At 42.7% G+C, this 57,671-nt stretch carries 56 protein-coding genes and 1 pseudogene (2 of these 57 cut by a window edge); 45 read left to right on the plus strand and 12 right to left on the minus strand.

The features are described from left to right. From NVS78_RS08385 to NVS78_RS08410, 6 genes are all read left to right on the plus strand, one after another. On the plus strand, positions 1-98 hold the final stretch of the coding sequence (locus NVS78_RS08385) for an AAA family ATPase (RefSeq protein ID WP_286358785.1). The gene continues 2,974 nt to the left of window position 1, outside the view; only the last 98 of its 3,072 coding nucleotides appear in the window; the start codon falls outside the window, past its left edge; it ends in the stop codon at positions 96-98. Positions 99-101: 3 nt separating this feature from the next. Next, positions 102-593 (plus strand): metallophosphoesterase family protein, encoded by a 492-nt coding sequence (locus tag NVS78_RS08390; protein WP_286358995.1) that lies wholly within the window; start codon positions 102-104, stop codon positions 591-593. A gap of 99 nt (positions 594-692) precedes the next feature. Next, positions 693-2,282 (plus strand): S41 family peptidase, encoded by a 1,590-nt coding sequence (locus NVS78_RS08395; RefSeq protein ID WP_286358786.1) that lies wholly within the window; start codon positions 693-695, stop codon positions 2,280-2,282. A 143-nt stretch (positions 2,283-2,425) separates the two neighbouring features. Next, a complete protein-coding gene (locus NVS78_RS08400) occupies positions 2,426-2,791 on the plus strand; it encodes a DUF488 domain-containing protein (protein ID WP_286358787.1) in 366 nt (121 codons plus the stop codon). Between the two features lie 241 nt (positions 2,792-3,032). After that, on the plus strand, positions 3,033-3,758 hold the full coding sequence (locus NVS78_RS08405) for a DUF5036 family protein (RefSeq protein WP_286358788.1): 726 nt from the start codon (positions 3,033-3,035) through the stop codon (positions 3,756-3,758). Positions 3,759-4,205: 447 nt separating this feature from the next. Further along, entirely contained in the window at positions 4,206-5,285 is a 1,080-nt protein-coding gene (locus NVS78_RS08410; protein ID WP_286358789.1) for a linear amide C-N hydrolase, read from the plus strand. Between the two features lie 39 nt (positions 5,286-5,324). Here the strand turns inward: NVS78_RS08410 and NVS78_RS14230 are convergent. Further along, positions 5,325-5,561: pseudogene (locus tag NVS78_RS14230) on the minus strand (helicase-like domain-containing protein); the annotation flags it as partial. On the opposite strand from NVS78_RS14230, the gene NVS78_RS08415 reads away from it, so the two are divergent. The 5 genes from NVS78_RS08415 to NVS78_RS08435 all read left to right on the plus strand — a co-directional run bounded on the left by NVS78_RS08415 (position 5,478) and on the right by NVS78_RS08435 (position 9,113). After that, positions 5,478-5,678 carry a hypothetical protein gene (locus NVS78_RS08415; RefSeq protein WP_286358790.1) on the plus strand — a complete coding sequence of 67 codons (201 nt, stop codon included), beginning with the start codon at positions 5,478-5,480 and terminating at the stop codon, positions 5,676-5,678. The pseudogene NVS78_RS14230 and the gene NVS78_RS08415 sit on opposite strands and share 84 nt — an antisense overlap. 194 nt (positions 5,679-5,872) lie before the next feature. After that, entirely contained in the window at positions 5,873-6,088 is a 216-nt protein-coding gene (locus NVS78_RS08420) for a helix-turn-helix transcriptional regulator (protein ID WP_286358791.1), read from the plus strand. Beyond that, positions 6,085-6,414, plus strand: a complete 330-nt coding sequence (locus NVS78_RS08425; RefSeq protein ID WP_286358792.1) for a HipA N-terminal domain-containing protein — start codon at positions 6,085-6,087, stop codon at positions 6,412-6,414. The genes NVS78_RS08420 and NVS78_RS08425 overlap by 4 nt, the downstream gene beginning before the upstream one ends. Continuing rightward, positions 6,414-7,355, plus strand: a complete 942-nt coding sequence (locus tag NVS78_RS08430; RefSeq protein WP_286358793.1) for a HipA domain-containing protein — start codon at positions 6,414-6,416, stop codon at positions 7,353-7,355. The genes NVS78_RS08425 and NVS78_RS08430 overlap by 1 nt, the downstream gene beginning before the upstream one ends. A gap of 402 nt (positions 7,356-7,757) precedes the next feature. Beyond that, positions 7,758-9,113, plus strand: a complete 1,356-nt coding sequence (locus NVS78_RS08435) for an MATE family efflux transporter (protein WP_286358794.1) — start codon at positions 7,758-7,760, stop codon at positions 9,111-9,113. A 202-nt stretch (positions 9,114-9,315) separates the two neighbouring features. Here the strand turns inward: NVS78_RS08435 and NVS78_RS08440 are convergent, their stop codons facing one another. From NVS78_RS08440 to NVS78_RS08450, 3 genes are read right to left on the minus strand one after another with little or no spacing between them, the layout of a single operon-like run. Next, on the minus strand, positions 9,316-9,528 hold the full coding sequence (locus NVS78_RS08440; RefSeq protein ID WP_286358795.1) for a Sec-independent protein translocase subunit TatA/TatB: 213 nt from the start codon (positions 9,526-9,528) through the stop codon (positions 9,316-9,318). A 6-nt stretch (positions 9,529-9,534) separates the two neighbouring features. Next, on the minus strand, positions 9,535-10,356 hold the full coding sequence (locus NVS78_RS08445; RefSeq protein ID WP_286358796.1) for a carboxymuconolactone decarboxylase family protein: 822 nt from the start codon (positions 10,354-10,356) through the stop codon (positions 9,535-9,537). Between the two features lie 4 nt (positions 10,357-10,360). Continuing rightward, the gene (locus NVS78_RS08450) at positions 10,361-11,206 is read right to left on the minus strand and encodes an aldo/keto reductase (RefSeq protein ID WP_286358797.1); all 846 of its coding nucleotides are present in this window, start codon (positions 11,204-11,206) and stop codon (positions 10,361-10,363) included. A gap of 423 nt (positions 11,207-11,629) precedes the next feature. Here NVS78_RS08450 and NVS78_RS08455 point away from each other — a divergent pair, with 423 nt between their 5' ends. The 5 genes from NVS78_RS08455 (at position 11,630) to NVS78_RS08475 (ending at position 16,705) form a co-directional block, all read left to right on the plus strand. Continuing rightward, positions 11,630-12,037 (plus strand): hypothetical protein, encoded by a 408-nt coding sequence (locus tag NVS78_RS08455; protein ID WP_286358798.1) that lies wholly within the window; start codon positions 11,630-11,632, stop codon positions 12,035-12,037. Between the two features lie 38 nt (positions 12,038-12,075). Next, positions 12,076-12,477 carry a hypothetical protein gene (locus tag NVS78_RS08460; protein WP_286358799.1) on the plus strand — a complete coding sequence of 134 codons (402 nt, stop codon included), beginning with the start codon at positions 12,076-12,078 and terminating at the stop codon, positions 12,475-12,477. An 80-nt stretch (positions 12,478-12,557) separates the two neighbouring features. Next, positions 12,558-15,308, plus strand: coding sequence for a hypothetical protein (locus NVS78_RS08465; RefSeq protein WP_286358800.1), 2,751 nt, complete (start codon positions 12,558-12,560; stop codon positions 15,306-15,308). Between the two features lie 236 nt (positions 15,309-15,544). Beyond that, complete coding sequence (locus NVS78_RS08470; RefSeq protein ID WP_286358801.1) at positions 15,545-16,126, plus strand: Crp/Fnr family transcriptional regulator; 582 nt, start codon at positions 15,545-15,547, stop codon at positions 16,124-16,126. A 78-nt stretch (positions 16,127-16,204) separates the two neighbouring features. Beyond that, on the plus strand, positions 16,205-16,705 hold the full coding sequence (locus tag NVS78_RS08475; RefSeq protein ID WP_286358802.1) for a DUF4405 domain-containing protein: 501 nt from the start codon (positions 16,205-16,207) through the stop codon (positions 16,703-16,705). Positions 16,706-17,036: 331 nt separating this feature from the next. Here NVS78_RS08475 and NVS78_RS08480 read toward each other — a convergent pair whose 3' ends face one another. Then, positions 17,037-17,891 (minus strand): AraC family transcriptional regulator, encoded by an 855-nt coding sequence (locus tag NVS78_RS08480; RefSeq protein WP_286358803.1) that lies wholly within the window; start codon positions 17,889-17,891, stop codon positions 17,037-17,039. Between the two features lie 128 nt (positions 17,892-18,019). Between NVS78_RS08480 and NVS78_RS08485 the strand changes: the two genes are divergently transcribed. From NVS78_RS08485 to NVS78_RS08500, 4 genes are all read left to right on the plus strand, one after another. Continuing rightward, positions 18,020-18,646, plus strand: a complete 627-nt coding sequence (locus NVS78_RS08485; protein WP_286358804.1) for a nitroreductase family protein — start codon at positions 18,020-18,022, stop codon at positions 18,644-18,646. Between the two features lie 9 nt (positions 18,647-18,655). Beyond that, a complete protein-coding gene (locus NVS78_RS08490) occupies positions 18,656-19,564 on the plus strand; it encodes a DMT family transporter (protein ID WP_286358805.1) in 909 nt (302 codons plus the stop codon). Then, positions 19,561-19,785 (plus strand): DUF1848 domain-containing protein, encoded by a 225-nt coding sequence (locus NVS78_RS08495; protein WP_286358806.1) that lies wholly within the window; start codon positions 19,561-19,563, stop codon positions 19,783-19,785. The genes NVS78_RS08490 and NVS78_RS08495 overlap by 4 nt, the downstream gene beginning before the upstream one ends. 147 nt (positions 19,786-19,932) lie before the next feature. Continuing rightward, the gene (locus NVS78_RS08500; protein WP_286358807.1) at positions 19,933-20,709 is read left to right on the plus strand and encodes a glucose 1-dehydrogenase; all 777 of its coding nucleotides are present in this window, start codon (positions 19,933-19,935) and stop codon (positions 20,707-20,709) included. A 393-nt stretch (positions 20,710-21,102) separates the two neighbouring features. Here the strand turns inward: NVS78_RS08500 and NVS78_RS08505 are convergent, their stop codons facing one another. Beyond that, complete coding sequence (locus NVS78_RS08505) at positions 21,103-21,447, minus strand: hypothetical protein (RefSeq protein WP_286358808.1); 345 nt, start codon at positions 21,445-21,447, stop codon at positions 21,103-21,105. A gap of 528 nt (positions 21,448-21,975) precedes the next feature. Here NVS78_RS08505 and NVS78_RS08510 point away from each other — a divergent pair. Together NVS78_RS08510 and NVS78_RS08515 are read left to right on the plus strand one after the other, a co-directional pair. Continuing rightward, positions 21,976-23,262 (plus strand): DNA cytosine methyltransferase, encoded by a 1,287-nt coding sequence (locus NVS78_RS08510; protein WP_286358809.1) that lies wholly within the window; start codon positions 21,976-21,978, stop codon positions 23,260-23,262. 1 nt (position 23,263) lies between these two features. Next, complete coding sequence (locus tag NVS78_RS08515) at positions 23,264-24,328, plus strand: hypothetical protein (RefSeq protein WP_286358810.1); 1,065 nt, start codon at positions 23,264-23,266, stop codon at positions 24,326-24,328. Here the strand turns inward: NVS78_RS08515 and NVS78_RS08520 are convergent. From NVS78_RS08520 to NVS78_RS08535, 4 genes are read right to left on the minus strand one after another with little or no spacing between them, the layout of a single operon-like run. Further along, positions 24,314-25,045, minus strand: a complete 732-nt coding sequence (locus NVS78_RS08520) for an ATP-binding cassette domain-containing protein (RefSeq protein WP_286358811.1) — start codon at positions 25,043-25,045, stop codon at positions 24,314-24,316. The genes NVS78_RS08515 and NVS78_RS08520 overlap by 15 nt on opposite strands. Continuing rightward, a complete protein-coding gene (locus NVS78_RS08525) occupies positions 25,035-25,937 on the minus strand; it encodes a glycine betaine ABC transporter substrate-binding protein (RefSeq protein WP_286358812.1) in 903 nt (300 codons plus the stop codon). Before NVS78_RS08525 ends, NVS78_RS08520 begins: the two co-directional genes overlap by 11 nt. Before the next feature lie 3 nt (positions 25,938-25,940). Continuing rightward, positions 25,941-26,585, minus strand: a complete 645-nt coding sequence (locus NVS78_RS08530) for an ABC transporter permease (RefSeq protein WP_286358813.1) — start codon at positions 26,583-26,585, stop codon at positions 25,941-25,943. Positions 26,586-26,598: 13 nt separating this feature from the next. Further along, a complete protein-coding gene (locus tag NVS78_RS08535; RefSeq protein ID WP_286358814.1) occupies positions 26,599-27,732 on the minus strand; it encodes a hypothetical protein in 1,134 nt (377 codons plus the stop codon). 179 nt (positions 27,733-27,911) lie between these two features. Here NVS78_RS08535 and NVS78_RS08540 point away from each other — a divergent pair, with 179 nt between their 5' ends. The 18 genes from NVS78_RS08540 to NVS78_RS08625 all read left to right on the plus strand — a co-directional run bounded on the left by NVS78_RS08540 (position 27,912) and on the right by NVS78_RS08625 (position 46,055). After that, positions 27,912-28,820, plus strand: a complete 909-nt coding sequence (locus NVS78_RS08540) for a DUF5996 family protein (RefSeq protein WP_286358815.1) — start codon at positions 27,912-27,914, stop codon at positions 28,818-28,820. Between the two features lie 296 nt (positions 28,821-29,116). Next, positions 29,117-30,787: a putative transporter gene (locus NVS78_RS08545; protein ID WP_286358816.1), complete on the plus strand. Its 1,671-nt coding sequence runs from the start codon at positions 29,117-29,119 to the stop codon at positions 30,785-30,787. Between the two features lie 137 nt (positions 30,788-30,924). Then, on the plus strand, positions 30,925-31,236 hold the full coding sequence (locus tag NVS78_RS08550; RefSeq protein WP_286358817.1) for a cupin domain-containing protein: 312 nt from the start codon (positions 30,925-30,927) through the stop codon (positions 31,234-31,236). A 59-nt stretch (positions 31,237-31,295) separates the two neighbouring features. Next, positions 31,296-33,524 carry a heavy metal translocating P-type ATPase gene (locus NVS78_RS08555; RefSeq protein ID WP_286358818.1) on the plus strand — a complete coding sequence of 743 codons (2,229 nt, stop codon included), beginning with the start codon at positions 31,296-31,298 and terminating at the stop codon, positions 33,522-33,524. A 20-nt stretch (positions 33,525-33,544) separates the two neighbouring features. After that, positions 33,545-33,760, plus strand: a complete 216-nt coding sequence (locus NVS78_RS08560; protein WP_286358819.1) for a heavy-metal-associated domain-containing protein — start codon at positions 33,545-33,547, stop codon at positions 33,758-33,760. Between the two features lies 1 nt (position 33,761). Then, a complete protein-coding gene (locus tag NVS78_RS08565) occupies positions 33,762-34,532 on the plus strand; it encodes a YaaA family protein (protein ID WP_286358820.1) in 771 nt (256 codons plus the stop codon). 59 nt (positions 34,533-34,591) lie between these two features. After that, positions 34,592-35,341, plus strand: coding sequence for a CDGSH iron-sulfur domain-containing protein (locus tag NVS78_RS08570; RefSeq protein WP_286358821.1), 750 nt, complete (start codon positions 34,592-34,594; stop codon positions 35,339-35,341). 176 nt (positions 35,342-35,517) lie between these two features. Next, positions 35,518-36,279: a DUF1295 domain-containing protein gene (locus NVS78_RS08575; protein ID WP_286358822.1), complete on the plus strand. Its 762-nt coding sequence runs from the start codon at positions 35,518-35,520 to the stop codon at positions 36,277-36,279. A gap of 23 nt (positions 36,280-36,302) precedes the next feature. After that, entirely contained in the window at positions 36,303-37,523 is a 1,221-nt protein-coding gene (locus tag NVS78_RS08580) for an NADH:flavin oxidoreductase (RefSeq protein WP_286358823.1), read from the plus strand. Positions 37,524-37,565: 42 nt separating this feature from the next. After that, positions 37,566-38,360 (plus strand): SDR family NAD(P)-dependent oxidoreductase, encoded by a 795-nt coding sequence (locus NVS78_RS08585; RefSeq protein WP_286358824.1) that lies wholly within the window; start codon positions 37,566-37,568, stop codon positions 38,358-38,360. A 47-nt stretch (positions 38,361-38,407) separates the two neighbouring features. Further along, positions 38,408-39,280, plus strand: a complete 873-nt coding sequence (locus NVS78_RS08590; protein WP_286358825.1) for an SDR family oxidoreductase — start codon at positions 38,408-38,410, stop codon at positions 39,278-39,280. A 45-nt stretch (positions 39,281-39,325) separates the two neighbouring features. Beyond that, entirely contained in the window at positions 39,326-39,961 is a 636-nt protein-coding gene (gene nth / locus NVS78_RS08595; protein WP_286358826.1) for an endonuclease III, read from the plus strand. 213 nt (positions 39,962-40,174) lie between these two features. Beyond that, complete coding sequence (gene lipA, locus NVS78_RS08600) at positions 40,175-41,029, plus strand: lipoyl synthase (RefSeq protein WP_286358827.1); 855 nt, start codon at positions 40,175-40,177, stop codon at positions 41,027-41,029. Position 41,030: 1 nt separating this feature from the next. Beyond that, a complete protein-coding gene (gene lipB / locus NVS78_RS08605) occupies positions 41,031-41,705 on the plus strand; it encodes a lipoyl(octanoyl) transferase LipB (protein ID WP_286358828.1) in 675 nt (224 codons plus the stop codon). Between the two features lie 227 nt (positions 41,706-41,932). Continuing rightward, a complete protein-coding gene (locus NVS78_RS08610; protein ID WP_286358829.1) occupies positions 41,933-42,532 on the plus strand; it encodes a GNAT family N-acetyltransferase in 600 nt (199 codons plus the stop codon). A gap of 199 nt (positions 42,533-42,731) precedes the next feature. Continuing rightward, on the plus strand, positions 42,732-43,484 hold the full coding sequence (locus tag NVS78_RS08615; RefSeq protein ID WP_353620727.1) for a copper homeostasis protein CutC: 753 nt from the start codon (positions 42,732-42,734) through the stop codon (positions 43,482-43,484). Positions 43,485-43,487: 3 nt separating this feature from the next. Beyond that, positions 43,488-45,236, plus strand: coding sequence for an aconitase family protein (locus NVS78_RS08620; RefSeq protein WP_286358830.1), 1,749 nt, complete (start codon positions 43,488-43,490; stop codon positions 45,234-45,236). Positions 45,237-45,257: 21 nt separating this feature from the next. Beyond that, a complete protein-coding gene (locus NVS78_RS08625; RefSeq protein WP_286358831.1) occupies positions 45,258-46,055 on the plus strand; it encodes a nitrilase-related carbon-nitrogen hydrolase in 798 nt (265 codons plus the stop codon). Between the two features lie 176 nt (positions 46,056-46,231). Here NVS78_RS08625 and NVS78_RS08630 read toward each other — a convergent pair whose 3' ends face one another. Both NVS78_RS08630 and NVS78_RS08635 read right to left on the minus strand, forming a co-directional pair. Continuing rightward, complete coding sequence (locus NVS78_RS08630; RefSeq protein ID WP_286358832.1) at positions 46,232-47,419, minus strand: porin; 1,188 nt, start codon at positions 47,417-47,419, stop codon at positions 46,232-46,234. A gap of 309 nt (positions 47,420-47,728) precedes the next feature. Continuing rightward, positions 47,729-48,841, minus strand: a complete 1,113-nt coding sequence (locus tag NVS78_RS08635; RefSeq protein WP_286358833.1) for a hypothetical protein — start codon at positions 48,839-48,841, stop codon at positions 47,729-47,731. A gap of 108 nt (positions 48,842-48,949) precedes the next feature. Here NVS78_RS08635 and NVS78_RS08640 point away from each other — a divergent pair, with 108 nt between their 5' ends. The 5 genes from NVS78_RS08640 to NVS78_RS08660 form a co-directional block, all read left to right on the plus strand. After that, entirely contained in the window at positions 48,950-49,345 is a 396-nt protein-coding gene (locus NVS78_RS08640) for a fibronectin type III domain-containing protein (RefSeq protein WP_286358834.1), read from the plus strand. Between the two features lie 76 nt (positions 49,346-49,421). Next, positions 49,422-52,640, plus strand: coding sequence for a golvesin C-terminal-like domain-containing protein (locus NVS78_RS08645; protein WP_286358835.1), 3,219 nt, complete (start codon positions 49,422-49,424; stop codon positions 52,638-52,640). 319 nt (positions 52,641-52,959) lie between these two features. Further along, entirely contained in the window at positions 52,960-53,547 is a 588-nt protein-coding gene (locus NVS78_RS08650) for an RNA polymerase sigma factor (RefSeq protein ID WP_286358836.1), read from the plus strand. A 126-nt stretch (positions 53,548-53,673) separates the two neighbouring features. Further along, entirely contained in the window at positions 53,674-54,852 is a 1,179-nt protein-coding gene (locus NVS78_RS08655; RefSeq protein ID WP_286358837.1) for a FecR family protein, read from the plus strand. Positions 54,853-54,967: 115 nt separating this feature from the next. Further along, a protein-coding gene (locus tag NVS78_RS08660; RefSeq protein WP_286358838.1) for a SusC/RagA family TonB-linked outer membrane protein crosses the window boundary here: on the plus strand, positions 54,968-57,671 show its 5' portion. Its footprint extends 842 nt past the window's final position; 2,704 of the gene's 3,546 nt are visible here — the first part of the coding sequence; it begins with the start codon at positions 54,968-54,970; its stop codon lies off the right edge, out of view.

Genomic DNA, 57,671 nt, shown 5'->3' on the forward strand with positions numbered 1-57,671 from the left:
GCCTGATATCTCACGTGGAGGAGATGCAGCAGGAGGTTCCGGCCTGTATACAGGTGGAAAACACGAGTGAAAGAGGAACTATTGTAACACAAAAATAAATGATTATGAAAATCGGTTTGTTATCGGATACGCACGGGTGGTTAGACCCTAAGATCGTGGAATTCTTTAAAGATTGCGACGAAGTTTGGCATTGCGGGGATATCGGGGATGCAGCCGTTACGGATGCGCTCTCCGAGCGTTTTACCTTACGGGCCGTTTACGGTAATATCGACGGTGGGATATTGCGCCGAATGTTTCCCGAAAGACAATTGTTCGATTGTGAAGGAGTGAAGGTGTTGATGACCCATATCGGCGGTTATCCGGGACATTATGAACAAAAGGTAGCCGGAATTATGTACCAGGAACATCCTAAACTGTTCGTGTGCGGGCATTCGCACATTGCGAAGGTAAAATATGATAAAAATTTGGATTGTTTGCATATTAATCCGGGAGCGGCTGGAAAATTCGGTTTTCATACGGTGCGTACGGCTGTTCGTTTTGTTATTGCAGCCGGAAATATATCCGATCTGGAGTTGATCGAATTGGAGAAATAGAATGATTTAAGACTATATTAATAGAATTAATAGTTTCTCTTCGTTACATTTGCATAATCTTTACGTAGAAGGATGAAAGAGAAATTAAAATAATACAATATGAGAAGAAGTTTATTATCGGCGGTTTTGATTGTGATCGCCTGTTTTAGCTGGGGAAGGGCAGACGCACAACGGGACGAAAGGGCCGTTCGCGAGCAATCCATCAAGTACCAGCGACTGATGCAAATGATTGATGCGGTATACGTGGATACCGTTAACCTGGGCAAATTGACGGAAGATGCTATCATAAAGGTATTGGCGGATCTGGATCCTCATTCCGTCTACATCTCCCGCGAGGAGGTGGAAGAGGCCAATGAACCTCTGGAGGGCGGTTTTTTCGGTATCGGTATACAGTTCAATATCTTGCGCGATACTTTGATGGTAGTGGACGTTGTACCCGGTGGACCTGCCGAAAAGGTGGGCATGATGGCCGGGGATCGTATTGTTGCGATCGATGGACAAAACGTGGCCGGGGTAGGATTGACCAACACGGAGGTTCGGAAGAGACTGAAGGGAGAGAAGGGGACCCGTGTGAATGTCGGCGTCTTGCGAGGTAACGAACGTTTTGATTTTAATATTATCCGGGATAAAATTCCGATTCATAGTGTGGATGCGGCTTATATGATTGACAAAAACATCGGCTATATAAAGATCGCCCGTTTTGCGGCTACCACGGTTGAAGAGTTCGAGGAAGCCGTGAAAAAGTTGCAGGCTCAGGGAATGAAAGACCTGATCATCGATTTGCAGGGAAACGGCGGGGGATACATGGGGGCGGCCATAGGTATTGCCGATCACCTGCTGGACGGACGTAAACTGATCGTTTATACCGACGGGCAAGCCACGGGACGTATGGATGAGTATTCTACGCCTGCCGGGTTATTCCAAAACGGAAGAGTGGCTGTTTTACTGGATGGGAATTCGGCTTCTGCCAGCGAAATCGTTTCGGGAGCCGTTCAGGATTGGGATCGCGGTTTGATCGTGGGGCGTCGTTCTTTCGGGAAGGGGTTGGTACAACGCCAATTTCCTCTGACAGACGGTTCTATGGTACGTTTGACCGTGTCTCATTACTATACCCCTTCCGGCCGCTGCATCCAAAAACCGTATAAAGGAAAAGATTACCGGGCCGAGTTGTACGAACGTTACAATAGCGGTGAGTTGGTCAACGCGGACAGTATTCAGGTGACCGATTCTACTAAGTATTACACGAAAGAGAGACATCGTTTGGTATACGGTGGCGGTGGAATCATTCCCGATCTATTCGTCCCGATCGATACGGGAATCAATTACTCCTATTTCAACCACTTGATTGCCAAAAATGTGATTAACGATTTTATTTTGAACTACGTGGATAAAAACCGGGCGAGCTTGAAAAAACAGTATCCTCGGTTTGGAGATTTCCGGAAAAACTTCCGCGTGACCGAGGCGATGATCAACGAGATCGTTGCCAACGGAGAGAAACAGGGAGTAAAGAAAGACCAGAAATTACTCACCCCCGTTATTCCGGAGATGAAGCAATTTATTAAGGCTTTGATCGCCCGTGATCTCTGGGACATGAATGAGCTCTACATGATCACCAACGAGGATAATAAGGCACTGAATGCGGCTGTTAAAGCTTTGCACGACGGTACGTACGATAAATTGATGAAATAATTTCGATCGGCGAAACGAAAGTCCGTGATACCCTTAGGCTGTCACGGACTTTTTTTATAGACCGGAACTCGTTAAAAACGTAACTTTTGGCCGGATAAACCGGTATGAATGGATATACGGGAAGCTGATAAAACTGAAAAGAGATGACGAAAATACAATTGAAAAGAGTATATGACGATCCGGAAAAAACAGACGGAGTACGGGTTTTTGTGGATCGTTTATGGCCGAGAGGTATGAAAAAAGGAGACTTTCATTACGATATTTGGGCCAAAGAGATCACCCCGTCGCCCGATCTTCGCAGATGGTTTCATGTCGATCCTGAAAACCGATGGAACGATTTTGCCTCTACTTACGAGAAGGAACTGGAACATTCCGATGCGGCCCGCCAATTTGTCGAGGCTATCAAATCCTATTCCGTCGTCACTCTTTTGTATGCTTCTCGGAACAAAGAACACAATCACGCCGAAGTCCTGAAATCTTTCCTCGAAAAGGAGCAGTCAAAATCATAAATTTCACCATCTGTTTAATTTTAAATTGTAAAGTTTAAATTAGGTGAATTCTGAGATTAGGCGATTTTACAATTCAAACCCTAAATCTCTTAATCTCAGTATTCTCAATCTTTACGTTTATGGAATCTTTATTTTTGTTGTTAAATATCGAAGAGATTGGAACGAATGTCTAATATTTCTCTATTTTTGAGGCTGGAAACGAAGTAAAGTTGTCGTGTGTCAAATTAAAGTCAATTGAAAAATGGAGAAAAGAAATTTATGGGGAATGCTTTTGTTGTTCCTGAGTGTGTGTAGTTTTGTGAGTTGTAGTGATGATGATAAAACGATTGTTGAGCCGGAGGGTACGATTACGTTGAATATGCTCAATGAAGATAACGGAAAGGTTATGCTCGGTCAATCCGGTGTCTATTTAAATAAATCGAATAACCTCACGGGAAGAGGGGTTTGGATATCCGATTTAGGTAGGATGCCCAATTTAGGCCATGCAAGCGATATAAAAGTATTGGCTACTGCCACGGAAATAGCGGCCACGGTTAGTCATGGCTACTTGATCTATTCTCAGGATATGATAATGGAATTCCCTTCGGGAAATAAAGCCTTCAGGGTAAAAGATACCTATTATAAAATGTACATCGAATCGGCTATGGAAGATAACACGGGAATAAAAGTGAAATACCTTCCCGTAACTTTATCCAATGGTGTTTTGCCAGAACCCGGAACGGATATCGGTTCTTTCGTTTATAATTACCGGTTGCAAATCGACATTACCCGCTTAAAGGATATCGAGTATATCATCCCGGATAATGAAGAGTATTTCGATTGTAGCGTTTATGAAGAAGAGGAACAAGGAAAGATCGTGAAATATCTGATTATAAATCAGATAAAAAATTATAGTTATCATAGAACCGTGTATTTGTACCTGCGAACGGGCAATACATTTACTTATTTGACTTTCATGGCCCAGTAAGTAATACAATAAATTAAGAAGAAACCCCGGTAATTCGATGCCGGGGCTTTTTAATTATACGCCGATCGATGCATGACTGACTTCAAAATAAATTTCTACCCTTATATTTCTCCAGAAATAAAACACACAATTGTTTAAAATCTTTCTTGGGTAAATAATGGGCTAAAATAATGACGGTATGTTTGTTAAATATTTATACGGAAAGGTAGCCGTGCTGATAATGCCGATTACCTTTTAATTTGCGCGAAACATTGCTTTTTTATTGTATGTCTAACCCGGTTCCGGGATATCGCTGTTTTTTAGACCAAAGTATTGCTTTACAACTTAATATTTCCTGACTTGGTGAAAAATGAGCGGGTCATAATTTAACGACGCTAATATTCATTGTATCTTAAAACATTTTTATCTTTCAAACGTTTTATTGTAGAAATATAAAAACAATAAACTATGAACTTAAAACAATCGTTAATCTTGCTGGCTACAGCCGGTTTGCAATCACAAGTACCGGCGAATGCTTGTACCGGTATTACATTAAAGAGTCGTGATGGTGCAGTTGTTGCCGCACGTACTGTTGAATGGGCGGAAAGTGTGATGAATACGATGTATGTGGTTGTTCCGCGCCATCAGGAACTTCAGTCGTTGACCCCGTCAGGTATGGATGGAATGAAGTTCACGACCAAATACGGATTCATCGGTTTGTCCGTGGAACAAAAGGAATTTATGGTGGAAGGTGTCAATGAGAAAGGCCTGTCCGCCGGACTGTTCTATTTTCCCAATTACGGGAAATATCCTCCTTACGATTCCTCCCAAAAGGAGAAAAGCCTGGCGGATTTCCAACTGGTATCTTACGTGTTAGGTGAATGCTCGACCGTGAATGAAGTGAAGGAAAAGCTTCAAAACATACGGGTTACCAACATCGATCCTCGTTCCTCCACCGTTCATTGGCGTTTCACTGAACCTTCGGGACGGCAGGTCGTGCTTGAAATCGTAAACGAGGTCATGCACTTTTACGACAACCCGTTGGGGGTATTGACCAATTCTCCCGGCCTGGAATGGCATTGGATAAATTTGAATAATTATATTAATTTGCAACCCGGTACACTGCCGGAACATAACTATGGCCCGTTGCAGATGAAATCCTTCGGACATGGCTCCGGGTTGCTTGGGCTTCCGGGAGATTTCACCTCTCCGTCCCGGTTTGTTCGTGCCACTTTCTTTCAACTGACAGCCCCGCAACAGCCGTCTGCACAAGAAAGTGTTTTTCAGGCATTTCATATCCTGAATAATTTCGATATTCCAACAGGTACCGAGCAACCATGGGGAAAAGCTTCTGCCGATGTTCCAAGCGCTACCCAATTTACCGTGGCCACGGATACACAAAATAGTATCATTTACTACCGGACCATGTATAATGGCAACATTCGTTGTATTGACCTGAAAACTGTTGATTTCGAGAAGGTGAGATATTACAGTATGCCTTTGGATGGTGTAAAGAAACAACCGGTGGAATTGGTTCATATAAAATGAGAGGATTTCATTCAAATTATTTTGATTGAAACCGGGTATCCGCTCCAGCTCTTTCGGACGCGGGTACTTGAACAATAGGTACAGCTCCGTCAGTGAATTGCTGATGGTCGTGCCGGAGAGGAACGTAGCCCCCAAGTCCCTGCCCGTGCGCTCTTGTATGGTGCGTATGGCAAAGAGCATATTGAGAGTCTTTTGGCTTCCTTCCGAGTTGCCCAATCCCGCCATACGGTCGTGGCGCATGTTGAAGGTCAGATTTTTGAATTGGTGGCTCAAATCCGAAATTCCGGATTTAAAGGCATCGCACAGATAGAATATTCCAAGCACCGTAACTTTTACAACTTCATTGTAAACATACTGGGAGTATGGCTGTATATTGTTGTTTTTCAAAATTGAACTAAAGTAGAATTGAAATAACATTTTTCGCATTCGATTGGCAAGTTCCTTTTTCTATTAATTAGACTATGGTGAAATTGAGATCATTTATTTTATACCCTTTGGGGTGTAAAGATGTTTTGTATTAATAATTTTATACCTCATAAGGTATAATATGAATGTAATTGCTATATTTGTACCTAAACGGGTATAATATGAAAAACCAAACTATAGCGGGATATGTAAAACAAATGCGTAAAGAGACAGGGCTTACGCAAGTGGATCTATCGGAAAAGGCAGGTGTCGGTCTGCGCTTTGTTCGTGAGTTGGAACAAGGAAAAGAAACGCTTCGATTGGATAAAGTAAATCAGGTTCTTGTTTTATTCGGAAGTGAAGTAGGTGTTGTACCGGCCAAAAGAGATAAGTTATGAAAAAAGCTGAAATCTATGTTGGCAATCAATTAGCCGGGATTTTGATTGAAGATGAGAATGGGTTCACATTCACTTATATGGATGAATATGTCTCGGAAGATGATTCACAACCTGTTAGTTTAACTCTTCCTGTTGTCTCGAAACCTTATAGGAGTTCCGTACTATTTCCATTTTTTGACGGATTGATTCCTGAAGGTTGGTTATTAGCTATCGCAGAACAGAGTTGGAAAATTAATAGCCGTGACCGCATGGCACTTCTTTTGGCTTGTTGTAAGGATTGTATTGGAAATGTGAGTGTTGTCGCTAAAAGAGAGGAGGGTAATTAATGAAGAGATGTTTATACTGTTATCGGGAGTTGGATAACCAAATGATGGATTATCATTCTCAATGTTCTAAAAAAATATATGGTTCGAAAGAACCTCCGATTCTTCCTTATAACAAGAAAGATTTAGTGAAACTTGCTGAAAAGGTCGTGAGAAGTCAAACTTCACTTACGGGAGTACAGCCTAAACTCTCTTTAAATATTGAGAAAGCAGAAGGAGTTTCTAAAAGGTTTACTATCGTCGGCTTATGGGGATGCTATATTTTGAAGCCTCAGAGTCGATATTATAAACAATTGCCAGAGTTAGAGGATTTAACAATGCATTTAGCCGAAATTGCTAAAATAAGAGTCGTTCCTCATTCTTTGATCCGTTTTGAGGATGGGGAATTATGTTATATTACAAAACGTATTGACCGGAATGCAAGAGGGCAGAAGTATGCGATGGAAGATATGTGTCAGCTAACGGGAAAGCTTACTGAATATAAATATAAGGGTTCGTATGAGCAGATAGCTAAATGTATTTTCAAGTATTCCGCTACGCCTAAATTAGATGTGATTAACTTTTGGGAGGAAGTGCTTTTTGCGTGGATAACGGGAAATTCGGATATGCATTTGAAAAACTTTTCTTTATATAGCACAAAACCTTATAATTACGTGCTGACACCAGCTTATGATCTATTGCCTACTAAGTTGGTGCTTCCTTTGGATTCCGAAGAATTAGCCTTAACTCTCAATGGAAAAAAGAGAAAAATAGGTAAATCTGATTTTGTAATGGCTATGAAATTAACAGGATTGGAAAATAAAATCATTGGGAATATTTTTAAGAAGTTTGAAAAGGTTCTATCCAAATGGCTCGAATTTATTGATATTTCTTTTTTGGAAGAAAAAACGAAAGAAGAATTTAAAGAGCTCATTAAAAATAATTTTGAGTCAATGAAGGAATAAATATATAGATAATTGGATAGAGGCTTAAATAATTGAATATAGAGGCTAAAAATCTTATGGAGGATAAAGATAGTTTAATCGTCTTTAAAAGCCGGGATGAAAAATGGCTCAAAAAATGATCGGCCGACGAAGTATAACTGTTTGATTCTTTGTCGGTTTTAATTAATTTTATAACGGCTATTAATTGAACTATGGTAGAATTGAAATGCCTTAGCGGCGGTTTTAACGATATTAAGGGCAACGTTATGAATTGAACAAGGGATCGGAGAATTCGACGATTAGGTGATTGGTGATAGAAAAATAAGACTGATTTATTGAGGAAGGAGGAAAGCGTAGGGGGAGGGAGACGCTTTTTCGTTTATTTATATACCTTTGCGCCGGTAAAAACAAGGCCTGATTTTAATGACGAAATCCATTGATTTGACGGTAGGACCTATCAGCCGGACGATGCTTTTGTTTGCGGTTCCCATGATAGTAGGAAATCTGTTACAGCAGTTTTATAATGTGGCTGACACGTTGATTGTTGGGCAATACTTGGGTGCGGATGCGTTAGCTGCAGTCGGTTCGGCTTATACGCTGATGATTTTTCTTACTTCAGTGCTTCTCGGTTTATGCATGGGGAGTGGGGCTATTTTCTCTCTCCGTTACGGAGCAAAAGACGGTGTAGCCTTAAGACGGAGTATTTATGTTTCATTAGTATTGATCAGTTTGGTAACGGTTGTACTTAATATAGCTGTTTTTACATGGATCGATCGGATTATCGGTATACTGCAAGTGCCCGAAGAGTTGTATGACCTAATGTATGATTATTTATGGGTTATCTTTTGGGGAATAGGTTTCACGTTTGTTTATAATTTCTATGCATCGCTATTACGTGCGATCGGGAATTCCATCGTTCCTTTATGGTTTTTAGCCATAGCGGTTGTATTAAATATTGTCTTCGATCTCTTGTTTATCCTCGTTTTTGACTGGGGAGTTATGGGAGCCGGTGTCGCCACGGTTATTTCTCAGGCTGTATCGGCTATCGGATTGTGTATTTATGCTGTTCAACGATTTCCGGAACTTAGAATACGACGTACGGATATGCATTTTGATTGGCTTACGATAAGAGAGATCACTTCTTATTCTATGTTGACGTGCGCTCAACAATCCGTTATGAATTTTGGTATATTGATGGTACAGGGATTAATAAACAGCTTCGGTACTGCTGTAATGGCAGCTTTTGCTGCTGCGGTTAAGATCGATTCGTTTGCTTATATGCCAGTACAGGATTTTGGTAACGCTTTCTCAACTTTTATTGCTCAAAATTTCGGAGCTAAACAGACAGACCGTATTCGTCGTGGGATTCGTAGTGCTATTATGACTACTACCGTTTTTTGTGTTATTATTTCCGTTCTCGTGTTTTTGTTTGCTCGCCCGTTGATGCTGATTTTTGTACGACCTCATGAAACGGAAATCATCTCTATCGGAGTGCAGTATCTTCGTGTAGAGGGGGTATTTTATTGCGGGATAGGTTGTCTTTTCCTGTTGTACGGTTTTTACCGTGCAGTCCGAAAACCGGCGATGTCCGTGGTATTGACGGTCATTTCTCTGGGAACTCGTGTTATTTTGGCTTACGTTTTGGCAAATATTCCGTCTATTGGTGTCGTGGGAATCTGGTGGGCTATTCCTATCGGCTGGTTCTTGGCTGATATAATCGGATTGGGCTATTATCGTAAAACTAAAAACGAGTATCAATTGAAAAACGAGATTAATTGATGAATAAAATTCCCGTATTAGATTGGTATTTGATTTTAACTCATCGGGCTAGCCCCGGAGGTATTGATATGCTGAAAATAGTTGATTTCTAAAACTGTAGTGGAAACACGTGTATTGAATCAGGTTGTGAAACGTAATATAGGAAACAAGGGGGACGGTTCTCAAAGATTGTTTTTAACCCCCAAGAACCATCCCTGGTTAACTATTCCGGCTTCTCAACTCGTTCCGATACGGTTTCCGGTTGTTCGATCTTGTTCTCGATATTATTCATTTCCTCCTTGAGAGAGCGTACACCTTTCCCGATACCTTTCATTAGTTCGGGAATCTTTTTACCGCCGAAAAACAACAATACGACCAAAGCGATAACCAATATCTCTTGCATACCGAGACCGCCGATAATTAATAATTTTATCATGTGTCCTTATTTTAATTTGTCATACTCTTCGTCCGTCACCGGTTCGAGCCACTCGTTGGAGGTATTTTCTCCGGGTATCTCGAAGGCGAGGTGTGCGAACCAGCTGTCGGCTGCCGCACCGTGCCAATGCTTTACGCCGGCGGGAATATGAATGACCGTGCCGGGCAGGATCTTTTGTGCGGGCTTGCCCTCTTCCTGATACCAGCCGCATCCGGCCACGCCGACGAGCATCTGACCGCCGCCTTTCGTTGCCCGGTGGATGTGCCAGTTGTTACGGCAACGCGGTTCGAATGTCACGTTAGCGAACGGAATCTGCGCATTCGATACACGGGCGAGGTAGCTGTTGCCAACGAAATATTCGGCATATGCCGTGTTCGGTTCGCCGATAGGGAAAATCATCTCCTGCTGGAAACGTTCTTTCTCCGTTACCGCATCCTCGTCCGCCCAAACCTCCTTCGCCACGCGGAACCCTGCCCACGCGTTGGGCCAGCCGGCATAAAAGGCTGCTTGCGTCAGCAACGCGGCAATCTCACGGCGGGTGATGCCATGTTTTTTGCCCATCTCCAGATGCGAACGGAAAGAGGAATCGATCACTCCTTTGCCGAGGAGGATAGAGATGGTAATCATGCTGCGGTCGTGAAGACTGAGCGTAGAATCGTTCCAGACGGCTTCGCCGAAAAGAACATCGTCATTGAGTGCCGCAAATTTTGGGGCGAACTCACCGAGAACGGTGCGTCCGGCAGTTTGGGTTATTTTATTCTGAGCCATAAGTGTAATGTTGTTAAATGTCGTAAGCATTGCAATGAATATAAAAATTATCTTTTTCATAAAATCAATCTGCTTTTAAAGTCAGTAAAAAATTGACGAACTCCGGATCGTAATGCGAGAAGAAGAGGGTTTTGCCTTCGTCCAAAGCGGCGATTGCCGCCATGTCGGCATCGGCGAGCGTGAAATCGAACACTTCCATGTTCTGACGCATCCGCTCCATACGGGTGGATTTGGGAATCACGATTACGTCCCGTTGAATCAGATAGCGCAGAGCAACCTGTGCGGCGGTTTTGCCGTATTTGTTACCGATTTTCATCAGCGTAGGGTCGTGGAACATATTGTTTCGGCCTTCGGCAAAAGGTCCCCACGACATGATTCGAGTTCCGTATTTCTCCATGATTTCCTGAGTCTTGAACTGCTGGTTGAACACATGAGTTTCCACCTGATTGACCATCGGTTTGATTTTCACGTGTTCCGTGAGGTCGATAAAGCGATCGGGATAGAAATTACTCACGCCGATGGCACGCGTTTTTCCGTCGTTATAAGCAGTTTCCATCGCGCGATAGGTTCCGTAATAATCGCCGAACGGTTGGTGGATGAGTAAAAGATCCACGTAATCGGTCTGTAATTTACGCAGGGATTCGTTGATGGATTTCATCGCTTTTTCTTCGCCGGCATTGGTAATCCATATCTTGGTGGTAAGAAAGATTTCTCCACGGGCGATTCCGCTCTTCCGGATGGCATCGCCTACCTGCTGTTCGTTGAAATAGGCTTGTGCCGTGTCGATCAAGCGATAACCGACACGCAAGGCATCGGTTACGCAACGTTCGCACTCTTCGGGTGTTACTTGGTAAACACCGTAACCAAGTATCGGCATTTCAACGCCATTGTGTAATTTTACTGTTTCCATGTCTTATTGTCGTTATTTGTTAATTCTATTCTTTTATAATGAATGCGTTAGGCTTATTTCTCCCGTTCCGTCCGATAACTCATTTGGCTTATCTGTCGATTTACCAGTTTATCTATTGCAAAATTACAGAAGAGTTCTCATTTCGTTGATATCAATTTTACGGATTGAATAACCAATTTCATCGGTCGGTACAAAACAGGCAGCCGTATCGATGAAGGGGATAGGGCAGATTGTTTTGATACATGCCGAATCATCGGAAAATTTGTTAAACTATATTGTTTAATTTATTCTAATTTATTTAACTTAAATTGTGTGATTTGTGTAATTTAATATATTTCGAATAACTTATTATTTCGTTTAATTTGCAAAATAGCAATGTGATTTTATTCATCTTGTAATTTATTAACTAAACCTTATTTAATTATGAAAAAATTATTATTGATTTTAGCGACACTCGTTTTTGCATTGGCTTATTTGCCTTCTCGGGTAACTGCGGCTCCAACGGTTAAAGTTTCTCCTAAATCTATAGAGGTAAATGTGGGAGAGACATGTGTTTTTAACGTATTAGTCGAACTATCGTCAGGTACTATACAAGAGGTCGTTATTGATGTCACGGGTTTTCCATCGGGGAGTGTACTTGAAGCTTCGATTGTAAACCAACGTGATAGAAAATATGAAGCACAAGTTGATTTGAAAATAGATCAACCAGGTACATATACTTTAACTTTTGAGATAGATGTAACTTATAAAGATGGTAAAACTACAGTTACTAAAACTGTGACCGAAACAGTTGTTGTTAAAGTAATAAAAAAAGAAGTTGAAGTATTATAAGGATTTATATGGTTATTAATGATTTGAAATACTTTATTATGAAGAAATTACTTTTTGCTATCACATTAATATTCATTATATTACCAGTATTGGCGGCAGCTCCCGTAACTCGGCCAGTTATAACTATTTCTCCTAATCGTATATCAGTTGAACAAGGTACTGTATGCGTGATTGTTATTGCTGTCGAGTGTGATAATCCGATAGATGTAAAATGTCAAATTCCGACCGGCCTTCCTGATGGGACAATTGTGCAAAAAATGGAGAAATCGAAAACGGAGACAAAGGTTGAGATAAATTTTAGAATTACTATTCCTACCTCTGGAACTTATAATGTGAATGTTCCTGTTAATGTAAAGGTTAAAGAAAATGGTCGTTGGTCAGATGCGATTGAAGAATCTAAAACTATACCGATAACTGTGACAGCATCTTCAGCAAACTAAGAGTATTCGGGCCGATGTATTCGGCCCGGATTACGATATATTTTTGTTGGTATTCCAAACTATAAAATGGTGAGACGTTTATGAAAGCTTTTAAATTTGTTTGTCTGCAATTGTTTATTTTTTCGTTTACAGTCACTATGGTAAAGGCCCAATGGCAAGGGAAATTGACTACAGAGGATAGGGTAAGGCTTAATTCTTCAACTTTAATAGGATATAATATGATTTATTATGAAGCTGTTGTAGTGGATTCCGTGACTAATGAGCCCTTGCCCGGAGCGTTGATTCATTTTGTAAACCCGAATAAAGCGAACGTTTCGGTAAGAACTTTTGCGGTGGATAAAAACGGTTATTTTTGTGTTTATTGCGATAAGGATAAACGTTGGGTTTTGGAAATTACTCATTTGGGATATAAAATTTTTAAAAAGATTCTTTCTCAGGACCAACCGTTGGTGAATTTCGGTAAAATCAAGTTAATTCCGGACACGTTAAAGATTGACGAAGTTGTCGTTCAGGTGCGCAGGGAAATGTATAAACAGAAAGGAGACACGTTAATGGTATATCCACAGGCTTTCAGGTACATGGAGGGAGATAATCTGTTGGAGATTTTTCGGCAAATTCCGGGAGCCAGGGTTACGGAGGAAGGCGATGTATATATCGGTAAAATGAAAATCGAGAAGGGGCTGGTGAACGGACGGATGCTTTTTGGAGACGATGTTAGGACCATGATGAAATCTCTTGATGCGAAAGACGCTTCAGTAATGGCGATTTATGACGAGGTTGATGAAAAAGATGAAATTTTACGCGGAGATAACGCCCGGAAAAGAAAGGTTGTTAATGTTATGACTTTCCAACAATTCACATCATACTTGGCGGGAAATATGATGCTTGAAGGTGGTTTGGATAAAAACAAAGATATAGACGGTGGCAGACAGGAGCGCTACTGTGCGAATGGAGATATCGGTTTTTACCGGGAGCAACAACAAATAAGGTTGAAAGGAGGAATTGACAATCGTAATTTGATTATTTGGTCTCCCCCTTCCGGCTATACGCGAAAATGGAATGCCGGGGCAGAAGTTAATAGTACCATAAATGAATCGAACCGTTATGCTGTATCCTATGATTATGGTAATGAATGCTCGACGGAAGAGAGTTTATCGAACATAAACTATTTTCCAACCGATCAATTCCAATCGCAATTCTCTGAAAATTTTAATTATAATGAAAATGATGAGAAAAATCACAGGATTAAATTGGAATACAATTACCTGAAGCAACGAAAAGTTAATATAGATGCCTCTTGTGACATCGGAATTTATAAAAGTGCAGATCTTTCGGATTATTATTCGGATACTTACAGAGATGATGTTTTGCTAACAAAAACAGAAAGAGTTGGTCATTCTGATAATAATAGCGTAAACATAAGTCCGGCAGTAAGTTTAACTAAAAATATAGAGATCGGAGGGTTGAAAGTGTCTGTTTATTCGAATATTAATAAGTCAAATGGTAATGAAATTCGAAACGATACCACTTTTACCGTAGGATTTAAAGAGAGAACCGTATTAAATATAACTACCAAAAGACCTGATTGGAATATAGTACCGAGTGTTGAATATAACATAAATTTAAAAAAAGCGGGATCGTTCTCTTTTATTTCTAAAGTTAAATATGAAAACTTGTCCTTTTATAATGTGGCGTTGAATAGGATTACCGGAGATATGGATCGTTCTCTTTCAGTTGATTATATCTCAAATCAAACAATTGTAAATGAGGATGTCAGATATTATTTTGGTAATGGAAAACATTCATTAAATATAAATCTTGCATATATCGGCACTTTTATGAATCGGCGAGATAAGTTACCTGTTTATGATAAAGTGTATCGTTCATTTCACGCTTTTCTCCCGGCCATCACTTACGGCTATTCTTTCACGAAGCGTACTTATGATATATCTTTGTCAACCTCGCAATCGGTACCTTCTAACAGTCATATGATAACAGTCATAAATGATAATAATCCCATGTTCCTTTTTGCGGGTAATCCTGATCTTAAAGACTCTAAAACGTACATCGTGTCTTTTACTTCATATAATCGTAAACAAAATATCCCCCGCTCGATCAGTTTCGGTATAGACTTTTCGATAAATCATAACAGCATAGTTTACAGTCGTATGTATTTCAAAAATTCGACAATTCTTCCTCAATACGATAATTATGAAGTACCAGCAGGAGCTACCTTGACAATTCCGGTGAATGCCGATGATTTTTTGCGAACCGGAGCCAATTTGTCCTATAAAGTTCGTTGGGATAAAATCAAATCTATCGTTGATTTTAAATTGGAGTATTATTATCGGAATCCACAAGTCGGCATTGAAGATAGATTGGTCCGTACCCATGAACAAACTGGTAATTTTTCGGCAAATTTGGTTATGAATTTATCATCTAAATTCAGGGGTGAAATTAGCAATGACACTCGATACCGATGGTTTAAAAACGGTAATGCGCAAATAGATGAAGGGGTAAATGAGACCTTGAAAGCAAAATTCCGTTTGGATTTTCTTAAAAGAGTTTATTTGACAAGCTCTTACACGTTTGAATACCTCAAAGGAACTTATTCGAAGACCGTGGAAAACCATATTCTAAATGCTTCTATGGGCTGTCGGGTATTCAAAAATCGTAAAGGTCTGGTAAGTTTTAATGCTTATAATATTCTTGATCGTACAACTAATTTTGTGACTTCTGTAAATGACCAGTATGTAAATAATACGTGGCGACAGTTATCCTCCTCTTATTTTTCACTTTCGTTTGAATACAGATTTAACAACACCCAATAAAGAAGATGTTCTTTACATTTTAACCTGAAAGGAATGACATAGTTTTTTTCTGTTTTTAATATTGATCTTGCAATATTGCGGTATTAAAAACGAGATAGTATGGTTTTGAATAATTTATTTGATCTTTAGGAAGGTTCTCGAGGTTTGTTTTAATTCCCGGAAACCGTTCCCGATAAATATAAAAAAAAGCCAATTCATAAAGGTATACCATACATACTTTTTTTATATTTGCAAATATGATAAACGACTGTTCAAGCAACTTATTTGGCTCTTTGGTAGAAAAATTGTCTTCGAAAGAATGTTGTGTTTTAGAGCATTTTTATAAGAATGTCAATAGGTTATCTCTTCCTTCAAAAACAATATTGCTAAATGAAGGTAAGATTGCCGACACGTTGTATTTGATTAGAAAAGGCTGCTTGCGCCTTTTTTTCTACAACGAGGAGAAAGATATTACCTTTCAATTTTTTTTTGAGGGCGACTTTGTGGCTTCGTTTGATAGCCTGTACAAAAGTCAACCGAGTCTTTTTTCATTGGAAAGTATAGAGCTAACCGAGGTTTTCTCTGTAAAAAAGGAGCATTTTTACGATCTTGTCGAGCAGATTCCCTTGTTAAGAAAAGTGTATGAAGAGAAAATCATCGATCGTTTTCATGTTTATCAACAATTATTCCTTTCTCGGATAAAGAGTACTCCGGCACAACGATATAAGGAATTATTGAAAGAATGCCCCCACATCATACAGCGAGTTCCGCAGCATTATATAGCATCTTATCTTGGTGTTACCCCCGTGTCCTTGTCCCGAATTAGGAATAGGCGTTAATGCCATTTCTTTACAATTGTTATCGTCTCGTTTCTGATAAAATGGCGAACTTGGCCCCGTCAACATAAAAACAGAAACATGATAAAGAATATTTTTTTAATAGACTGGTTATTAATTCCCTCGTTTATCTTTTCCTTGTATACCGGAATAGAACTGCATGTTGCCGGTCATGGAAACAACCATGAAATATGGCACAATTGGGCTGTTTTTCATGTAGTGATGAGTCTTTTGTTTTTTATTTTTGGAATATGCCATATAATGACACACTGGAATTGGTACGAGGGAATTGTGAATAAAGGAGTAGGAAAGAAAAGCAGGATTACGTTATGTTTATCCGTGCTGTTTGTACTTGTTACGGTTACGGGTATCGTTTTGCTCTGTATAGACGGGGCGAACTCCAATATAGGATTATGGCACTATTATGCAGGGCTTTTGACGGGGGTATTATCTATTATTCATATTCTCAAACGTATTCCTATGTTAAGCAAATTGGGAAGCAGACGGATGAGCGTTTTTGGACTGATCGAAAACTTCGCCCGGCATTATCCGGAAACCTACGGCGACGACATCGAACGGTAGCGGAAATTATAACTCGGCTATCCTTTTTTCACAGGATGATACCGTGTGCAGACTATGTATCGCGAGTATAGTAGAAATCTACTTTAATCATCGGAGGGTCGAAACTCTCCGATTTTGTTAGCGTCGGCTAACAGCGAGGTGTGTATCGAGTAGCCCGATGCCTTTTGAGTCACTCCCGAAAGCCTTACCCCTGACGGGGAACAATCGCTCCTCTGTGGTCGGGCGATTGAGAAAATCAGAAAGAAAACCGATAAGGGCAAACTTTCATATGTAAAATACATGAATATTGATGGCCAATTATTGTATATAGTGGATATAAATAATAAAACAATTATCCGACTTGCTTTCGATATTTAGATGGCGACATTCCCTTTTCCTTTGTAAATACCCTAATGAAATGGGGTAAATCGTTGAACCCTACCAGATAACATATTTCCGATACGGATTTCTGCGAGTGCTTCAACAGATCACAGGCGGTGTTCAAACGGTATTGCGTAACGAACTGAGAGAACGTCATTCCCTTATGCCGTTTGAAATAGGTGCAGAAAGCGGAACGGTTCATACCCACTTCGACGGCAATATCGTCCAGTGAAATCGGATAGACGTAGTGTGTCATGACGTATGTGCTGACTTGCTGCATACGCCTCACGTCTCGCTCGATTCGTACAGGCTTGCCGGCAAACGTGTAATCCGTTGCGGTGAAGACTGTCGGCAGCAGATGAAACATCGTGCATAAACGCCCCAATTCATCCATTCCGCTCATTTGCGAGAGCGTATATCGGATGGCCCGGGAGCTTTTCGGCCCGAATATCAGGGCCTCTGTCGGAAGGGTTACACCTGCAAGCCTGTTCCGCAATTCAGGAAACACCTCGATACACTTTTGTATAAGGGAGTGGCTGAAAGCTACCATCAGGTAATGTATGCACCCTTTATCGTCGGCCGATGACGGCTCATAATCCCAATGGTGGTGCATCGAAGGTGGAATCAATGCCACGTCCCCTTCGGCAAAGGGCAGTAAGGTATCGCCGGCCATCCGTGTTCCATGCCCCTGTATGACACAGTATAGCTCCCAGGCATCGTGTTGGTGCAGTTTAGCCTCCAGCCGGATGTCTATGTGCTGGTCTATGAAAAAAAACGAATGATTCTCCATTTCCGGTAGTTCATACGGGATTATTGCGTCTTCCATCTTACAAAATTTACTGATGGCAAATATACAACAATTATTTGAAATAATAAGGCAAATAAACAACAATAAAGTGCGCTACCTTTGTAAACGTAAATAAAAATATGTCCAACATAATAACGAATTGCATTATGGATTTCTATGAAGTATTGGAGAAACGTCGCACGTACCGCGATTTCTCCGACCGTGAAGTAAGCGACGAGATTCTTAAAAGAGTGATTGGTGCGGCATTCAAGGCTCCGACCAATGACCACTTGCGCCAGTTGGAGTTCGTCGTGGTGCGTGGCTGTGAAAATATTGCGAAAGTAATTGCCCCGCTCGCCAAAAATATGGCGGCGTTCAAGGAACTGGTAGCAGAGGTGGACGAATCCGATGACAAGGACAAGATGACGATGTTTGCCGATGCGCTGCCCAAGCAACAAAAGATGCTGATGCAGAGCGGTCTGCTTATTATCCCGTTCTTCCGCCAACTGACATGGCCGTTGCTCAAGCCCGTGGAGCAAAGCTCGCTCAACTATTTCGCTTCGGCATGGTGCGCGTTGGAGAACATGCTGCTCGCCGCCACCGCCGAAGGTTTGGGAACAGTGTTCCATATTCCCGTAAGCGACGAGGCGGAGAGGATCAAGGAAATCGTGAACGCTCCCGATGGCTACGAGTTCACCTGTTTACTGACGATGGGCTATCCCGCCGAAAATGCCTTCCTGCCCAAACAGAAGGAAATCAATGTTGAGGATAGAATGCACGCGAATGCTTGGTAATATGACAGCATGAAAGGACACATCCTTATATTGATAGCGAATATCCTGTTCGGCGTCAGTATGCCGGTATTCAAATACTTGCTGACGTCGGACTTTCCACCGGAGGCGATCACGTACATGCGTGCCGCTTTTGCCTGCGTGATGTTCTGGTTCGTGTCCTTTTTCATCGCACCCGAAGAGAAAGTTCCGCCGAAAGATTTGGGACTGCTCGTCGTTTGCGGCTTGTGTGGTGTGGGGTTCAATCAATGGATGTTCGTTACCGGGTTACGGAGTTCTTCGCCCGTGGATGCGTCGATTATTGCCACGGCCGTACCGATTTTCGTACTGCTGCTGGCGGCGGTCGTGCTCGAAGAGCCGATCACGGCGAAGAAATCGGCGGGTGTTCTGCTGGGTGTTGGTGGAGGACTGCTACTCGTGTACAGTTCTGCGCATACGACGGGTGGTGAAGGCAGTCTGAAAGGCGATATGTTGATGTTGTTGAACCAAATGTTGTACTCCGTCTATCTGGTTTTGTCCAAGTCGCTCTCCTCACGCTACTCGTCGGTTACGGTCATGAAATGGATGTTCCTCTTCTCGGTATTGGCATTGACGCCGTTCTGTCTGCGGCATTTACAAGAGGTGCCGGTTTTCCATCAGAAAACATTCGACGGCACGGAGCTGTGCGCCCTTCTTTATTTGCTCGTGGGAGCCACGTTCCTTTCGTTCATGCTGATTCCGATGGCATTGAAATACATCCGTCCTACCACCGTCAGTATGTACAACTACGTGCAGCCTATTGTCGCCTCTGGGATAGCCATATCAATCGGGCAGGATACTTTCTCCTTGCAGAAATTAACGGCAGCCGTGTCGGTATTCGCCGGAGTTTGGTTGGTTACAAAGAGTAAGAAAAGAGAAAACAAACAAATAGAAAAGGCATGATTATCAATACCGGATACCAATGTATGCCGAGCTGCGACATCGGGGCGTACAATACCTGCCTGAACGGTTACAAGTACTGTTATGCCAACAAGAAACCGGAGCTGGCGGCAGAAAACTACAAGTTGCACGATCCGGCCTCGCCGTTTCTTATCGGCCATGTAGAACCTACCGACATCATACAGGAAGTCAGAGAAGTTTTATTATCCAACCATAAATTATAAGGAGAGAATTATAAAGTTTGTAATTGTGTTATTTTATGACAAAATGAAGAACTATTTTTTTTATTCTTAGTTTAAGAAATATAGCCGTCCGGCGAGATATCGCCTTCGGCAAAAGAAGTTTAATGATTTAATAAGTAATGTATCGCTATGGAAATTAATAAATGGTTTGATCTTAAAGAAAAAGTCGCTGTTGTGACGGGCGGCGGTGACGGTATTGGCAAGGGCTGTTGTGAAATACTTGCAGATGCGGGTGCGCACGTTGTAATCAGTGATTTGAATATCGACAAGGCGCAATTAGTTGCGGATGAAATAAAAAGTAAGGGAGGAAGAGCAATTGCCGTGGAATGTAACGTGCTGAAGGACGAGGACCTTGTAAACCTCGTGGATAGGGCCGTGAAAGAGTTTGGAACCGTAAATATTTTGGTAAACAATGCCGGAGGCGGGGGAGGCGGACGAGAGAATCCGTTTAAGATAGATCGGGAGTATTTCGAGAAGATTTTCAATTTCAACGTATTCAGTGCTTGGCGGTTGTGTCAGCTAACAGTACCCCATATGGCAAAATCAGGTTACGGGAGTATTATCAATATTACTTCGATGAGTAGCGTAAACAAGAGTCCCGACATGAGTGTGTATGCTTCTTCTAAAGCGGCCTTGAATCATTTGGTTGCCAATCTTGCTTATGATTTCGGTTCCATGGGAGTACGTATCAATAACGTCGGACCGGGTGCTACTGTTACGAAGGCGCTTCAGTCGATTCTGACCCCGGAAATCGAGCAGCGTATGTTGCAGCATACGCCTATAAAGAGATTGGGTAGGGTATCGGATATCGCCGGTGCTGTTCTTTATTTTGCCGCTCCTGTTTCCGAGTGGGTAAGCGGACAAGTGTTGTTTGTAAACGGAGGAGGAATACAAACCTTGGATTAAGAACCGGCGATTGTAAATTTTAACGATTCGGTGATTAAGAGATTAAAAGATTAAGAGATTAAAGGATTAAGAGATTTGGGGATTGGGAGAAAATTTTTGTATCTTCAGAAAGCACATCTTAAAAATAACACCCTGGTAAAGTGTAACTATCTGATTATTTGTTTTGTTTTTTTGTCGGCGGTTGTTAATTGAACTCATATAGGGGAGACAAGAGTACAAAGAACTCTTATCTCCTCTTATTGGGTTATCGGAAGTCGTTAAAATTATTGTCGTTAGACACCGGTTTATTTTGTGATTCAGCTATTTTAAAGGTTATTCCGAATAGGAGATCAATAGAAAATATTCCGATTCTTTTAATTTACGTATTTACTGTTTTGGCGTCTGTTTTACGGGTTATTGAGGTTCTAAGTAAATGGTTTCGTTACTACAAGCGGTATTTTTCCAATCGAAATTATCGCTTTGTGTCTTGTAACGATTTTGATCCGGATCAGAAAATCTTAGGTTAGCCGGGTTATGACGAACAGGAATGGAGAATCTGCCTTCTGAATCGGTTTTTACAGACTGTATGGCAACCTTGTTTACGATCTCTTCAACCCAAATATTTTCTAATGTCTGGTGAGTAAACACATCGTGTATGGTTCCGCTGATTTTTCCTGTCGATTGCAGGATATTCAGGTTTGTGAATGCAAAACCTATCGCCATGGATAAGATGATGCCGATGATAATAGTTTTTTTCATTTGGATGTTGTCTTAAAATTGAACGAAATAAATATAATGCACAACCCCTTTTGAGAATATCTTTTGTAAGTTACGACATTTCTATCCATTAAACAAGAAACTGTTTGATTAAATGATTGAGAGATTAAATGATTAGGTGATTTTGGGATTAAGTGATTAAAAAGATTGACGATGGTAAGTTAGGAGGTTGTAAGACGATATGGTTCCGCGAGCATAAATTGAAGGATTAAGAAATGGAGTGATTCTGTGATTTAAGGATAGCTAACTCGGGGGAACATTCTTTTGGAAAATTGTTCGTTGTACGATATGGAATGGAATTGAAAATTATTTTACTATTTTTGTCGTGATTGTATTGTATCGGATGGAATTGAAATAAGTGATATTATTTCTATTTTCAGAGTATAGAATATTTTTATTGCATTAATAAGATTTGAAATAAGATACTCGATCGTTCCACTGCGGGAGTATCTTTCTTATTCGTGTTGTTGTATTAAGTAAAATGAAAGTGTTATAATAGGGGAATCAGATATGGGAGTTTCTTCTGTGGAGGCAGGGAATAAAGGTAAAAATATTCGCGTCCTTTCGTTGTTTTCCGGTTGCGGAGGTATGGACCTGGGATGGGAGGGCGGATTTTCGGTTCACAAGGATAGTTTGTGTGAAGCGAGGAACCCGGATTTTGTAGAGAGTAGAGGGAAGGGAGACTTCGTGAAACTGAAACCGACTCGTTTCGAATTGGTTTTTGCCAATGATATTTTGAAAGAGGCGAGGACTGCTTGGGTGTATTATTTTAAAAAGTACGGCTATTTGCGGGAGATTTACAGGAACGAGAGTATCGTGGATTTAGTGAAACGTCATCGGTCCGGTGAGCGGGTTTTTCCGGAGGATGTGGATGTGGTGACGGGTGGATTTCCTTGTCAGGATTTTAGCGTGGCCGGGAAGAGAAAAGGATTCAACTCCCGTAAAGACCATAACGGACGTATCATCGAGGGGGAGATGGCCACGGAGGAGACCCGGGGAAAGTTATACATGTGGATGAAAGAGGTTATTGAGATTACCAAGCCCAAGATATTTATTGCCGAGAACGTAAAAGGGTTAGTCAATCTTTCGAATGTTAAAGAGATCATCCAGCATGATTTTTCCATGGCTGACGAGCACGGGTATATCGTACTGGAGCCTCAGGTATTGCATGCCGCCGATTACGGCGTACCGCAATCCCGGGAGCGTGTGATTTTTATCGGTATTCGAAAATCGGCCTTAAAAGAGGAAGCTTTGCAGGCATTAATACAAAAAACAGTTCCGGATAATTATAATCCTTACCCGAGGGTGAGTCATGCCTTTCACGACGAGAAGAATAAAGAGCTGGCTACCCCACAAACTTTAGCCAAGGTATTTGCCGGTCTGAAAGAGCCGGAGGAGAGCCATGATCCTTCTCAGATGTATTATTCCCGGGCGAAATTTATGGGAACGCATTGTCAGGGACAGACCGAAGTGGATATTCAAGGCATTGGTCCGACGATCCGGGCCGAACATCACGGCAATATAGAGTATCGCCGCCTATCGAAGGAGCATGGAGGACAAATGGATGAAGAGTTAAAACGGGGATTGAAAGAGAGACGTTTGACACCGAGGGAGTGTGCTTTGATTCAGACCTTTCCGCCTGATTACGAGTTCGTGATACCGAAAGAAGGGAAATCCCGTCAGTTCGTATTGAGTCCCTCTGCGGCTTATAAGATTATCGGGAATGCGGTACCTCCTTTACTTGCTTATCATATTGCCCGGCGTATAGAATCATTGTGGGATCTTTATTTCGAATAGTATGAAATCTTTATGGTGTCAGGAGCCGGATATAAAAGCTTTTGAGCTTTTGATCGAGCAAATGCTTCAGGTGTTACGGACCGAAGCAAGAGAGCAGCCTGAACATTACAAGAAACTTTTGGGTAACCGTTTGGAGGGGAAGGTGGCGGATGTCCTTCGGAAATGCGCCGTGGGTACACCGTTTGAAGATGATATAGAGTTGGTTTCGGGACAACGCTTTCCCGATATCGTGATTCGAGGATATTTCGGCATAGAGGTCAAAACGACTCAGGCGAATCACTGGAAATCGACGGGAAGCAGTGTAGCCGAAGGAACCCGGGTGAACGGGGTGGAACGGATTTACATGCTGTTCGGTAAGATGTGCGAACCGGTAGAATTTAAATGCCGGTTGTATGAAGAGTGTCTGCCGGAAGTCGTTGTCACCCATTCGCCCCGGTACGCGATCGATATGGATTTGCTTTCGGGAGAGACGATATTCGATAAGATGGGTATTTCTTACGATGAATTGCGTCGTCAGGCAACACCTATCCGTACTATTTTGAGCTATTATCGTTCCAAGTTAAAGCCGGGGGAAGAGTTATGGTGGTTGGATTCGGAATCGGCCTCGTCAGGGACGGGAATGGTGATCCGGTTATGGAATAACCTGACCCCGGAGGAACGGAATGTTTATATGATAAAAGGATTTTGTTTTTTTCCAGAATTATTAAGCAGTCATAAGGATAAGTTTAATCGTTTTGCCGTATGGTTGTCTACCCGTGAAGGAGTCGTGTGTCCTAACGTACGGGATGTATTCTCGGCAGGAGGGCAGGGGAGCATCATCTACCGATCGGTTCGTTACGGGGGAGTGCCGAAGTCCGTTTGTCGTTTGTACGAGCATTTGCCATTGATAAAGCAGTTTATTCTTTCGGCGGACGAAGCGGAATGGATTGATTTTTGGGGAAACGATGCGAAGGGAAAAGGCAGGATTGCCTGCTGGATAGACCGGGTAACGGGGTATATAGGGAAACAATTGGAAAACGGTTTCCCTATGCAGGAGTCATTGCGTGAAGTTTTATCCTCCGATTAATTCCTTTACGAAAAGAGTGGCGGGTGTTTTTTCTATCTCTTCCGGAGTTCCTTCTTGTTCGATTTTACCTTTGTTCATAACCAGTACGCATGTTCCTAATTTCAAGGCTTCTTTGATATCGTGTGTTATGAAGACGATGGTTACTCCCAACTCGTTGTGGATGCGGATGATTTCGTTCTGTAACATTTTACGGGTGATTTCATCCACGGCCCCGAAGGATTCATCCATGAGCAGGATATTCGGATCGGCGGCCAGTGCCCGCGCAATACCAACCCGTTGACGTTGTCCTCCTGAGAGTTCGGCGGGATAACGATCGAGCATCTCCTCTTCCAAGCCCACGACCCGAATCAGTCGCTCCACGGCTTTTTTGTTTTTTTCTTTATCTTTATGATTCAGAAGGTTAGGTACATAGGCAATGTTTTTGCGAATGGTCATGTGGGGGAAGAGCCCGATACCCTGAATCACGTAGCCGATATTTCTACGGAGCAGGGTTTGATTCTCTTTTGTGATATCTTTTCCGTTTACGTAGACAGACCCGTAAGTGGGGGCCAGCAAGCCGTTGATGAGTTTCAATACGGTCGTTTTTCCGGAGCCGGAAGTGCCGATAATGGTCAGAAACTCACCTTTTTTAATTGCTAAGTTGAAATCTTCCAACACCTGATGTTCCCCGTAGTTTTTCGAAACATGTTCAAACCGGATAACCGTTTCATTTTCCATGATTTTTATTTTTTTTGATTAATCCTTTTTTTTGTAGAAAATTAGCGGCAACGTCCCGCTCCGAGTTGCCGGCGATCTCAACCTGATAGTTCAGGTCAGCCATCTCTTGATCGGTCAGTATGCCGTCCATCAACATGAGTATTTTCTTTAACTCCGGGTGTTTTTTTAATGTTTCCTCCCGGACGACCGTGGCGCAGTAGTATGTGGGGAAGAATCGTTTATCGTCTTCCAATACCGTCAGTTCGGCTCCGCTTAGCTGGCCGTCGGTTGTGAATATGTTCATCACATCGATTTTATTCGATTTGATCGCCTCGTATTTTAAACCGATGTCCATATCCATCGTCTTTTTAAATTTCAGATCGTAGAACTTGCATAGAGCATCGTATCCGTCGTGGATTTCAAAGAAATCGTATTCCGCACCGAATATGAATTGATCGGGATACCTGGCCAGATCGGAATAAGTTTTCAGATGGTATTTTCGAGCCTTGCCGTTACTTACGGCTAAGCTGTAAGCATTATTAAAGCCGTATCGACCGATCCAGTACAGGCGGTATTTATCGAGATACTCTTTTTGCAGGGCCGAATACAATTCGTCCGCGGGAAGCAAAGAGTCTTTTTTCAGGATAACGAGCCATCCGGTGCCCGTGTATTCCGGATAAAGGTCGAAATCTCCTTTTACGATAGCGGGATGGATATTGCTGGTTCCGCCTCCGATGCCTTTCGTGATTTTCACTTGTAAATCGGAATTTTCCTCTATGAGCAATCTCAACATTTCACCGAGAATGAATTGTTCCGTCATGGGTTTGGTAGCGATACGAATCGTATCGTCAGGTGTGTTGCAACTATAAAATAATATAAAACTTAGAGCTATGGCTATAAATGAATTTTTCATGGTCTATCCAATCAGTTTACGTTTTCTTTTGATGTATTTTTCGTAGCATCCTACTCCCCAGTCCGCTAATAGGGCCAGAACGGCAATCAGTAAACTGCCTGCTACGGTCATGGCCGAATTATTGGTCGTTATTCCCCGGTAGATGGCGACGCCCAATCCCCCGGCTCCGATAAAGGCCGCTATACCGGCTAAGGCAATGGTCATGACGACCATATTGCGGATGCCTGAAAGAATAACGGGGAAGGCAAGCGGAAGTTCTATCTTGTATAAGATTTGAAAGGGAGTGCTTCCCATTCCTTTGGCAGCTTCCGTGATCTCTTTGTCGATCCCTATAATTCCCGTGTAGGTATTACGTACCATGGGGAGTAGGGCATAGACCGTCAGAGCGACGATAGCCGTTGTATTGCCTATACCAGAGAAAGGAATTAAAAAACCGAAAAGGGCAATGGAGGGGATCGTATAGATGAAATTGGTAATTCCCAAAACGGTTGAAGAGCTTCGTCTATATTGACTGATGAAAATTCCTAATCCCAATCCGATAATAGTGGCCAACACGATCGAGATAACGGAGATTTCGATGTGTTGCAGGGTCAGGTTTAAAAAGAAATGCCATCGACCGACGTAAAGGTTATATAATTCTTTGATCATATGTTGGTTTAGTTTAAAAATAGTATCCGATATTCATATTAAAACGAGCATGCCAGGATTCGCTTGCCCCCCCGGGGCCGAAACCGTTCCAATCAGGGCCTAACCAGGCGTGATTTTTACCCAACGCGTAATCCATGTATAACCATACCGGTCCGGCAACGACCAGAAGTCCGGTCACGTTTTGATAACTGTTTTTCAACAGTTTGTCCCACTTTTGCAGGCAACCGAAATCGTTATATACTTGTATTTTTTCGATTAGCTTCGAATCGATATTAAAGGTATACCCGGCACCAACCGTGTAAATGTTGGCTTTGGCGGCAACGAGATAGGGAGCTCCGTAGGCTGTCATCACGATGATATTTCTCTCTTCCCCTTCTTTATTTTTGGGATACATGGCGTAGGTTGTCAACTGCGTTTTCAGGCTCAGTTTTTTCCAGTATAGCTCGTAATGTAGGGCCAAAGCGTAGTGAGTTCCGTTGTTGCGGGTGTCCAAATTGTAGAGTTGCCCGAATTCGGCGGATCCGCCGAATTTATTCAAGGTATAGGTTCCCCATTTGTAAAAAGCCTGCAAATTGAATTGATTGATCTCTTTATTACGTCCTGCCACGTCATAACCGTATCGGTCGTCCGTCACCTCCGAATCCGAGCCGAACAGGAGTTCGTCGGCATTTTTAAAGAAGGCGATAGCATAGTCCCATTGTTCTCCCTTATGGACAAATTTGATTCCCATATCCGAATCGTCTTCCAGGCCCACGTAATAGGTGATTTGTAGAAAAAAGTTGTGAGAACCGATAGGTTGGATTCCGAACGGTACCCCGGTCAAACCGGCTTGTATTTGATTTTTCGAATTGAACCGGTAACCGATCCAGCCGTATTTTAACATGGGCCCACCGTAGTCCTTGCTGTAAAAACGATAGTCTGCATCTAAAAGAATATTTTTATAGGATCCAGCGAGTGTGAATCGTAATACATCAAAACCGAAATCTCCCCCTCTATCCCGGTGTCCCCGGTTCCAATCCGAAAAATTATAATTGAAACGCAAGGCTCCCCCTAATTTGAATTTAGGTTTCTCTTTTTCTGTCGCATGCAGGGATAAGGTAAACAGTAACATGCAACTCATGAAATAGAAATATTTGTTTTTCATCATGTAATATTGTTAATTGTTCTTGGAGAATTTAACGATATCGATGAGGTTTTGTTACCCTTTTTTAAAAATAGGCAAAGGAAAAACACATTACACGCTTGTCTTATTTTATATCCTGTTAAAACTATTTTCAATTATTACCGTTTAACCAATTCTATATGAATGTTCAAAATAATGACTGTATGGATAAAAAATTTTTAAATTATACGGAATGGCAGGATACGGCCGATTTGGTACATCTTTTACTGCAAATGGTAGGGAAAGTAAAATTAGAGCGTTGTCACAAACGTCCGGAATGGGCACATGTACGTCTTTACATGACTTTGGACGGATTGGCTTCCGGGATTATACCTTGTAATACTTCTCCTTTCGAGATTTTTGTCAATTTGAGAAAGCATCAGATCGAGATTCATAATGAGGAAGGAAAGAGTCGTACGCTACCATTGGAGGACGGTACGTCGATAGTCATATATTATCACCAGTTTATGGATGCTCTCGAGCAGATCGGTGCGGCCACTGAGATTAATATAAAACCGCAAGAGTTTTATGATCCGATACCTTTTGATCAGGATAAAAAACATCATCACTACGATAAGGCTGCCGTTGAATTGTGGCTTCAGAATTTACTTTTTGCTTACGAGGCTATGAGGCAATTTCTTTCCGGTTTTCGGGGGAAGGTAGACGGTCCCGCGTATTATTTCGGAACGATGGATTTGACTTGTATCGTGTATAGCGGGGAAGCGGCTCCTTTCGGTATGAATAAGTCGATTTCGGATCATGCTTTTGACGAACGGTATTTCGAATGCGGATTTTGGCCGGGAGATGTGAATTACGGAAAACCCGCTTTTTACGGTTTACCCTATCCTTTTATCGAAGGTATTCAGGGACATGATGATATGCTTCATCCGGATAAAGCTTTCTTTCTTCCGGCTAAAAAGGAGTTCTTTTTAAATCTGGAAGATGCTTTTTCGTATAGTGATCCGGCGAATGCCGTGGTACAGTTTTGTAATTCTGGATTGACTATTTTTAATGAATTGTCGCCTTGGAAAAATTACGATTGGATAACCACGCCTTTGGGTTATTCGAAATAGATAAGAATAATATTTTTTTATTGATAGTTAAGATTTTATGTGTTATTTTATAACGATGAAGTCTTGTTTTTATGTACGTGTTTTTTTGAACTTTTTGATTATGCAATTGTTTGGGTTTGCTTTGTAATTTATCTATCTTTAAAGCTATATGAATGTTTGCGGACGTCGATTTCCGGTAAAAGAGTTAAGAGGGTAATATTGAGGAGTGTATCATTCAGGAGAGTTTTTCCTTAAAGGAGAATGAAATTTTATTTTTTATTATTTTCTTTACGGGATTTTTCGGAAAGGAATAGAGTATGGAATGGTTAAATGAAATATTAGCTGAACATTCTGTTATACAGGCGGTTATTGTCGTTTCGCTCGTTTCGGCGATAGGATTGGTATTGGGTAAAATTACGCTTTGGGGCGTATCGTTGGGAGTGACGTTCGTGTTCTTTGCCGGAATCATGGCAGGTCATTGGGGATTGACGATCGATCCGCAAATGTTGAATTACGCGGAGAGTTTCGGGTTGATCCTTTTCGTTTATGCTTTGGGACTGCAGGTGGGGCCTGGTTTCTTCGCCTCTTTGGGTAAAGCCGGAATACGATTGAACCTGTTGGCTATGATGGTGGTCATTTTAGGAGTGGTCATGACGTTATTGTTTCATTGGACGGCAGGAGTTTCTTTGCCGGATATGGTCGGAATATTAAGCGGAGCCGTGACCAATACACCCGCTTTAGGAGCTGCCCAGCAGACGTTGAAACAGATCAATGATCCCGTCTATTTGTCTTCCGATCTGGCTTTGAGTTGCGCTGTGACTTATCCTTTGGGTGTTGTCGGTGTAATTATAGCCTTGATTATGATTCGGAAACTGTTTGCCTCCCGTATATTTTTTAAACGGGGGGACGAAGATAAAACCAGGAAGACCATCATTGTCGGTTTCCGGGTGAGCAATCCGGGAATTTTCAATAAATCGATAAAGGATATTGCTAAATTGTTGTCCAAAAGATTCGTTATATCGAGGCTTTGGAGAGACGGAAGGGTAATTATTCCGGCCTCCGATACGATTGTGGAAAACGGGGACCGGATCTTGGTGATTACAACCGAGAGCGAGGTGAACTCTCTGGAGATTGTTATCGGTGAATTGGATCGTCAGGATTGGAATAAAGAGGATATCGATTGGGATGCTATCGACAGTCAATTGGAGTCTCACCGGATTGTGGTTACCCGTTCGGAGATCAACGGGAAGAAATTAGGGGCATTACGTCTGAGAAACCAGTACGGTATTAATATTACCCGTATTTACCGGTCGGGGGTAACTCTTTTGCCGACACCCGATTTGACGCTCCAGTTGGGAGATCGATTGACCGTAGTGGGGGAAGCCGCGGCCATTGCTAATGTGGAAAAAGTACTCGGAAATGCCGTGAAAGATTTGGACGAACCGAATTTAGTCTCGGTTTTTGTCGGTATGGTTGTCGGTTTGCTTTTGGGTTCCATACCTTTGGCGATACCGGGAATCAGCTTTCCGGTAAAATTAGGATTAGCCGGGGGACCGATTGTTGTCGGGATTCTCGTGGGGGCATTCGGACCTCGGATTCATATGATTACTTACACTACCATTAGTGCTAATCTGATGTTGAGAGGGTTGGGATTGTCCATGTATTTGGCTTGCCTCGGGTTGGATGCGGGCGTTCACTTTTTCGATACCGTTTTCAGGCCGGAAGGCTTGTTGTGGGTGGGGTTGGGATTTGCGATCACCTTTGTTCCCGTGGTGTTGGTGGCTATCTTATCCGTTAGCGTGATAAAGGTGGACTTCGGTTCGGTTGCCGGCATGCTATGCGGCAGTATGTCCAATCCGATGGCCCTGAATTATATAAACTCTACCATCGATGGGGATACTCCATCTGTTGCATATGCTACCGTTTACCCGTTGACGATGTTTGTCCGGGTGATCATGGCCCAGGTAATTCTAATGCTTTTCTTGTAATTCTGCAGTTCTGTATTATGGTGATGCTTTATGATCGTTGCAGGGTAAAATCGTAAAAAAAGTGTTGTATTTTTGTATAAAATACTCTTTTTTTTAAATGTAGAAAGTTGTATACTTGTATAAAAGAAATAAGAGGAATGAAATCAATTTACGAGGCGATCGGACAGGCGGGAAGCGAGGAGCTGGTGACCGTTTTGTTGCGTAAGGAAAATGTTCGCGTAGAACGAATTGTTTCCACGGGGCAGGTATCTCCCGAGGGTTTTTGGTATGACCAGGAGGAAGACGAGTGGTTGATGATCGTACAAGGAGAGGCCGTGTTAAATGTGGAGGGAGAATGGAAGGAACTAAAGCAAGGGGACTATTTATTTTTGCCGAAACATTGTAAACACCGGGTAGAGAAAACGGGACAAAAACCTCCTTGTATCTGGTTGTGTCTGTTTTGGAAGTAAGCGTCGGGGTTGAAACTAAACCCGGACAATAACGTATAGTAAAATCAAGGAAAATCAATATGTCAGATCATTTAGGTCATATCAGGGAAACCTATCAGGTATTAGGAATGAGTTGTGCTTCATGTGCCGTGAGTGTGGAGTCGACTTTAAGTGCTCAGAAGGGAGTGCGGGAAGCAAGGGTTAACCTATCGAATTCAACCGTGTTCGTTGAATTTGATCCGCAGATAGTTACGCCGGACGAGTTGCGGAAGGCCGTAGAAGCTGCCGGTTATGAATTAGCGATAGAAAAACAGGATGATCCGGAGGAAGCGGGACGTTTGCAAAAGGAGGAATATCTTTTGTTGAAGCGAAAGACTACCGGAGCGATATTGCTTGCCATTCCTGTTTTTGTGATCGGAATGTTTTTTATGCATATGCCTTACGGAAATTGGATCATGCTTGCCTTTACCTTGCCCGTGATGCTCTTTTTCGGACGTGATTTTTTCGTGCATGCCTATAAACAGTTCCGGCATGGCCGGGCCAATATGGATACGCTGGTGGCCGTGAGTACGGGAGTTGCTTTTCTTTTCAGTTTGTTTAACACGATTTGGCCTGAATACTGGACTGATCGGGGATTGGAGGCACATGTTTACTATGAGGCTGCAGCCGTTATTATTGCTTTGATTTTATTGGGTCGGTTATTGGAGGCAAGGGCCAAGTTCAGTACTTCTACCGCTATAAAGAAATTGATGGGATTACAGCCGAAAACCGTGGTGAAGATCGAAGGGAATGGCCGGGAGGTGGAGATCCCCGTCAAAGAAGTGTCGGTCGGGGATGTCTTGGTCGTTAAACCGGGCGATAAAATTCCGGTGGATGGAAGTGTTACGGAGGGAGTTTCGTTTGTGGACGAGAGCATGATCACGGGCGAGCCCATTCCGGTGGAAAAAACACCCGGTAATATTGTTTATGCGGGAACCATTAATCAGAAGGGAAGTTTCAGATTCCGGGCCGAAAAAGTCGGAAGCGAGACCATATTGGCCCATATCATCAAAATGGTACAGGAGGCGCAGGGAAGTAAAGCTCCGGTACAGAAATTGGTGGATAAGATTGCCGGAATATTCGTTCCCGTTGTTATGGGAATAGCCGTGCTGACCTTTATGATCTGGATGCTTGCAGGGGGGGAGGAGGCGTTTACCCATGCCTTGCTGACTTCTATCACGGTATTGGTAATTGCCTGTCCCTGTGCGTTGGGCTTGGCAACCCCGACCGCCATTATGGTTGGAATAGGTAAGGGAGCCGAGAATAATATTTTAATTAAAGACGCGGAGGGGTTGGAGATGATGCATCAGGTAAACGCGATCGTGTTGGACAAAACGGGAACGATTACGGAAGGGCAACCGGTCGTCACCGATATGAGCTGGAGAGGAGAGGATAGACGGGAGGTGTACCGGGGTATTCTATCCGCGATCGAGCGTCGTTCGGAACATCCTCTGGCGGATGCTGTTGTAGAGTCGTTGAGGGCAGGTTCTGTTACGGATATCGAGATAAAGGATTTCGAAACGAGCGTGGGGAAAGGGGTTATAGCCAATGCGGGAGGAGAGGTTTATGGTGTAGGTAATCGTAAGCTATTGGAGGATATGCATGTCGCTTTGACCGGAGAGGAAGATGTTTTGGCATCCGGTTGGGAGGAAGAGGGAAAAACGGTCGTATTTTTTGCCGGACGGGAAGGAGTTATTGCCGTTATCGCTATTGCCGATAAGATCAAAGTTACTTCCGGGCAAGCCATAAAGACATTACAGCAGATGGGAGTGGAGGTTTATATGCTGACCGGAGATAATACGCGTACGGCTCGGCGGGTGGCGGATATTTTGGGCGTGCGACGTTTTAAATCGGAGGTAATGCCCTCGGATAAGGCTGATTTTGTCCGGGAGTTGCAGCAGGAGGGAAAAATCGTGGCTATGGTCGGTGACGGTATAAACGATTCGCAGGCATTGGCTCAGGCCGACGTGAGCATCGCTATGGGAAGAGGGTCGGATATCGCTATGGATGTGGCTGAGGTGACTTTAATTACTTCCGATTTGAATATACTTCCGAAGGCGATAAACCTGTCTGTGCAGACCGTAAGGACGATTCGGCAGAATTTGTTCTGGGCTTTTATTTATAACGTGATCGGAATACCTTTGGCCGCTGGTGTGTTGTATCCTTTTACCGGTTTCCTTTTGAATCCGATGATTGCTGCGGCGGCTATGGCATTCAGTTCTGTTTCAGTCGTAACGAACAGTTTACGCATTAGATTCAAAGGTTTGTAAAAAAATTAAATTGAGAAGGTATGGAAAAAAAATTCAGATTTAAAACAACATTGAAATGCGGAGGTTGTGTGGCTAAGGTTACCCCTTTGTTGAACAGTTTAAAGGATGTGACCGAATGGTCTGTTGATTTGAATTCTCCGGACCGGGTATTGACGGTAACCTTGAAAACCGGAGATACGGATTCCGTGATGAAGGCTGTTTCCGGTGTCGGGTATAAGATTGAGGAGTTGAGGTAGAATGCTGGTCCTGTTATCTCCGGCCAAGACCATGAATATGTCTTTGGTCGAACAAGACATACCCCATACGACACCGTTATATGCCGCCGAAGCCGAATTTCTTGCGGAACGGATGCAAAAGTATTCCGTAACCGAGCTGGCTCGTTTGCTTAAGGTAAGCGATAGGTTGGCCGAAGAGAGTTTTCAACGTTATCGACGTTTCGGCTCCTTGTCGAGTCCTCGTAAACAAGCCATCATTGCTTACGCCGGAACGGTTTTTAAGGCTATGGATACGGGCTCTTTTACCGAAGCCGATTTCGATTACGCTCAGGAGCATGTGCGTATCGTTTCGACTTTATACGGTTCGGTACGTCCTTTGGATCTGATCCAGGCTTATCGTATCGCTTATACGTTGAAATTGGATAAGGTAGAGGGAAAAAACTTGTATGATTACTGGCGACCCAAATTAACCCGGCTTTTGATAGAAGACGTTCGTAAGGCCGGCGGTATTCTCGTGAATTTAGCCAGTTTGGATATTCTGGGAGCCTTACGAATGGATCAAATCAACGAGGAGGTGAGGGTGATTACTCCTGAATTTCAGGAGTTCAGAAACGGGAAATGGGAAACCGTCCGTACGTATGCCAAGATGGCCCGGGGAATGATGACAGGGTATATCATACGGGACCGGATCGAAGATCCGGAGGATTTAAAATCCTTCAGTTGGAAAGGATTTGCTTTCGATACGGATCTGTCCGACGAGCGGCACTATATTTTTACCCGAAAAAGGTATTGAATTCGGGAACAAAACGATAGGTTTTGTAGTATATAGAGCACAAACCAATTCTATATGTCATGACACAAAAAAAACGTAATGTAGAACCGGGGACTCCTAAGGTAGATAGTAAGTACTCCATTGTTATCGATCGGAAAGGTCCTTATTTTGTATATGGACAACCCCCTTTGAAACAGGAATTCATTATGCCGAACGAGGAGGGTAATTCATGGGAATATGTTCCCGGAGAAAATTATTCGACGGCGGACGAGCCGACGGCTTTATGCCGTTGCGGGGCTTCCAAACATAAGCCTTATTGCGACGGAGCTCATGTAACAGCGGATTGGGACCCGGCTTTAACGGCCGATAACGTACCTTTATTGGAAAGAGCCGATGTTATAGAAGGACCGACCTTGGATTTGACGGATAATGAAAGATATTGTGCTTTTGCCCGCTTTTGCGATGCTTACGGAAAGGTATGGAATTTGGTAGAGGAATCGGATGACAGTGAGGCGCGGGAGCTAACGATCCGCGAATCCAATTATTGTCCTGCCGGGAGATTGAAGACATGGGACAAGGAGAAAGGAGAATTTGTAGAGCATCATTTGAAACCGGCATTGAGCTTAATTGAAGATCCGGCAGAGGATTGCAGCGGTCCGTTATGGGTAAAGGGAGGTATTCCGATCAACGATGATAAAGGTGTTGAATACGAGTTACGTAACCGGGTCACTTTATGCCGTTGCGGAGTTTCTTCCAATAAGCCGTTTTGCGATGGTTCTCATGCCAGTATTCGTTTTCAGGATGAGTTGCCTCAAGAACCGAAAAAATGAAAATATAACGAACTGATAGAGGGGAGGAACCAATCCATACCGGATCGGGTAGGAGTTGGACGTCCGGAAGGTTGAAATAAGATATGTACCGACCGGATGTCTTTTTTTTTGTTATTCCTATAGTAATCAGGCATAATTTTTGTTATGTTTGCCTAAATTTAGACAACGATTAATATATGGAGGCATTTAATATTTTTTTAATCTCTATGACGGTATTGGCGGTAATTGTTTTTATCGTTCTTTATTTTGTGAAAGCCGGATACGGAATTTTTTTCGACGGAAAGTGGGGAAGACCGATCGACAACAGGATAGGGTGGGTTTTGATGGAGTCGCCCGTTTTTGTGGCCATGTTTCTTTTCTGGTGTTTTTCCGGTCGTCGTTTCGAAATTGTTCCTTTGTTGTTTTTTCTTTATTTCGAGCTTCATTATTTCCAGCGTTCTTTTATCTTTCCTCTTTTATTGAAAGGGAGGAGTAAGATGCCGCTGGGGATCATGGTCATGGGGATCGTGTTTAATTTGTTGAATGCTTGCATGCAGGGAGGATGGATTTTTTATCTGTCTCCGGAAGATATGTATACGGTTGACTGGTTGACTACCCCCCAGTTTATCATCGGAAGCATATTGTTTTTCGTTGGGATGGGAATTAATATTCATTCGGATCATATTATCCGTACTCTGCGGAAGCCGGGAGACAAGGGACACTATTTGCCTCGAGGAGGGATGTTCCGTTATGTTACTTCCGCTAATTATTTCGGGGAGATCGTGGAGTGGAGCGGTTTTGCCATTTTGACTTGGTCCTGGGCCGGACTGGTATTCGTCGTATGGACCTTGGCTAATTTGGTCCCGCGTGCCCATTCCATATACCAGCGTTATCAGCATATGTTTGGCGAAGAAATGAAAAAATCTCATTTGAAACGGGTTTTTCCGTTTATATATTGACAGAGCAATAAAAAAATAGTACCATGTCATCTAATTTGTTTACACCGGGAGCTATAGGTCCTTTGACGTTACGAAATAGAACCATTCGTGCGGCGGCATTCGAGGGAATGTGTCCGGGAAATGCTCCTTCTCAAATGTTGCACGATTATCATTGTTCCGTGGCTAAGGGAGGTATCGGAATGACCACGATCGCTTACGCGGCTATCGTGCGAAGTGGCTTATCTTTCCCCCATCAATTGTGGTTAAGGCCGGAAATTGTTCCGGATTTACGCCGGCTGACGGATGATATACATAAAGAGGGGGCTGCGGCTTCTATTCAAATCGGGCATTGCGGCAATATGTCCAAGCCGGCGATGGCCGGGTGTACGCCGATATCTGCCTCTACCGGATTCAATATCTATTCGCCGACTTTTGTCCGGGGAATGAAAAAAGAGGAGATATACGAGATGGCCAAGGCTTTCGGACGTGCCGTGCATATGGCCCGGGAGGCCGGTTTCGACGCGGTGGAAGTTCACGCGGGACACGGGTATTTGCTCAGTCAATTCTTGTCTCCTTACACCAATCACCGTAAAGACGAGTTCGGTGGTTCGTTGGAAAAACGGATGCGGTTTATGCGAATGGCAATCGGGGAGGTCATGAAGGCGGCCGGTGATGATATGGCGGTATTGGTGAAGATGAACATGAGGGACGGGTTTAAGGGAGGAATGGAGATTGACGAATGTATCGAAGTGGCTAAAACCTTGGAACGGGAAGGCGTACATGCCTTAATTCTGAGCGGGGGATTCGTGAGCTGCGCTCCTATGTATGTTATGCGGGGGGCTATGCCGATGAAAACATTGACTCATTACATGCAACAGTTTTGGTTGCCGATAGGGGTTGCCATGGCCGGTCGGTTTATGATCCCGACGGTTCCCTTCCGGGAAGCTTACTTTTTTGAAGATGCGGTAAAATTCAGAAAAGAGGTTAAGTTGCCTTTGGTATATGTCGGCGGATTGATATCTAAGGAAAAGATCGATATGGTACTGGATGCCGGTTTTGAGTTCGTATCCATGGCGAGAGCTTTGCTGAATGAGCCTGATTTTGTAAACCGGATGGCGAAAGAGGAACATGCCCGGAATGCCTGCGAACACGTGAACTACTGTATCGCCCGGATGTATTCGCGGGAAATGGCGTGCCACCAGCATATGAAAGATTTACCTCGAAAGTTAGAACGGGAGATTGAAAAGATAAAAGGAAAGGGATAATCCTTTTAGATATTAAGAGAGAATCGTTAGAATGTAAAACAGATGGATAGAAATAAGCTAAGGGGGAAATTTGCACTAGTGACGGGGGCGAGTTCCGGAATCGGAAAAGAGTATGCCCGGGAGTTGGGAGCCATGGGATACGGATTGGTGCTCGTGAGCAATGAGGAAGAACGTATTCGGGAGGCCGGAGCGGAATTGGCGGCGGAGTATGGAGTGGAAACTCATCCTTTGTATATGGATTTGGCCGTAACGAGTGCGGCGGAGCACCTTTATACGTATTGTAAGGATAGAAATCTGGAGATAGAGGTTTTAGTGAATAACGCGGGCATATTTAAAATGAGCAAGGTGGTGGATCTTCCTGTTGCCGTTACGGAGAAAATGTTGTTATTACATATGGTTACGCCTGCTATGTTGTGTCGGTATTTCGGCGAAGACATGAAGGGTCGGGGTCGGGGGTATATTTTGAATATGTCTTCCATGTCGGCTTGGCTCTCTTATCCGGGAGTTTCCTTGTATGCCTCTACCAAATGCTTCTTAAAGTGTTTCTCCAGGGCCTTTCGTCTGGAAATGTTGGATTATGGCATTTACGTGACGGTATTATGTCCCGGGGCGATAGCGACGGATCTTTATCATTTGAGTAAGCGTTTGCAGAAATTGGCTTTACGTTTGGGAGTTATGATGACTCCGCAAAAATTGGCTCGCCGGGCGATCCGGGGGATGTTTCGCAAGCGAGCCTGGATGATGCCCGGGTTGGTGAATTATTTTTTTATGTTTTTCTTGTTTTTCCTTCCATTGGGGGTGGTCCGGTGGATCATGAGAAAAACGAAGATGATATAAGAAGTTTATTTTGAAAGTTAATATTGCAACTATTATAACGAGATCGTATGGACAGATGGATTATTGTAACCGGAGCTAATGGCGGAATGGGCCGGGCCATTACCGAATCGTTGGCAAAGGCCGGGCATCCGGTAGTTATGGCCTGCCGGAATACGGAACGATCCATGGATATCAGAAATCGTATCGTGAATGAAAGCGGTAACCGAAAAGTAGAATTGTTGCGTCTGGATTTATCTTCTTTTGACTCTATCCATCGTTTTGTGGAACAGTTGGATGATCGGGAAGTGGGGGGATTGGTGAATAATGCGGGTATCATGTGCAAGGAATTTTCCGTCACCCCCGACGGGTTAGAGACGACCGTGGGAGTGAATTACGTGGGCCCTTGGTTATTGACCCGGTTACTGCTGCCTTATATGGGGATAAATAAAATCTCCCGGATCATTAACGTTTCTTCGTGTACTTTCCGGATGGGAAAAATCGATGAATATTTTTTTGAGCCAGTACGGGAGAAATTTCGTCGTTTTAAGGCTTATTCCGCCTCGAAGCGGGCTATTTTACTGTATACTTCGGAGTTGGCCGATCGTTTAAAAGAGAAGTCCGTCGTTGTCAACGCCGTGGATCCGGGAGTGGTAAACACGGGAATGATCACGATGCATCAATGGTTCGACCCGCTGGCCGATCGTTTCTTTCGCCCTTTTATTCAATCTCCGGAAAAGGGTGCTGATACTACTATCTGGTTGACTACTTCAAAAGAGGCAGAGAATTACACGGGATGTTTCTTTAGGAAAAGAAAAGAGAGAAAACTTCCGGATGATCTATTGAACCGGGAGAACCGCATACGTTTATGGAAAGCTACGGAGGATTTTTTAGAGAAAAAGAGAGGAATTCGTTTTCAGGATAAAGTGAGCCTTTCTTTTTAACCATTATTATGTATTATCTTGATATGGAAAAGAATGAATAAAAAAATGAAATTAGAAGAGAGATATAAAAATGTCATTGAGTGGTTTAAGGAAAATATGCCGGTAGCCGAGACTGAGCTGCTTTATCGTGACCCGTTTGAGTTGATCGTGGCGGTGATTTTATCGGCCCAATGTACGGATAAGCGGGTGAACATGGTAACGCCCGGGCTTTTGGCCCGTTTCCCCAATGCCGAATCCATGGCAGAGGCGGAGGTATCGGAAATATTCGAATTAATTAAATCCATCTCTTTCCCTAATAATAAATCGAAACATCTTTCCGCGATGGCTAAAAAACTGGTTGCCGATTTCGGTGGGGAAGTTCCCGATGACATGGAAAAATTGCAGACTTTACCGGGTGTGGGCAGGAAGACGGCCAATGTCGTGGAGGCTGTGGCTTTCGGAAAAGCGGCTATGCCCGTGGATACCCATGTATTTCGGGTATCCGACAGGATCGGATTGACTACTGACGCGAAAACCCCGTTGGAAACGGAGAAACAATTAGTGCAGCACATCCCGACCGAAATTCTTTCAACGGCACATCATTGGTTGATATTGCACGGAAGATATGTATGTACGGCCCGTAAACCGAAATGTGAACATTGCGGTATCGCTCCCTATTGCCGTTATTTCGGGAACAAATAATTTTTTTGAACTGACGCAACCTTTTCCGTTTTTTTGCATCTAAGAAATAACTAAGTAATAAAAACGGGAATTTTTAATTGGATTTGAAAGGTTCATAAATTGATCAAGTCAAAATTAGGGTTAGTAGTAGTGGTAAAGCTGTCTTTTTAGGCAGCTTTTCTTTTTTATGCTGCGGAGAAGAGGTATATTTGCCGAAAATTTAAAAGACTTCATATGGCGTGTTGTAATAGCAGAAGAAAACCGGAATGGTTGAAAATAAAGTTGCCGAAAGGTCAAAATTCAACAGAGGTATTAAATATAGTTCGGGGACATCATTTGCATACGATATGTACGAGCGGAATGTGTCCGAATCAAGGGGAATGTTGGGGAAACGGAACGGCCACGTTTATGATCGGGGGAGATGTTTGTACCCGTTCCTGTAAATTTTGTAATGTAAAGACCGGACGTCCGGCACCTTTAGATCCTCAGGAACCGGACAATATCGCACGGTCCATACAGTTGCTGAAGTTAAGGCATGCCGTAATTACTTCAGTAGACCGGGACGACGTGGATGATCTGGGTGCTTCTCACTGGGTGAAGGTTATACAGAAGGTAAAAGAGGTAAATCCGGAGGTTACCATGGAGGTGCTGATACCTGATTTTCAAGGACGGAAAGAGTTGATTCAGCAGGTTATCGATGCTCGTCCGGATGTGATTTCTCATAATTTAGAGACCGTAAAGCGTTTGTCCGATAGTGTCAGAAGCAGGGCTACCTATCCGGTTTCTTTGGACGTGATCAAACAGGTCGCGGATTCCGGGATTGTATCGAAATCCGGTATTATGTTGGGGTTGGGAGAGACGAAAGACGAGATTTTGGAGACGATGGATGATTTACGCGGCGTGGGCTGTAAGGTCATGACGATTGGCCAATATTTGCAACCTACGGCTAAAAATTTGGAAGTGAAGGAATACGTTACGCCGGAGGTGTTCGAAGAGTATCATCGGATTGGTTTGGAGAAAGGGTTTACACACGTGGAGAGCGGTCCGTTGGTAAGGTCCAGTTACCATGCCGAGAAACATGTCAGATAAGATGAAGAAGACCGTATTTTTAGATATGGGATTGGCGGATTATCGTTCCGTCTGGCGAAAGCAGGAGGAATTGATGGATGGGATCAAAGCCCGTAAACTGAAGGGTGAAACTACATCCAATTATCTTTTGTTCGTGGAGCATCCTCATGTTTATACTTTGGGAAAGAGCGGGGATGCGGCCCATATGTTGATTGACTCCATTCAGCTGCGGGCAAAACAGGCTGAATTCGTGAAAGTAGACCGGGGAGGGGATATTACCTACCACGGCCCGGGCCAATTGGTGGCATACCCGATCTTGGATATGGTTAATTTCGGATTGGGTGTGAGGGATTACGTGGACCGTTTGGAAGAGGTCGTTATTCAGAGTATAGGTGAATACGGAATTCGAGGAGAACGATTGGCGGGGGCGACCGGCGTATGGTTGGAGGCCGTGGGACCGAAAGCTCGTAAAATTTGTGCTATTGGAATCAAATGTTCCCGTTTTGTGACCATGCATGGTTTTGCTTTGAACGTGAATACCGATATGAATTATTTCAATTACATCCACCCTTGCGGGTTCGTGGATAAGGGTGTTACTTCGATGACTCAAGAGTTGGGACATAAATTGGTGATGGGAGAGGTGAAGGAGGTCGTAAAACGGAAGTTTGGGGAGTTATTCGGGATGGAATGGGAATAATTTCTTCCCGCGCGATGCAAACCGATCTATCTTGATTTAGTTTTCCGTGATGTTTTATAAAAAACGAGATCTGTTTCCTTGTAATTAATTGTTTTATAATGTATTATCGATCATAAATTTATTTTCGTTTCGGAGTACAGCGAATCATTAATCTCCGTATGTTTGTGTAGTTTTAATGATAAAAAACAATTTGAACAGAGGAAGATTCTGAAAAGAATCTTGCGATTATGAAAACAGATGCAGGTGATTTTCCTTCGTCGATGAGTTCCGGGAGGGAAACTTTAATATTACCGAAAGAAGCACGTCCCGTGCGCCTTGAAGGAGACGGATTCGTGTTGAGAGAGTGGCGTTTCTCCGATTGTAATTCCTTGGCAGAAAATGCAAATAATGTAAAAGTATGGAATAATGTAATGGATCATTTTCCGCATCCTTACACGAAACAGGATGCTTTCGATTACATCAGCATGGTCCATTTGTTGCCGGGACCTCCCATGCGCTTTGCCATTGAGGTCGACGGCAAAGCGGTCGGTAGTATAGGTTTCGGTTCCGAAGGCGATATTGAAAGGATAACGGCCGAGATCGGATATTGGCTGGGAGAAGCTTATTGGGGGAAAGGAATCATGCCTAAGGTTATAAAAGCGGTCACGGAATATGCTTTTGAGACTTTCCCCTTTCAGAAGTTGTATGCCCTGGTATTCGATTTCAATCGGTCTTCCATGCACGTTCTGGAAAAGGTGGGATATACCTTGGAAGCCGTGTTGCATAAAGCGGCTGTGAAAAACGGTAGAGTAATCGATTTCTATTATTACAGTATACTGCGTTCCTGATTTTTAGAAGGCGATGAAACGGTATGAACGTTTATGGTAGCGTATGAAACCACGATAAGTATCGTCATGTACCTCGGGTCGGTACTCGTATCGTTTATAGGCGTAGGTCTGTTTTATCCGTTTCCGTATGAATTTCTTTGTGGATTATTTGAATAGAACGGAATAAAGGTTTATTTTTATAATCTAATTGATATTGGGTATGGATATGGAGCATAAAGTGGAAGTTGAGGTTTGTGCTTATTCATTGGAATCCTGTTTGAATGCGCAAATGGCAGGGGCGGATCGGGTGGAATTGTGTACGGCTATGTATGACGGGGGATTGACTCCGCCGGCTGCTGCCATCCGAATGGCGAGAGAGTTATTGTCCATCGAATTATACGTAATGATCCGGCCGCGGGGAGGAGATTTTTTCTATTCCGATTTAGAATTTCAACAGATGAAAGAGGAGATTCTTTATGCCAAATCTTGCCGTGCGGATGGGGTTGTTTTGGGTATTTTGTCGGCAGACGGCCGGGTGGATACGGAACGAACGAGGGTGTTAGTGGAGTGTGCCGCTCCTTTGAAGGTAACTTTCCATCGGGCGATAGATATGGTCAGAGATAGGGAAGAGGCGTTGGAAGAGGTGATCCGAGCCGGTTGTTACCGGGTATTGACATCGGGAGGGGAGAGTGATGCGGAGAGAGGAAAAGAGGGTATCCGGCGTTTGGTCGATTTGGCAAAGGGAAGGATAAAAATTATGGCCGGATCCGGCGTCAACGCCGCGAATACCCCTTGTATAGCAAAAACCGGGGTGGATGCGTTGCACATGAGCGGCAAAAATCATAGAGATAGTAAGATGATTTATCGTAACCCGAGGGTATCAATGGGAGGGATTTCCGGTATTTCCGAGTACGAAGAATATTATAGCGATATTGAAAAAATAGAGGCTGTAGTCAAATTGATAAATGAATAAATTATGGAACGTACATTTGTAGAGAAAATATTGAATGCACCCGTCGGGAGTATTGTTGTTCGGGAACCGGATTATGTTTTAAGCCATGATAACTCGGCCCGGATCCGTAGGATATTCGAACGAATGGGAGGGGAAAACGTGTATTGTCCGAATCAATTGGTTATTGTGCTGGATGGAAAAGTATCCGGATTGACGAATGAAATGATCAATGAATATAATTCTATTCGCAATTTTGTGGAAGAACAACATATAGAACATTTTTACGATTGCGACCGGGGCATTTGCCACCAGGTGCTGGCAGATATTGTAAAGCCGGGGATGTTAATCACGGGAAGCGACAGTCATATGGCTACAGCCGGGGCTTTTAACTGTTTTGCCATGGGTGTGAATAAGACGGAGACCGCGGCTTTGTGGAAAACGGGGAAGATATGGTTCAGGGTTCCCGAGACCATAAAGATTGTTTTAAAAAACAGCTTGTCCGATGGTGTTGTGGCGAAGGATTTGGCTTTGTGGATTATGGGGATACTGAGTGAAATAGAGGTAAACGGACAGATCGTCGAGTACCATGGAGACGGTGTGGGAAGTTTATCTATTGCCGATCGGATGACGATAGCCAATGTATCCACGGAAATGGGTATCGAGTGTTCTGTTTTTCCGCCTGACGACGTATTGGCTGATTATTTTGGAGAACCTGCAGTCCGCGGCATATGGGCGGATAAGGGGGCAAATTATGTCAGGTATATCGAAATCGATTTGGCAAAAGTGTTCCCGTTGGTGTTGGATACGGTACAGGGAGAGATCAGGGGAGTGAACGAAATCGAGGGTATTAAAATACAACAAGGATTGATAGGGGGATGCTCTGCCGGTCGTTTGGAAGATTTGAGGTTGGCGGCGATGATATTGGACGGAAAACATGTGGCTGATCATTTTCAGCTTTTTATTGTTCCGGCTTCCCGGGCTATTTATTTACAGGCTATCGAAGAGGGCGTTATCGATATATTGTCCCGTGCCGGAGCTGTTATTCTGGGTGCCAGTTGTGGTCCTTGTTTAAGTGTAGGGCATATGGCTTCTGCCGACAACAGTCGTTTAATTTCGACGACCAATAGTTATTTTATCGGGAATACGGCAACATCGGGTGTAAAGAAATACGTGGCTTCTCCGGTAACGGTGGCCATGACCGCCATGCGGGGAGAATTGTCGACCGTAATTCATTTTCAGGGTGCCGAATTTAAATGCAGGCCCAAGCCCGAAGAACAAGGGTGTATAGAAGGGTATGACTATCGCAGGAGAGCAGCCGTTTGGAACTATTCCGATATAGATAATATCTCTTGTCGACAGATATTTTCCGAGAAATTGACTTATAAGATAACGCATGAGCAGACGGATTTGATTAAACCGGCTCTTTTTGCCGGGTTGGATATGAATTTTTCCGTGGAGGTAAAACCGGGAGATCTGATTGTTGCCGGGGAAAATTTCGGATGCGGCAGATTGATCAAACATGCCGTGACGGGATTGATGGCAGTAGGAATACGTTTAATCATAGTGAAGTCGGTTAACCGTAATTTTTATCGTATGGCAATGAATCACGGGCTATACATTATCATCAATAGGGAGGTGGCGAAAGACTATACGTCCGGCGATCAATTGACTTTGGATATAGAAGTCGGGAAAGTATACCTGAATAACCGGGAATATATTTTACCGGAAGTAGACCCGCTTTTTTTCGGATTTCTTGGAAAAAAAATTAGTTGATATGTATACAATGGTGTTATTATGATATTTCGATTATGTATTCTGTGTTTATGTTTGAGTTGGTGTGGAGAGATAAAAGCACAACAAGCTCGACAAAAAAGCGGCTTAAAAGTCGGTTTGGTACAGGCTTCTCTGGCTTGGGGAGATGTTGAAGAGAATTTAAAAGCATTTAGCAGGAGGATATCGCAAAGCAGGAAAGGGGATGTGATTATCTTACCCGAATTATTTGCTTCCGGATGTCTGATGAAGAAGAGGGATAAACAGGAGTCTTTAAGTGAAAAAGTACGGATCGCTTCTTATTTTACTCGCGTTACGGATTCTCTGAAACAATGGTCTGCCCGTACGGGAGCCTTACTTATGGGATCGACAGTGTACAATGAAAATGGGAAATTTTATAATCGATTGATCGTGGCTTTTCCGGACGGTAGCTGTCGTTTTTACGATAAACGTAATTGTTTTAGAATGGGCGGTTATACTCCGGGAGAGAAACAGTTGTTTTTTGAATACAAAGGGTATAAAATAGCCACTTATATATGTTATGATTTGCGTTTTCCGGAATGGAGTAAAAATACGGAAGGTTACGATGTGGCTGTTTATGTAGCCAATTGGCCGGAGTCTCGTCAAAAAGATTGGGAGACCTTGTTGCGGAAACGCGCCGTAGAAAACAAAGCGTATATCGCGGGTGTAAATTGTTGCGGTACTGATCCAAACGGATTGAAATATGCCGGTGGATCACGGGTATTGAATCCCGAGGGGGAGGTGTTGGGAGAGTGCCGTGATTTTACCGACGAAACTGTTTGGGTTGATATTGATCATTAGGATTTTGTGATTCAATGATTTATTGATGCTGGGATTTAATTTGAATCTTCTGATTGTAAATCGAATGCCGTATTTTAATCTACAATCGTCAATTTTTTTAATCACCCAATCTCCCAATCACCTAATCACCTAATCATTATATCCCTCAATCTCCCGATCCTTCTATCTTTCGATTATTAAAACAGAGGAAGATTATAGATTAAGCCTAAAGAAAGTTGCGTGGTTGAATAGTCCTTTGTTCCGAATTGTTTTGCTCTGGTTGTGTATTTGTAAGAGCGTCCGATGTAAGCCAAATAGAAACGGAGGTTTTCTTTCGCGGGATAGAACTCGACTCCTCCGAAATAACCGTATGAAGTCCGGTATTTCCCTTTTTCCCGGTTCCGGTTTTGTTTGTACACAGAGGCTGTTTCGTACATTCCTTTTACAAACAGATTCCAATGCGGCCGGAAACGGTAGTTGAGTTTAGTCACGTAGGATTGATACCTGGTATACTCTGCGCAACTGGGATTTGTTTCCGTACGGGTGATATCGGAAATGATTTCCCGGCTGTCCAACTCTTCGTCCGAAAGTGTAAAATCTATATAGATATTCAATTTACCGAGGTTCAGTTGATTTCCTAAGACGTAGTAGAGACTACGAGTGTTACGGGCTTGATTTAAGAGGGAAAAGGACCAGCGGGTAGCTAACCTGTTCCCGAAAAAATAACCGTTCCAGTTCAGGGTATAGGCTAACGGAAACTTACTTTTCTCGATTCCTTCCGGTAACACCCCGTAGAGTTCTTCTAAAGAGCTGCAACGACTATTGACGATTTGAACCTGAATTTGTTGATTCGCGTTAAATTGATATATCCCGGTTACCCCGGTCATAAAGTCGAAATACATATAATCGATCATATCGCTATACTGGTATATTTCGTGCGGATCGAGGTCGTATTCGAATCCTCCGTATGCGGCAGCCTGTTTACCTATTTTAAAAGAGAAGCGGTCCGAAAATTTGAGATCGATCATGGCGTAATCGATGGAGAGGGGAAGGTTATCCAGTTCGGCCGGGGTATTTTCCCGATTCAGGCGTTGACGCCATCGATAGGAGAGCCAGGGGGTGATTTTTCCGCGGGCATCGATACGGAACTCTTTCATTTTGAATGCGGCTTGCTCGATCCGATCGCCTTTGAAGTTAGCGTTGAATCCTCCCTGCATGAGTATGGAGAGATTGAAATAATCGGTCTTCTTTTCCATGCCGCTGACCACCTCAAACAAAGATTTTCCGGATAGAGAGTCTTGTTCTGATAGATGTGATAGAAGGGTTTGTGAATGACTTCGGGAAAAAAATAACGACAGCAAAATAATAAATGAGGCGATTTTCATGAATAATTCCGTTTAACGTGTTTTTGGTAAAGTTCAATTAAAGGCCGCAAAAATAATACTATATTCCTCTTTTGCAAAATAAATCGATCTTCCTGTAAGGAAAGTGGGCTATTCGAATACAGCAGGGATGAGTCGGCCGTCGAAGGTTTGTAATCTCATAAAATTTGAAGATCCTTATTGATTGCAAAAATATCAAGAAATAAAAAATCCCGACTAATCCATGTCATGATTATTCGGAATTTAAACTTACAATGGTAGAAACGACGACCGACCCTAAAAGGGTTAATTTATAATCTCGTACATCTCTATTTAAATCGTTAAATCCGCTTTATACAGCGTTAGACCCTCCTCGTTATACTCGCAGAAGTATACCGAACTACAATCATTCGATATACTGTAATAGCCTTTTTTTCTATTGGGCAAATCAAACTTTTTGATCGGGTTTAAATCCCAGTCAAACACGAAGATCGCTTTTTTCCGTCGTCCTGAATTTTTATCCTCTTCACTAAAATAACCATCAACCCCACATAAAATATATTTATCGTTTAGTTTTATTAAACCGACTCTCAGGTGTCTGTCATTTATCGTGGTAAACGACGCTTCCTCCCCAGCTCCACGTTGCATCTTCGAGTATCTTTTTTCGTTTATCACATTTCCACTGCTGAGATCAAACGTATATAATATAAATTGATCGTTCACGGAAAAAACAACAGTATCATTATTTTTCACGGCAATAGAACCTTGGGCGTAAGCATATTTTATCAGGTCGTTTGCGGCTAATTGTCTGCCTTCTGTTTTCCCGACATCAAAACTATCATAGGTTATGGTTTCGTAAGCGTTTGCTTCACCATTATTAAATATGACAACCGATTTTTTATTGATCTCGTTACTTTTTCCTATATCATGGAATAAAACCGGACGTATTGTCGCAAGGACGGAGCTGTTGGGAAGTTTGATCATTTGAGATACCAGAACGCTATCCGGGGCCATTGTCACGGAAAATTTTCTTTCTCCCACGGGCATATTATCTATTATATCTTTTTTAGCAAAAGTTTTTATCGTGTTTCGATTTACGTAAAGTAGAACGGAATCACCTATCATCTCAAATTTATCTAAATCAATTAGCTCATTGGCCGCTTCTCCTCTCGATGCAATTGTAGATAATTTCTCTCCTGTATTCAGGTTATAACAGGATCCAAAATCATGCTTCCCTCTTTCGAAATGCCACAGTATGGAATCATCGATCACGCACCCCCCTCGTACAAGAATGTCATATGTATTAAAAGGTTTAAATGCCAGTTTTTCGGTAACAGGAAAATCCGTATCTATATTTGAGATAGAAGGAATCGAATGCTTTGCACTATTGCAACTAAAAAGAGAGATACCGATTAAAAACGATAAAAATTGATGTTTTTTTGTCATAACTATAATCTATTGTAAAAATATAATGATATTATTTTGCAAATGTAAACAAAATAATTATTTTTGCAAATAAAAACATCTAATATTGATATTTAAATTAAGAAAACTATGGAAAAAAACGTTTTGAAGTCATTCTTATTCATCTGTTTAGGTTTAACCATCACGACTCTTGTATTTGCCGGTGCGAAGGCAATCATAACTGCTCCCAGTCCTCCGGGAAAACCTAGTGCCGATAATGTAACAACTACTGGATGTACATTAAAATACCTGCCACCTGAAAATGATGGAGGTGCACCAGTCGTAGCATATGATATTGAATACAAATTAATTAGTTGGGGATGGGACTCATGGCGGGACAAAGGGATGTCTCCCACACTTGAACATACTATTAGTGATATGATGGAAAATACTACAGCAATATTTCGTGTCAAAGCTGGAAATCGAATGGGAAAAAGTGAGCCGTCAAAGGTATCCAATGAAGTAACATTTGAAGATCCGTTCTAATCGGAATAAAATACCAAAAAACAAAAAAATCCCGAATAATCCATATCATGATTATTCGGGATTTAAACTTACGATTATGGAAACGACAGCCCTTAAAACCGCTATATTTTACGAGAGCAAATTAGTAAAAAGAAACTGGTTATTTTACCTTTTTATCCTCGGGATATTGGGATACACCCTAGGTATTTTGATCCCGTGGAATATTCATCGCGTCGTGTGGTGGGATATCGCGTTCGCGTCTTCCATCCCTTTATGCGGAGTTTACTTTTTAAACTTGTTTCAATCGTTAATTGTCTCCTTTATCGCTTGTAATATCTACAGGAAGCGGAAAAAAGCCGAAACCCGGGAGGTCCTTCTCACCCGGCCTATCGGTAACGGGCAAGCTTTCCTCGGGGAATCCTTAGGTATTTTTATCCCGTTTTTAGTAATCGATGTTATTTTTATGATTATTTGCGTGTTTATCAACATGTTCATGCCAGACTCGCCCGTAACCCCCCTGGTAAATCTTTTTTATCTTCTCACGTACGTGTTACCCACGCTTGTTTTTATCACCGGGTTATCCTTGCTCGTGAACAAACTGGTCAAACACCCTTTTGTCAGTTGGCTCATTCTGATTGTTTTTCTCTATTTGGCATACACTTACCTGACGACGCCTCTTCACGGGATACTGGATTTTCGGGGCAGTCTACTTCCAAACACTTTTTCTACCATAGTCGGGTTCATGAATCTGTCGGATTACCTGATCCACCGAATAGCTTTCTTGCTACTGGGAATAAGCCTTCTCTATTTTTGCGTTTTGCTCACGAAAAGGTTTCCCGGTGCACCCGGCAGAAGACGCTATTTGATCGTTCCGGCCTCTCTATGTTTAGTACTTGCCCTGGGCCTCGGGATCATTTACGTTGAAAAGTTTCGAACCCGCCTGAAAAACAGGGTCAAATATCGCGAAACCCTTGTTAAATACAATGAATACCCCAAGGCACGGGTACTCACCCACGATATCACCTATCGTCCCGGGGGAAATCAATTCTCGGCAACAAGCCGGATGAAGGTCCAGAACCAGAAAAAAGTAAGAATGGAGCAGCTCCTGCTCTTTTTAAACCCGGGGATAAAGATCGACAAGCTTGAATCCGGGGGACAAAACCTTCCCTTCCACAGGGATCACCAGGTAATTGTCATCGAGCGTTCCCTGGCTCCCGAAGAAAATATCGAGCTAAAGATGGAATACGAGGGAACAATCGACGAGGATATTTACCAGGTAAACATCGACGACGAGGATTTCTTTTCTCCCGAAGCCAGGGCACGCGGTGAAAATTACGGGAGACGCGCGGCTTTTGTCTCGAGTAAATACACTTTACTCGTGCCGCAAGTGATGTGGTACCCGATGGCAGTTTCCCCGGTCGAGTTACAGGCATCCAAGGAGACCAATTTCACGGACTACACCCTCCACGTTAAAAACCCGGGCGAGATGACCGTTTTATCGCAAGGAAAACCAGAAAGAGAAGGAGATAACGTCACGTTCAAGAATTTGCAAAACCTGACCGGGTTAAGCCTTTGTATCGGGAAATACGAGAAAAGGACGGTCACCGTTGATTCCCTTACGGTCGAATTTTACGCTTACCCGGGAAATGATTTCTACCTGAAATCTCTCGATGAGTGGGAGGACCTGGAAGAAGACAACCCGACCCGAGAGAAAAATTTAACGGAAATATTTAATCAATGCAAAAATATCATCGAGGAAGGCAAGCCCAACCCTTACCCCTTTAACTATTTTAAACTGATCGAGGTTCCTTCATCTTTTCTACGCGGAATCCCGTTCAGCGATAATATTCAACCGGAAATAGCGTTTTTCGAGGAACGATTTTGTACAAAGGATCATGAAAAACCCGGTACTCTTTCCGGGAGGCCTCCCGGAGACATGAGCGTGCAAGAATACATGCTGTACAACAATATGCCCTATTACCTGGGTCAGATAAACACGGGTCATATTTTCTCGGATTACAATCGTGGTATCACCTCTGACAGGTATCGGGGGATAGACTTGATATTCAATCAAATGATACAGCCGGAAGAAGTCAGATTAAATATAACGCCGAAAATATTGAATCGTATCGAGGAAAAAGGATTGGAAGGGGTCATCACGGAAGGGTATAGCGGGGAGCAAAGCATCGCTATTTCTTTAAAAGTTTCTCATTTACTGGGTTATCTCACGACGATTACCACCTGGGACTCCCTGACCCGGTTTACACGGGAATTTAGCGAGCGTGCCCGTTTCCGGGAAGCGGACTTCGACTCGTTTGTCGAGGAGTTCGAACGGCGTTTCGGGCAGAACATCAAGGAATACATGGACGAGTGGTACGCGAGTCGTCAACTTCCCTTGTTATCGATAAAAGATTTATCCTGTAAAACGACCAAGGAGAGGCAAATCATCGATTTCAAGGTCGGCAATTTCAGTGAAACGGAAGGTGTCGTTTCGGTCATTACACGCGGTTGGACGCGAAGCGGGAAAGAGACGATCGTGAATTGCCGGGGTTACCGGATCGAACCCGGGGAATGTAAACGAATCGTCGTTCATGAAAACTTGAGATATTCCCTGAAATTAACCACGAACTACTCGGGCAATTTACCGAAAAGCATTATATTGGATGGGAGGGAGTCTCCATTATCAGGTCCCGTACCCGGGGAAGGAGTAACCTTGCTCGATAGAGATCAATTCTGTCCCCCGGGGGAGATTGTCGTGGACAACGAGGACGAGAACTTCCACTTGATCGATTCGGCAAACAACCGGAAACGATTGGCGGATCTGATCAAAAACGAGGACGATCGAGAATACTTTTTCTCGGGTTGTAATACCAAAGCTAACACCTGGGGGGGGCCAGCCTTAGAAAATGGATTAAATAAGGCTTACGGCAAGTATATTCGGAGTGCTTTTACAAAAGCGGTCGGCACGGGAAAGTTCAGGGCCGAGTGGACGGCAAATCTCCCGGAAGCAGGCAAATACGAGATATTTATCCATCGGCCTCATGTAGAGACACAGAACATAGATCAATATACAACCGATTACCCGGGGATGAAAAACTATTACACGGTTTACACGCCAGGGGGAAAGGAAGAAATCGTTTTAGAAGTTCAAAAAGGAGATCCGTCTTGGGTATCATTGGGCACCTTCACCCTACCGGCAGGAGAATCCCGTGTCGTGTTGGATGACCGGGGAGTTCCTCCTATCGAAAGTGATGGCAGGTTGAAGTATGCCCAATTGGTCGTGGCCGATGCCGTCAAATGGGTAAAGCTAAAATAATGATGATAATTTAATGTTATGAGATGAATCTTCTGATCATACGCTTTATCTTTGCTTTTTTCGAAATCGAGATTTTGAGAGAAAGGGATAGTGACAAAAATAGTACATGAGTCTCTTCTTGATGACACTGCGGTTTTATATTGTTACCTATTGTATTTGTGTAAAACAATATTGTATTAAATTTGTGTTAAAAATATAGATTTATTTTCCTTTATTTGTAGTTTAAGTATATTTATATATAACAAATCATAGAGATAAGGGTCTCGTTCATGTATGTTGATGTTATAGGTAAATTGTTATGATATAAGTATGTTATGATATGAATAACTATCGAATGGAGGAAGCAGATAAGATTTTGGAACTTTTAAAACAAGGGAATAAATGCGGTTTAGAGTTACTTTTCCGTCGTTTTTATAAGCCTTTGACTTGTTATGCCGTAAAATTTGTGGCGCAACAGGAGGAGGCAGAGGATATCGTACAAGATGTATTTATTCAGTTTTGGGAAAATGACCGTTTTAATTCGATAAAAAATTATTTACGTTCTTATTTATATCAGTCGGTTCGTAATCGATGTTTGAATGTATTGGAATCTAAAGAAGAAATTTTGCTAAAACCGATAGATATCGTTTCAGAATGGCCTGGTTCGGAATTGTTTGACGAATTGGATTATGACCGTTATATGAATTCTATTTACGAAGAGATTGATAAGTTACCGGATCGGACACGGGAAATTTTTAAAGCGGTGGTTTTGGATGGAAAACGTTATAAGGAAGTTGCCGAGGAGTTTCATATTTCTATCAACACGGTAAAGACTGTTTTAACCCGCTCGCTTACTACGTTGCGTACGATATTGGACGAGAAAACTTTTTCCATTTTGTCGTTGTTTGTCAAGATTGCACGTGAATGAAAATTTATTTGACGTGTTTGTTATCAGGTACTTGCAATATTTGTTGAAAAAAATGTCTTTTTAGCAAAAATCTTGTCACCCATTTTTGATTTTTTCCTGTCGTAGGGACAAAATTGAATTTGGAATATGATGCATGAAATACCGGAAGATATTATAGAATTGATTTTTAAATCTTATCACGAAAAACTATTAGTTCATGATTTGAGGCGTTTAGAAGAGTGGGGATGGAATCATCCGGAATGGCATGAGGTTATTGAAAGGTTAAAACGCTACGTGGAGGCGGGAAACAGGGAACGAATTTATCGCTCTCTCGACCGAGATTCGGCTTGGATTCGCGTCGATGCAAAGACAGGGCCTTTACCCGGATGGAAACGACGTCAGATTATATTTTCCCGTTATAAATATATTGCATCTGTGGTCGTCATTCTTTTGTTTTTGGGTGGAGTATTTTTTTCTCCTCGGTTTTCGAAGGTATCTTCAGGAATTGCAACTGTTTCTATTCAACCGGGAACACGGAAAGCTGTTTGGGAATTGCCCGGAAGAAAATTTGTTGAATTAAGAGAGCGAGAGGAAAGAGATATTATTGATAAAAAAGGTTGCGTGTTGGGAAAAGATTCCGCTAATATCTTAGTCATACAACATAGAGAAGAGGTAGAAAATCAGCCGAGTATGATTCGTGTTCCTTCGGGAGGAGAGTATCGGGTGGTGTTGAGCGATGGGACTCAAATATGGCTTAATGCATCAAGTGTTCTGAAATTTCCTCTTACTTTTCAGGGAAAAGAGAGGATTGTTGAATTGGAGGGAGAAGCTTATTTTGAAGTTGCTAAAGATTCACTTCGTCATTTTGTGGTCCGAACAAGAAATGCTACGGTACGGGTCTTAGGGACTTCGTTTAACATTTGTGATTATCGGGAGGATGGTTTTGAGCAGACGACATTGGTGAGCGGTGCCGTAGAGATAAACCGTCAGGGAGTCGTGTATCGTTTATTACCGGGAGAGCAGCTTGAGGTGAACCCGTCGAAGAAGATTACTGCTGTAAAAAGTGTCGACACGAGATTATATACATCCTGGAAGGATGGAGAATTTCGTTTTGTAGATATGCCTTTGGAAGAACTCGTAATGAGGTTACACCGTTGGTATAACGTGAGTTTCTTTTTCACAAATGCGGATTGTAAAAAATACCGATTTACGGGAGTTATCCGTAAGGATGACAATTTTGATGAATTCATCAATTTAGTTGAGCGCACTACAAGTATAAAGTTTAGTGTGCATTCCGGTAATGTTGTCGTGATTTCTCAAAGATAAAGAAAAATAAAAAAGAGTCTATCTAAAGTACTCTTTAGGCAGACTCCAAGTGTTAGTTTCCGTCATGCTTCTTTTCGAGGGAGAGCATGAGAGTAGTAACCTTAATTACAAACTTATGAAAAAAAAACGAATACGCGGGTATTTGAAAGAAAAGATATCCGGTAGAAAATTTGGGCGTGTTATGCGATTGATTTTTTTGTTGACCGTCGGTATTTGTTTTCAGTTGTCTGCAACCACGATGGCCCAGACCGTAAAAATAAAGGGTAAGGTGCTGACATTGAAAGCTGTTTTTGAACAGGTCGAGGTTCAAACAGGTAAGTTTACCTTATTCAGCAATAACGAGCTGGATATGCGTCAAACCGTGAAATTACAACCTCGGTCCTATACGTTGGAAGAACTGTACGGATTGATTCTGAAAAATACGAATTTGAAGTTCGAGATAGAAAAAAAGTGTATTGTGATTCGCCCGGAACGAATTGTTGTAAAGGATGAAAAAAAATCGATCACGATCAAAGGGTGGGTTCGGGACGAAAAAAAGATTCCCATACCGGGTGTGAATGTAACAGTAAAAGGGTTAACTGTCGGTACGGCTACTAGAAAAAATGGAATGTATATATTGACTTTACCGAAAATGGAAAATATTGTTTTAATTTTTTCTTTTATCGGGATGGAGAGTCGGGAGGTGAAGTATGTGGGGCAGGACTCTATTAACGTGATTTTGAAGGAGGCTAAGGAGAGTATTGACGAAGTAGTCGTGACCGGGTACCAAATACTTAAAGAGAAAGGGCTGGCCGGCTCCTATTCCAAAGTAAAGGCAGAAGATTTGTCTTATACGGGAATAGAGACTTTGGAACAGATGTTACAGGGATGGCTTCCGGGAGTGATGGTCATGAATTCAAGTGGGTTAACCGGGACAAGGCAGAAAGTGAGGGTGAGGGGAACTTCTACGATATTGGGTAATGCCGATCCGGTTTGGGTGGTCGACGGGATTATTCAGGAAGATAACGTACCTTTTGAAATGAAAGAGTTTTCTACCATAGGGGCCGAGAATATAGATATGATGAAGGAATTTATCGGGGGTGCTGTATCCTGGTTAAACCCAAATGATATTGAGGATATTACCGTATTGAAAGATGCCTCGGCAACGGCTATTTATGGGGTAAAAGCTGCTAATGGGGTAATTGTAATCACGACGAAAAAAGGGCAACAGGGACGACTATCGTTGAGTTACTCGGGAAATTTTTCAACCAGCGTGAGGATGGATTATCGTAAGATGGAACTTATGAATTCGAGAGAACGGGTAGAACTTTCCCGGGAAGCTTATTTACGCGGGGCTCGGGTTCAGGACGAGAGTGTCGGATATACTGGATTAGTATTGGCCTATCAAAGAGGAGAGATTGACGGAGACGAGTTTACCAGAAGGGCGAAGGAGTTGGAGACGGTAAACACGGATTGGTTCGATATACTTTATCAGACCCCATTTAGTCAAAATCATACAATTAGTTTTTCGGGAGGAGGAGAGACCTCTACTTATCGATTTTCCGTGGGGTATACCGACCAACAGAATACGGCAAAGGGAAATGGTTTAACCTCTTATTCCGCTAACTTGAACGTGACCTCTGTTTTTTGGAAACAGTTGACAATTTCGGCTTCATTGTCGGGTAGCTATACGAAAACAAAAGCCTTTGCCGATGGAGTAGATCCTTTTGGTTATGCTCAGAAAACGAGTCGGGTTATCTCTTGTTATGAACCTAACGGCGAACTGTTTTATTATAAACAAGACGGGTATAATTATAATATATTGAATGAATTGGCAAATTCCGGTAACGAGAATATCAAACAGGATTTGAACTTAAACGTGAATGCTCGTTGGGTAATGACTGATTTTTTGACTTTGGCCCTGACCTTGGGAGGAGGAACCAGTATTTCCAGTGCACAAATGTGGTTCACGGAGCGTTCTCGCTATATTGCGGTTTGTCGGGGGTATGAATTCGGGGAATATTCGGTATTGGATGAACAATTTAAAAAGTCTCTATTACCTTTTGGGGGGAGATTGTCAGAGTCTGAATCCAGGAATTTCAATTATACGGCGAGAGCTCAGTTGGAGTACGTGAAAGTAATGGGGGTTCATGCTGTGAATATAATGGGGGGAGTGGAAATTCGAAGTAATCAATACAACGGTTTTTCGCAAACTAACTGGGGATATCAGCCAGATCGGGGGAAATATTTTGCAGACGTACCCATTGAAACACCGAGCGGAGTAATCAATGACCGTTATGCCCGGACTAAACCGAGTATTATCGATCAAATATCCAATTATTTCTCTTACTATTTTGCCGGGGGGTATATGTATGATAATCGTTATTCGATTAACATGTCGGTTCGGGCGGATGCTTCCAATCGGTTTGGGCAGGATACTAAAAATCGTTTTCAACCGGTATGGTCGGCAGGGGTCCGTTGGAACGTGACGGATGAGCATTGGTTGAAAAATCAAAATCTTTTAAGCGAGTTGGCTTTAACGGCTTCTTTCGGTTATCAAGGAAATGTCGTGGAAGGGGTGAGTCCGGATTTAATTGCCCGCATGGAACCGGTTAATAAGACAACAGGAGAATATACCATGAAAATTTCAAAGCGTCCTACTCCTGATTTAAAATGGGAAAAAACGGTGACGACTAATTTCGGTGTACAATTCTCTTTTTTTAAAAACAGGATAAACGGGGTTTTCAATGCTTATTTTAAAAAGACGACTGATTTGATTACCGAACGGGAGGTTCCTTTGGAAAACGGTGTAAATAAAATGTATATTAACAGTGGGAACA

The organism is Gabonibacter chumensis, from assembly GCF_024741215.1.
Classification (GTDB): Bacteria; Bacteroidota; Bacteroidia; order Bacteroidales; family Marinifilaceae; genus Gabonibacter; species Gabonibacter massiliensis.

Excerpts from the sequence above, each read along its gene's own strand:
- NVS78_RS08395 (WP_286358786.1), top strand. The coding sequence starts at position 693 with ATGAGAAGAAGTTTATTATCGGCGGTTTTGATTGTGATCGCCTGTTTT.
- NVS78_RS08400 (WP_286358787.1), top strand. The coding sequence starts at position 2,426 with ATGACGAAAATACAATTGAAAAGAGTATATGACGATCCGGAAAAAACA.
- NVS78_RS08405 (WP_286358788.1), top strand. The coding sequence starts at position 3,033 with ATGGAGAAAAGAAATTTATGGGGAATGCTTTTGTTGTTCCTGAGTGTG.
- NVS78_RS08410 (WP_286358789.1), top strand. The coding sequence starts at position 4,206 with ATGAACTTAAAACAATCGTTAATCTTGCTGGCTACAGCCGGTTTGCAA.
- NVS78_RS08420 (WP_286358791.1), top strand. The coding sequence starts at position 5,873 with ATGAAAAACCAAACTATAGCGGGATATGTAAAACAAATGCGTAAAGAG.
- NVS78_RS08425 (WP_286358792.1), top strand. The coding sequence starts at position 6,085 with ATGAAAAAAGCTGAAATCTATGTTGGCAATCAATTAGCCGGGATTTTG.
- NVS78_RS08430 (WP_286358793.1), top strand. The coding sequence starts at position 6,414 with ATGAAGAGATGTTTATACTGTTATCGGGAGTTGGATAACCAAATGATG.
- NVS78_RS08435 (WP_286358794.1), top strand. The coding sequence starts at position 7,758 with ATGACGAAATCCATTGATTTGACGGTAGGACCTATCAGCCGGACGATG.
- NVS78_RS08440 (WP_286358795.1), bottom strand. The coding sequence starts at position 9,528 with ATGATAAAATTATTAATTATCGGCGGTCTCGGTATGCAAGAGATATTG.
- NVS78_RS08445 (WP_286358796.1), bottom strand. The coding sequence starts at position 10,356 with ATGAAAAAGATAATTTTTATATTCATTGCAATGCTTACGACATTTAAC.
- NVS78_RS08450 (WP_286358797.1), bottom strand. The coding sequence starts at position 11,206 with ATGGAAACAGTAAAATTACACAATGGCGTTGAAATGCCGATACTTGGT.
- NVS78_RS08455 (WP_286358798.1), top strand. The coding sequence starts at position 11,630 with ATGAAAAAATTATTATTGATTTTAGCGACACTCGTTTTTGCATTGGCT.
- NVS78_RS08460 (WP_286358799.1), top strand. The coding sequence starts at position 12,076 with ATGAAGAAATTACTTTTTGCTATCACATTAATATTCATTATATTACCA.
- NVS78_RS08465 (WP_286358800.1), top strand. The coding sequence starts at position 12,558 with ATGAAAGCTTTTAAATTTGTTTGTCTGCAATTGTTTATTTTTTCGTTT.
- NVS78_RS08470 (WP_286358801.1), top strand. The coding sequence starts at position 15,545 with ATGATAAACGACTGTTCAAGCAACTTATTTGGCTCTTTGGTAGAAAAA.
- NVS78_RS08475 (WP_286358802.1), top strand. The coding sequence starts at position 16,205 with ATGATAAAGAATATTTTTTTAATAGACTGGTTATTAATTCCCTCGTTT.
- NVS78_RS08480 (WP_286358803.1), bottom strand. The coding sequence starts at position 17,891 with ATGGAAGACGCAATAATCCCGTATGAACTACCGGAAATGGAGAATCAT.
- NVS78_RS08485 (WP_286358804.1), top strand. The coding sequence starts at position 18,020 with ATGGATTTCTATGAAGTATTGGAGAAACGTCGCACGTACCGCGATTTC.
- NVS78_RS08490 (WP_286358805.1), top strand. The coding sequence starts at position 18,656 with ATGAAAGGACACATCCTTATATTGATAGCGAATATCCTGTTCGGCGTC.
- NVS78_RS08495 (WP_286358806.1), top strand. The coding sequence starts at position 19,561 with ATGATTATCAATACCGGATACCAATGTATGCCGAGCTGCGACATCGGG.
- NVS78_RS08500 (WP_286358807.1), top strand. The coding sequence starts at position 19,933 with ATGGAAATTAATAAATGGTTTGATCTTAAAGAAAAAGTCGCTGTTGTG.
- NVS78_RS08505 (WP_286358808.1), bottom strand. The coding sequence starts at position 21,447 with ATGAAAAAAACTATTATCATCGGCATCATCTTATCCATGGCGATAGGT.
- NVS78_RS08510 (WP_286358809.1), top strand. The coding sequence starts at position 21,976 with ATGGGAGTTTCTTCTGTGGAGGCAGGGAATAAAGGTAAAAATATTCGC.
- NVS78_RS08515 (WP_286358810.1), top strand. The coding sequence starts at position 23,264 with ATGAAATCTTTATGGTGTCAGGAGCCGGATATAAAAGCTTTTGAGCTT.
- NVS78_RS08520 (WP_286358811.1), bottom strand. The coding sequence starts at position 25,045 with ATGGAAAATGAAACGGTTATCCGGTTTGAACATGTTTCGAAAAACTAC.
- NVS78_RS08525 (WP_286358812.1), bottom strand. The coding sequence starts at position 25,937 with ATGAAAAATTCATTTATAGCCATAGCTCTAAGTTTTATATTATTTTAT.
- NVS78_RS08530 (WP_286358813.1), bottom strand. The coding sequence starts at position 26,585 with ATGATCAAAGAATTATATAACCTTTACGTCGGTCGATGGCATTTCTTT.
- NVS78_RS08535 (WP_286358814.1), bottom strand. The coding sequence starts at position 27,732 with ATGATGAAAAACAAATATTTCTATTTCATGAGTTGCATGTTACTGTTT.
- NVS78_RS08540 (WP_286358815.1), top strand. The coding sequence starts at position 27,912 with ATGGATAAAAAATTTTTAAATTATACGGAATGGCAGGATACGGCCGAT.
- NVS78_RS08545 (WP_286358816.1), top strand. The coding sequence starts at position 29,117 with ATGGAATGGTTAAATGAAATATTAGCTGAACATTCTGTTATACAGGCG.
- NVS78_RS08550 (WP_286358817.1), top strand. The coding sequence starts at position 30,925 with ATGAAATCAATTTACGAGGCGATCGGACAGGCGGGAAGCGAGGAGCTG.
- NVS78_RS08555 (WP_286358818.1), top strand. The coding sequence starts at position 31,296 with ATGTCAGATCATTTAGGTCATATCAGGGAAACCTATCAGGTATTAGGA.
- NVS78_RS08560 (WP_286358819.1), top strand. The coding sequence starts at position 33,545 with ATGGAAAAAAAATTCAGATTTAAAACAACATTGAAATGCGGAGGTTGT.
- NVS78_RS08565 (WP_286358820.1), top strand. The coding sequence starts at position 33,762 with ATGCTGGTCCTGTTATCTCCGGCCAAGACCATGAATATGTCTTTGGTC.
- NVS78_RS08570 (WP_286358821.1), top strand. The coding sequence starts at position 34,592 with ATGACACAAAAAAAACGTAATGTAGAACCGGGGACTCCTAAGGTAGAT.
- NVS78_RS08575 (WP_286358822.1), top strand. The coding sequence starts at position 35,518 with ATGGAGGCATTTAATATTTTTTTAATCTCTATGACGGTATTGGCGGTA.
- NVS78_RS08580 (WP_286358823.1), top strand. The coding sequence starts at position 36,303 with ATGTCATCTAATTTGTTTACACCGGGAGCTATAGGTCCTTTGACGTTA.
- NVS78_RS08585 (WP_286358824.1), top strand. The coding sequence starts at position 37,566 with ATGGATAGAAATAAGCTAAGGGGGAAATTTGCACTAGTGACGGGGGCG.
- NVS78_RS08590 (WP_286358825.1), top strand. The coding sequence starts at position 38,408 with ATGGACAGATGGATTATTGTAACCGGAGCTAATGGCGGAATGGGCCGG.
- nth (WP_286358826.1), top strand. The coding sequence starts at position 39,326 with ATGAAATTAGAAGAGAGATATAAAAATGTCATTGAGTGGTTTAAGGAA.
- lipA (WP_286358827.1), top strand. The coding sequence starts at position 40,175 with ATGGCGTGTTGTAATAGCAGAAGAAAACCGGAATGGTTGAAAATAAAG.
- lipB (WP_286358828.1), top strand. The coding sequence starts at position 41,031 with ATGAAGAAGACCGTATTTTTAGATATGGGATTGGCGGATTATCGTTCC.
- NVS78_RS08610 (WP_286358829.1), top strand. The coding sequence starts at position 41,933 with ATGAAAACAGATGCAGGTGATTTTCCTTCGTCGATGAGTTCCGGGAGG.
- NVS78_RS08615 (WP_353620727.1), top strand. The coding sequence starts at position 42,732 with ATGGATATGGAGCATAAAGTGGAAGTTGAGGTTTGTGCTTATTCATTG.
- NVS78_RS08620 (WP_286358830.1), top strand. The coding sequence starts at position 43,488 with ATGGAACGTACATTTGTAGAGAAAATATTGAATGCACCCGTCGGGAGT.
- NVS78_RS08625 (WP_286358831.1), top strand. The coding sequence starts at position 45,258 with ATGATATTTCGATTATGTATTCTGTGTTTATGTTTGAGTTGGTGTGGA.
- NVS78_RS08630 (WP_286358832.1), bottom strand. The coding sequence starts at position 47,419 with ATGAAAATCGCCTCATTTATTATTTTGCTGTCGTTATTTTTTTCCCGA.
- NVS78_RS08635 (WP_286358833.1), bottom strand. The coding sequence starts at position 48,841 with ATGACAAAAAAACATCAATTTTTATCGTTTTTAATCGGTATCTCTCTT.
- NVS78_RS08640 (WP_286358834.1), top strand. The coding sequence starts at position 48,950 with ATGGAAAAAAACGTTTTGAAGTCATTCTTATTCATCTGTTTAGGTTTA.
- NVS78_RS08645 (WP_286358835.1), top strand. The coding sequence starts at position 49,422 with ATGGAAACGACAGCCCTTAAAACCGCTATATTTTACGAGAGCAAATTA.
- NVS78_RS08650 (WP_286358836.1), top strand. The coding sequence starts at position 52,960 with ATGAATAACTATCGAATGGAGGAAGCAGATAAGATTTTGGAACTTTTA.
- NVS78_RS08655 (WP_286358837.1), top strand. The coding sequence starts at position 53,674 with ATGATGCATGAAATACCGGAAGATATTATAGAATTGATTTTTAAATCT.